Annotated in this window: 53 protein-coding genes, 3 pseudogenes and 1 riboswitch (1 of these 57 only partly in view); of the genes and pseudogenes, 24 read left to right on the top strand and 32 right to left on the bottom strand. The window is 56.6% G+C overall.

Annotated elements, in window-relative coordinates:
- Positions 1-99 carry the 5' end (the start) of a sodium/proline symporter PutP gene (putP, locus tag BJP35_RS13000; RefSeq protein WP_020884712.1) on the bottom strand. Its footprint begins 1,410 nt before the window's first position, so only the first 99 of its 1,509 coding nucleotides appear in the window; the start codon lies at positions 97-99; its stop codon lies beyond the left edge, outside the window.
- A gap of 423 nt (positions 100-522) precedes the next feature.
- Here putP and putA point away from each other — a divergent pair, with 423 nt between their 5' ends.
- Together putA and BJP35_RS12990 are read left to right on the top strand one after the other, a co-directional pair.
- Positions 523-4,485, top strand: coding sequence for a trifunctional transcriptional regulator/proline dehydrogenase/L-glutamate gamma-semialdehyde dehydrogenase (gene putA, locus BJP35_RS12995; protein WP_086463311.1), 3,963 nt, complete (start codon positions 523-525; stop codon positions 4,483-4,485).
- A gap of 101 nt (positions 4,486-4,586) precedes the next feature.
- On the top strand, positions 4,587-4,982 hold the full coding sequence (locus tag BJP35_RS12990; RefSeq protein WP_086463310.1) for a lysozyme inhibitor LprI family protein: 396 nt from the start codon (positions 4,587-4,589) through the stop codon (positions 4,980-4,982).
- Here the strand turns inward: BJP35_RS12990 and rutR are convergent.
- Positions 4,979-5,617, bottom strand: coding sequence for an HTH-type transcriptional regulator RutR (gene rutR, locus BJP35_RS12985; protein WP_020884715.1), 639 nt, complete (start codon positions 5,615-5,617; stop codon positions 4,979-4,981). The two genes, BJP35_RS12990 and rutR, sit on opposite strands and share 4 nt — an antisense overlap.
- A 243-nt stretch (positions 5,618-5,860) precedes the next feature.
- Here rutR and rutA point away from each other — a divergent pair, with 243 nt between their 5' ends.
- The 7 genes from rutA to rutG are packed head-to-tail and all read left to right on the top strand — an operon-like array spanning position 5,861 to position 11,301.
- On the top strand, positions 5,861-6,952 hold the full coding sequence (gene rutA, locus BJP35_RS12980; protein ID WP_086463309.1) for a pyrimidine utilization protein A: 1,092 nt from the start codon (positions 5,861-5,863) through the stop codon (positions 6,950-6,952).
- A complete protein-coding gene (gene rutB, locus BJP35_RS12975; protein ID WP_020884717.1) occupies positions 6,952-7,641 on the top strand; it encodes a pyrimidine utilization protein B in 690 nt (229 codons plus the stop codon). The genes rutA and rutB overlap by 1 nt, the downstream gene beginning before the upstream one ends.
- Before the next feature lie 11 nt (positions 7,642-7,652).
- Positions 7,653-8,039, top strand: coding sequence for a pyrimidine utilization protein C (rutC, locus tag BJP35_RS12970; RefSeq protein WP_020884718.1), 387 nt, complete (start codon positions 7,653-7,655; stop codon positions 8,037-8,039).
- 7 nt (positions 8,040-8,046) lie between these two features.
- Complete coding sequence (gene rutD / locus BJP35_RS12965; RefSeq protein ID WP_020884719.1) at positions 8,047-8,847, top strand: pyrimidine utilization protein D; 801 nt, start codon at positions 8,047-8,049, stop codon at positions 8,845-8,847.
- 9 nt (positions 8,848-8,856) lie between these two features.
- Positions 8,857-9,447 carry a malonic semialdehyde reductase gene (locus BJP35_RS12960; RefSeq protein ID WP_025204485.1) on the top strand — a complete coding sequence of 197 codons (591 nt, stop codon included), beginning with the start codon at positions 8,857-8,859 and terminating at the stop codon, positions 9,445-9,447.
- Between the two features lie 9 nt (positions 9,448-9,456).
- The gene (rutF, locus tag BJP35_RS12955; protein ID WP_014169496.1) at positions 9,457-9,951 is read left to right on the top strand and encodes an NADH-dependent FMN reductase RutF; all 495 of its coding nucleotides are present in this window, start codon (positions 9,457-9,459) and stop codon (positions 9,949-9,951) included.
- A 21-nt stretch (positions 9,952-9,972) separates the two neighbouring features.
- A complete protein-coding gene (rutG, locus tag BJP35_RS12950) occupies positions 9,973-11,301 on the top strand; it encodes a pyrimidine utilization transport protein G (protein ID WP_014169495.1) in 1,329 nt (442 codons plus the stop codon).
- Here the strand turns inward: rutG and BJP35_RS12945 are convergent.
- On the bottom strand, positions 11,289-12,212 hold the full coding sequence (locus tag BJP35_RS12945; RefSeq protein ID WP_032677851.1) for a DMT family transporter: 924 nt from the start codon (positions 12,210-12,212) through the stop codon (positions 11,289-11,291). The two genes, rutG and BJP35_RS12945, sit on opposite strands and share 13 nt — an antisense overlap.
- A gap of 117 nt (positions 12,213-12,329) precedes the next feature.
- The gene (locus BJP35_RS12940; protein WP_001273664.1) at positions 12,330-12,500 is read right to left on the bottom strand and encodes a general stress protein; all 171 of its coding nucleotides are present in this window, start codon (positions 12,498-12,500) and stop codon (positions 12,330-12,332) included.
- Between the two features lie 391 nt (positions 12,501-12,891).
- On the opposite strand from BJP35_RS12940, the gene wrbA reads away from it, so the two are divergent.
- Together wrbA and BJP35_RS12930 are read left to right on the top strand one after the other, a co-directional pair.
- A complete protein-coding gene (wrbA, locus tag BJP35_RS12935; RefSeq protein WP_014169491.1) occupies positions 12,892-13,488 on the top strand; it encodes an NAD(P)H:quinone oxidoreductase in 597 nt (198 codons plus the stop codon).
- Between the two features lie 18 nt (positions 13,489-13,506).
- On the top strand, positions 13,507-13,734 hold the full coding sequence (locus BJP35_RS12930) for a YccJ family protein (RefSeq protein WP_014169490.1): 228 nt from the start codon (positions 13,507-13,509) through the stop codon (positions 13,732-13,734).
- A 32-nt stretch (positions 13,735-13,766) separates the two neighbouring features.
- On the opposite strand, the gene agp is transcribed toward BJP35_RS12930, so the two are convergent.
- Both agp and BJP35_RS12920 read right to left on the bottom strand, forming a co-directional pair.
- On the bottom strand, positions 13,767-15,008 hold the full coding sequence (gene agp, locus BJP35_RS12925; protein WP_047744299.1) for a bifunctional glucose-1-phosphatase/inositol phosphatase: 1,242 nt from the start codon (positions 15,006-15,008) through the stop codon (positions 13,767-13,769).
- An 86-nt stretch (positions 15,009-15,094) separates the two neighbouring features.
- Positions 15,095-15,454, bottom strand: a complete 360-nt coding sequence (locus BJP35_RS12920; protein ID WP_020884724.1) for a helix-turn-helix domain-containing protein — start codon at positions 15,452-15,454, stop codon at positions 15,095-15,097.
- 100 nt (positions 15,455-15,554) lie between these two features.
- On the opposite strand from BJP35_RS12920, the gene BJP35_RS12915 reads away from it, so the two are divergent.
- Positions 15,555-16,304 (top strand): SDR family oxidoreductase, encoded by a 750-nt coding sequence (locus BJP35_RS12915; RefSeq protein WP_041162528.1) that lies wholly within the window; start codon positions 15,555-15,557, stop codon positions 16,302-16,304.
- Position 16,305: 1 nt separating this feature from the next.
- Here the strand turns inward: BJP35_RS12915 and BJP35_RS12910 are convergent, their stop codons facing one another.
- Positions 16,306-16,809, bottom strand: coding sequence for a DedA family protein (locus BJP35_RS12910; RefSeq protein WP_032681280.1), 504 nt, complete (start codon positions 16,807-16,809; stop codon positions 16,306-16,308).
- A 289-nt stretch (positions 16,810-17,098) separates the two neighbouring features.
- Positions 17,099-17,268, top strand: a riboswitch (M-box (ykoK) riboswitch).
- Between the two features lie 60 nt (positions 17,269-17,328).
- Here BJP35_RS12910 and BJP35_RS12905 point away from each other — a divergent pair.
- Positions 17,329-18,330 carry a magnesium transporter gene (locus BJP35_RS12905; RefSeq protein ID WP_020884727.1) on the top strand — a complete coding sequence of 334 codons (1,002 nt, stop codon included), beginning with the start codon at positions 17,329-17,331 and terminating at the stop codon, positions 18,328-18,330.
- Positions 18,331-18,371: 41 nt separating this feature from the next.
- On the opposite strand, the gene BJP35_RS12900 is transcribed toward BJP35_RS12905, so the two are convergent.
- Complete coding sequence (locus tag BJP35_RS12900; protein ID WP_020884728.1) at positions 18,372-19,448, bottom strand: LacI family DNA-binding transcriptional regulator; 1,077 nt, start codon at positions 19,446-19,448, stop codon at positions 18,372-18,374.
- Positions 19,449-19,717: 269 nt separating this feature from the next.
- Here BJP35_RS12900 and BJP35_RS12895 point away from each other — a divergent pair, with 269 nt between their 5' ends.
- On the top strand, positions 19,718-20,983 hold the full coding sequence (locus BJP35_RS12895; protein ID WP_032681282.1) for a maltoporin: 1,266 nt from the start codon (positions 19,718-19,720) through the stop codon (positions 20,981-20,983).
- A 104-nt stretch (positions 20,984-21,087) separates the two neighbouring features.
- Here the strand turns inward: BJP35_RS12895 and BJP35_RS12890 are convergent, their stop codons facing one another.
- The 6 genes from BJP35_RS12890 to BJP35_RS12865 all read right to left on the bottom strand — a co-directional run bounded on the left by BJP35_RS12890 (position 21,088) and on the right by BJP35_RS12865 (position 28,162).
- Positions 21,088-21,330 (bottom strand): glucose PTS transporter subunit EIIB, encoded by a 243-nt coding sequence (locus tag BJP35_RS12890; RefSeq protein ID WP_025204491.1) that lies wholly within the window; start codon positions 21,328-21,330, stop codon positions 21,088-21,090.
- Positions 21,331-21,429: 99 nt separating this feature from the next.
- Positions 21,430-23,487, bottom strand: coding sequence for a beta-galactosidase (locus BJP35_RS12885; protein WP_086463308.1), 2,058 nt, complete (start codon positions 23,485-23,487; stop codon positions 21,430-21,432).
- Between the two features lie 30 nt (positions 23,488-23,517).
- The gene (locus BJP35_RS12880; protein WP_086463307.1) at positions 23,518-24,720 is read right to left on the bottom strand and encodes an arabinogalactan endo-beta-1,4-galactanase; all 1,203 of its coding nucleotides are present in this window, start codon (positions 24,718-24,720) and stop codon (positions 23,518-23,520) included.
- Positions 24,721-24,722: 2 nt separating this feature from the next.
- Positions 24,723-25,574: a sugar ABC transporter permease gene (locus BJP35_RS12875; RefSeq protein ID WP_014169479.1), complete on the bottom strand. Its 852-nt coding sequence runs from the start codon at positions 25,572-25,574 to the stop codon at positions 24,723-24,725.
- 11 nt (positions 25,575-25,585) lie between these two features.
- The gene (locus BJP35_RS12870) at positions 25,586-26,890 is read right to left on the bottom strand and encodes a carbohydrate ABC transporter permease (RefSeq protein ID WP_086463306.1); all 1,305 of its coding nucleotides are present in this window, start codon (positions 26,888-26,890) and stop codon (positions 25,586-25,588) included.
- Positions 26,891-26,947: 57 nt separating this feature from the next.
- Entirely contained in the window at positions 26,948-28,162 is a 1,215-nt protein-coding gene (locus BJP35_RS12865) for an extracellular solute-binding protein (RefSeq protein ID WP_040017105.1), read from the bottom strand.
- 321 nt (positions 28,163-28,483) lie between these two features.
- On the opposite strand from BJP35_RS12865, the gene BJP35_RS12860 reads away from it, so the two are divergent.
- Positions 28,484-29,599: an ABC transporter ATP-binding protein gene (locus tag BJP35_RS12860; protein WP_020884735.1), complete on the top strand. Its 1,116-nt coding sequence runs from the start codon at positions 28,484-28,486 to the stop codon at positions 29,597-29,599.
- On the opposite strand, the gene hpxK is transcribed toward BJP35_RS12860, so the two are convergent.
- The 7 genes from hpxK to hpxU all read right to left on the bottom strand — a co-directional run bounded on the left by hpxK (position 29,596) and on the right by hpxU (position 35,948).
- Positions 29,596-30,837, bottom strand: coding sequence for an allantoate amidohydrolase (hpxK, locus tag BJP35_RS12855; RefSeq protein ID WP_086463305.1), 1,242 nt, complete (start codon positions 30,835-30,837; stop codon positions 29,596-29,598). The genes BJP35_RS12860 and hpxK overlap by 4 nt on opposite strands.
- Positions 30,834-32,075, bottom strand: a complete 1,242-nt coding sequence (locus BJP35_RS12850; protein WP_047357204.1) for an alanine--glyoxylate aminotransferase family protein — start codon at positions 32,073-32,075, stop codon at positions 30,834-30,836. The genes hpxK and BJP35_RS12850 overlap by 4 nt, the downstream gene beginning before the upstream one ends.
- 14 nt (positions 32,076-32,089) lie before the next feature.
- Entirely contained in the window at positions 32,090-32,827 is a 738-nt protein-coding gene (locus tag BJP35_RS12845) for an amino acid ABC transporter ATP-binding protein (RefSeq protein WP_020884737.1), read from the bottom strand.
- Positions 32,808-33,464: an amino acid ABC transporter permease gene (locus BJP35_RS12840; protein ID WP_025204495.1), complete on the bottom strand. Its 657-nt coding sequence runs from the start codon at positions 33,462-33,464 to the stop codon at positions 32,808-32,810. Before BJP35_RS12840 ends, BJP35_RS12845 begins: the two co-directional genes overlap by 20 nt.
- Positions 33,464-34,129, bottom strand: coding sequence for an amino acid ABC transporter permease (locus BJP35_RS12835; protein WP_086463304.1), 666 nt, complete (start codon positions 34,127-34,129; stop codon positions 33,464-33,466). Before BJP35_RS12835 ends, BJP35_RS12840 begins: the two co-directional genes overlap by 1 nt.
- 4 nt (positions 34,130-34,133) lie before the next feature.
- Positions 34,134-34,916, bottom strand: coding sequence for a transporter substrate-binding domain-containing protein (locus BJP35_RS12830; protein WP_020884739.1), 783 nt, complete (start codon positions 34,914-34,916; stop codon positions 34,134-34,136).
- A 192-nt stretch (positions 34,917-35,108) separates the two neighbouring features.
- Positions 35,109-35,948, bottom strand: a complete 840-nt coding sequence (gene hpxU / locus BJP35_RS12825) for a MurR/RpiR family transcriptional regulator HpxU (protein ID WP_020884740.1) — start codon at positions 35,946-35,948, stop codon at positions 35,109-35,111.
- A 153-nt stretch (positions 35,949-36,101) separates the two neighbouring features.
- Here hpxU and hpxW point away from each other — a divergent pair, with 153 nt between their 5' ends.
- The 4 genes from hpxW to hpxZ are packed head-to-tail and all read left to right on the top strand — an operon-like array spanning position 36,102 to position 39,661.
- Positions 36,102-37,685, top strand: coding sequence for an oxamate amidohydrolase (hpxW, locus tag BJP35_RS12820; RefSeq protein WP_086463303.1), 1,584 nt, complete (start codon positions 36,102-36,104; stop codon positions 37,683-37,685).
- A 10-nt stretch (positions 37,686-37,695) separates the two neighbouring features.
- Positions 37,696-37,884: an oxalurate catabolism protein HpxX gene (gene hpxX, locus BJP35_RS12815; protein WP_014169467.1), complete on the top strand. Its 189-nt coding sequence runs from the start codon at positions 37,696-37,698 to the stop codon at positions 37,882-37,884.
- Complete coding sequence (locus BJP35_RS12810; protein ID WP_047744282.1) at positions 37,881-39,278, top strand: AtzE family amidohydrolase; 1,398 nt, start codon at positions 37,881-37,883, stop codon at positions 39,276-39,278. Before hpxX ends, BJP35_RS12810 begins: the two co-directional genes overlap by 4 nt.
- Complete coding sequence (hpxZ, locus tag BJP35_RS12805) at positions 39,275-39,661, top strand: oxalurate catabolism protein HpxZ (RefSeq protein ID WP_032677834.1); 387 nt, start codon at positions 39,275-39,277, stop codon at positions 39,659-39,661. The genes BJP35_RS12810 and hpxZ overlap by 4 nt, the downstream gene beginning before the upstream one ends.
- A gap of 90 nt (positions 39,662-39,751) precedes the next feature.
- On the opposite strand, the pseudogene puuE reads toward hpxZ, so the two are convergent.
- The 3 genes and pseudogenes from puuE to BJP35_RS12790 form a co-directional block, all read right to left on the bottom strand.
- Positions 39,752-40,669: pseudogene (puuE, locus tag BJP35_RS12800) on the bottom strand (allantoinase PuuE); the annotation flags it as partial.
- Positions 40,569-41,442: pseudogene (hpxA, locus tag BJP35_RS12795) on the bottom strand (allantoin racemase). The pseudogenes puuE and hpxA, both read right to left, overlap by 101 nt.
- Entirely contained in the window at positions 41,442-42,158 is a 717-nt protein-coding gene (locus BJP35_RS12790) for a GntR family transcriptional regulator (protein WP_086463302.1), read from the bottom strand. The pseudogene hpxA and the gene BJP35_RS12790 overlap by 1 nt, the downstream one beginning before the upstream one ends.
- Positions 42,159-42,302: 144 nt before the next feature.
- Between BJP35_RS12790 and BJP35_RS12785 the strand changes: the two genes are divergently transcribed.
- The gene (locus BJP35_RS12785; protein WP_047357200.1) at positions 42,303-43,799 is read left to right on the top strand and encodes an NCS1 family nucleobase:cation symporter-1; all 1,497 of its coding nucleotides are present in this window, start codon (positions 42,303-42,305) and stop codon (positions 43,797-43,799) included.
- Positions 43,800-43,898: 99 nt separating this feature from the next.
- Positions 43,899-45,218, top strand: a complete 1,320-nt coding sequence (gene guaD, locus BJP35_RS12780) for a guanine deaminase (protein WP_086463301.1) — start codon at positions 43,899-43,901, stop codon at positions 45,216-45,218.
- On the opposite strand, the gene uraH is transcribed toward guaD, so the two are convergent.
- Positions 45,198-45,521, bottom strand: a complete 324-nt coding sequence (gene uraH, locus BJP35_RS12775; protein WP_032677832.1) for a hydroxyisourate hydrolase — start codon at positions 45,519-45,521, stop codon at positions 45,198-45,200. The genes guaD and uraH overlap by 21 nt on opposite strands.
- Positions 45,518-46,018 carry a 2-oxo-4-hydroxy-4-carboxy-5-ureidoimidazoline decarboxylase gene (gene uraD / locus BJP35_RS12770; RefSeq protein WP_086463300.1) on the bottom strand — a complete coding sequence of 167 codons (501 nt, stop codon included), beginning with the start codon at positions 46,016-46,018 and terminating at the stop codon, positions 45,518-45,520. Before uraD ends, uraH begins: the two co-directional genes overlap by 4 nt.
- 242 nt (positions 46,019-46,260) lie before the next feature.
- Between uraD and hpxO the strand changes: the two genes are divergently transcribed.
- From hpxO to BJP35_RS12755, 3 genes are read left to right on the top strand one after another with little or no spacing between them, the layout of a single operon-like run.
- Positions 46,261-47,415 (top strand): FAD-dependent urate hydroxylase HpxO, encoded by a 1,155-nt coding sequence (gene hpxO, locus BJP35_RS12765; RefSeq protein WP_047744271.1) that lies wholly within the window; start codon positions 46,261-46,263, stop codon positions 47,413-47,415.
- Between the two features lie 17 nt (positions 47,416-47,432).
- Entirely contained in the window at positions 47,433-48,467 is a 1,035-nt protein-coding gene (hpxD, locus tag BJP35_RS12760; RefSeq protein WP_032677828.1) for a molybdenum cofactor-independent xanthine hydroxylase subunit HpxD, read from the top strand.
- Positions 48,468-48,479: 12 nt separating this feature from the next.
- The gene (locus BJP35_RS12755; RefSeq protein ID WP_047744269.1) at positions 48,480-49,430 is read left to right on the top strand and encodes a PDR/VanB family oxidoreductase; all 951 of its coding nucleotides are present in this window, start codon (positions 48,480-48,482) and stop codon (positions 49,428-49,430) included.
- Positions 49,431-49,692: 262 nt separating this feature from the next.
- On the opposite strand, the gene BJP35_RS12750 is transcribed toward BJP35_RS12755, so the two are convergent.
- From BJP35_RS12750 to BJP35_RS12725, 6 genes and pseudogenes are all read right to left on the bottom strand, one after another.
- Positions 49,693-51,084 carry a VasL domain-containing protein gene (locus BJP35_RS12750; RefSeq protein ID WP_047357194.1) on the bottom strand — a complete coding sequence of 464 codons (1,392 nt, stop codon included), beginning with the start codon at positions 51,082-51,084 and terminating at the stop codon, positions 49,693-49,695.
- An 87-nt stretch (positions 51,085-51,171) separates the two neighbouring features.
- Positions 51,172-51,516 (bottom strand): hypothetical protein, encoded by a 345-nt coding sequence (locus BJP35_RS12745; protein ID WP_240485685.1) that lies wholly within the window; start codon positions 51,514-51,516, stop codon positions 51,172-51,174.
- 90 nt (positions 51,517-51,606) lie between these two features.
- The gene (gene tssE / locus BJP35_RS12740) at positions 51,607-52,056 is read right to left on the bottom strand and encodes a type VI secretion system baseplate subunit TssE (protein ID WP_047357193.1); all 450 of its coding nucleotides are present in this window, start codon (positions 52,054-52,056) and stop codon (positions 51,607-51,609) included.
- Positions 52,057-52,273: 217 nt separating this feature from the next.
- A pseudogene (locus BJP35_RS12735) lies at positions 52,274-53,112 on the bottom strand (type VI secretion system Vgr family protein); the annotation flags it as partial.
- Between the two features lie 704 nt (positions 53,113-53,816).
- Complete coding sequence (locus tag BJP35_RS12730) at positions 53,817-54,611, bottom strand: hypothetical protein (protein ID WP_047357190.1); 795 nt, start codon at positions 54,609-54,611, stop codon at positions 53,817-53,819.
- A gap of 11 nt (positions 54,612-54,622) precedes the next feature.
- A partial coding sequence (locus BJP35_RS12725; protein WP_256971762.1) for a type VI secretion system Vgr family protein occupies positions 54,623-56,742 on the bottom strand: 2,120 nt, incomplete at its 5' end.

Below are 56,742 nucleotides of genomic sequence, written 5' to 3'. Positions count from 1 at the left end.
GTCAAAGTTCTTTGTTGAACGCCATGCCAAAAACCCTATCAGGATCATGCCAAATATATAAACGAGAAATGTCACCAGCATCGGTGTGCTAATTGCCATTCAAATTCTCCAAAATGTCGAGCGACAACCGTCCGGGTTGCCTTGTTATGTCATCACCGGAACGTAGTGATGTGTGTATGTGTTTCTGTTGGCCGCGCGTATCCTGCCGTAAGCAGTGCTCGCACACAAACGATTTAACACTGCATTTACATCAAATTCATCCCTGGTTTTATACGTCTTTCGTATAGGTTGCACTCGCTCACGCTTTTACGGGTTGCACCTTTTAAAAGTGTTAAGTCCCGCATAAAAACAGGCCTCTCATCCAGAAGCCAGCACTTTTTTCCAGCTAACCATCTCTTAACAATCCATTCATTTTCTGGGTTGCAAACCAGGTCACATTTAACACGGTTGCACAAAGTTGCAACATGGTGGATATTTCACGCTATCGATAGCACACGACGAAAGAACAACAGGAGCTTTGGCATGGGTATGACCACCATGGGGGTTAAGCTGGATGACGCAACCCGCGAACGGATTAAGACCGCAGCAACCCGCATTGACCGCACGCCGCACTGGCTAATCAAGCAGGCGATTTTTAACTACCTCGAAAGGCTCGAAAGCGATGAGGGGCTGCCAGAGCTGCCCGCGTTGCTGGCGGGTGCGGCCAATGAAAGTGATGAGGTTTCCGCCGCTGCTGACGAAAACCATCAGCCGTTCCTTGAATTCGCCGAGCAGATCCTGCCTCAGTCCGTCAGCCGCGCCGCCATTACCGGTGCTTACCGTCGTGCCGAAACCGACGCCGTACCGATGCTGCTGGAGCAGGCCCGTCTGCCAGAAGCCATTGCCTCTCAGGCGCACAGCCTGGCGTATCAGCTTGCCGACAAACTGCGTAACCAGAAAAATGCCACCGGCCGCGCCGGAATGGTACAGGGTCTGCTGCAGGAGTTTTCCCTCTCCTCTCAGGAGGGCGTAGCGTTGATGTGTCTGGCGGAAGCGCTGTTGCGTATTCCTGACAAAGCCACCCGTGACGCACTGATCCGCGACAAAATCAGCAACGGTAACTGGCAGTCACACATTGGCCGCAGCCCGTCGCTGTTCGTCAACGCGGCGACCTGGGGCCTGCTGTTTACCGGCCGACTGGTCTCGACCCATAACGAAGCCAACCTCTCCCGCTCCCTGAACCGCATCATCGGCAAGAGCGGTGAACCGCTGATCCGCAAAGGCGTGGATATGGCGATGCGCCTGATGGGCGAGCAGTTTGTTACCGGCGAAACCATCGCGGAAGCGCTGGCCAACGCCCGTAAGCTCGAAGATAAAGGTTTCCGCTACTCTTACGACATGCTGGGTGAAGCGGCGCTGACCGCCGCCGACGCGCAGGCTTATATGGTCTCTTACCAGCAGGCGATTCACGCCATTGGTAAAGCGTCAAACGGTCGCGGTATTTATGAAGGCCCGGGGATCTCCATCAAGCTCTCGGCCCTGCATCCGCGCTACAGCCGTGCGCAGTACGACCGGGTGATGGAAGAGCTCTATCCGCGCCTGAAATCCCTGACCCTGCTGGCACGCCAGTACGACATCGGTATCAACATCGACGCCGAAGAGGCCGACCGCCTGGAGATCTCCCTCGATCTGCTGGAAAAACTGTGCTTCGAGCCGGAGCTGGCAGGCTGGAACGGAATTGGTTTCGTTATCCAGGCGTATCAGAAACGTTGTCCGTTCGTGATTGATTACCTGATTGACCTGGCAAGCCGCAGCCGCCGTCGCCTGATGATCCGCCTGGTGAAAGGCGCCTACTGGGACAGCGAGATTAAACGCGCCCAGATGGAAGGTCTGGAAGGCTATCCGGTCTATACCCGCAAGGTTTACACCGATGTCTCATACCTTGCCTGCGCGAAAAAACTGCTCGGCGTGCCGAACCTGATTTACCCGCAGTTTGCCACCCATAACGCCCACACCCTGGCGGCCATCTACAGCCTGGCCGGACAGAACTACTATCCGGGTCAGTATGAGTTCCAGTGCCTGCACGGCATGGGTGAACCGCTGTACGAGCAGGTCACCGGTAAAGTGGCGGATGGCAAACTGAACCGTCCGTGCCGTATTTATGCCCCGGTGGGCACCCATGAAACCCTGCTGGCGTACCTGGTGCGTCGCCTGCTGGAGAACGGGGCGAACACCTCCTTCGTTAACCGTATCGCCGATACCACCCTGCCGCTTGACGAACTGGTTGCCGATCCGGTGCAGGCGGTTGAGAAGATGGCGGCCCAGGAAGGTCAGATTGGCCTGCCGCATCCGAAGATCCCGCTGCCGCGTGAACTGTACGGCAAAGGTCGCGTGAACTCCGCGGGCCTGGACCTGGCGAACGAACACCGTCTGGCCTCCCTCTCCTCCGCCCTGCTCAACAGCGCGCTGCAGAAATGGCAGGCCAAACCGATTCTGGAGCAGCCCGTCGCTGATGGCGAAATGCAGCCCGTGATTAACCCGGCGGAGCCAAAAGATATCGTCGGCTACGTGCGGGAAGCAACCGAAGCAGAAGTGGATCAGGCGCTGGACAGTGCGGTGAATAACGCGCCAATCTGGTTCGCGACGCCGCCGCAAGAGCGTGGCGCCATTCTGGAACGTGCTGCGGTGCTGATGGAAGACCAGATGCAGTCGCTCATCGGGATCCTGGTGCGCGAAGCAGGTAAAACCTTCAGCAACGCCATTGCCGAAGTTCGTGAAGCGGTCGACTTCCTGCACTACTACGCAGGCCAGGTTCGTGATGATTTCGATAACGAAACCCACCGTCCTCTCGGTCCGGTGGTGTGTATCAGTCCGTGGAACTTCCCGCTGGCGATCTTCACCGGCCAGATTGCCGCCGCACTTGCCGCAGGCAACAGCGTGCTGGCAAAACCGGCGGAGCAGACCCCGCTGATTGCCGCTCAGGGTATTAACATTCTGCTGGAAGCGGGCGTGCCTGCGGGTGTCATACAGCTGTTGCCGGGCCGCGGTGAAACGGTCGGGGCGAAACTGACCGCCGATAACCGTGTGCGCGGCGTGATGTTTACCGGCTCAACTGAAGTGGCCTCCCTGCTGCAGCGCAACATCGCCACCCGTCTTGATGCACAGGGGCGTCCAACGCCGCTCATCGCTGAAACCGGCGGCATGAACGCCATGATCGTCGACTCCTCCGCGCTCACCGAGCAGGTGGTGGTCGATGTTCTCGCCTCCGCCTTCGACAGCGCGGGCCAGCGCTGTTCCGCCCTGCGCGTGCTGTGTCTGCAGGATGACGTGGCAGACCACACGCTGAAGATGCTGCGCGGCGCGATGGGGGAATGTCGTATGGGTAACCCGGGCCGTCTCACGACCGATATCGGGCCGGTTATCGACGCGGAAGCCAAAGCTAATATCGAAAACCACATTCAGACCATGCGCGCCAAAGGCCGTCCGGTCTTCCAGGCCGTGCGTGAAAACAGCGAGGATGCCCGCGAGTGGCAGACCGGCACCTTTGTGCCGCCAACGCTGATTGAACTGGCCAGCTTCGACGAGCTGAAAAAAGAGGTCTTTGGCCCGGTATTGCACGTGGTGCGCTACAACCGTAACAACCTCAACGAGCTGATTGAACAGATTAACGCCTCCGGCTATGGCCTGACCCTAGGCGTGCATACCCGCATCGATGAGACCATCGCTCAGGTGACCGGCAGCGCTAAAGTAGGCAACCTGTACGTCAACCGTAACATGGTCGGCGCGGTGGTGGGCGTACAGCCGTTCGGCGGTGAAGGTCTGTCAGGTACCGGTCCAAAAGCCGGTGGTCCACTCTACCTGTACCGTCTGCTGGCAAACCGTCCGGACAATGCGCTCGGCGTGACGCTGGCACGTCAGGATGCCGAACGTCCGGTGGACGCGCAGCTGAAGGCCGTGCTGACACAGCCGCTGGAGGCGCTCATCACGTGGGCAGAAAAACGCCCGGAACTGCGCGCTGTCGCACAGCAGTATGGCGAACTGGCGCAGGCGGGTACGCAGCGCCTGCTGCCGGGGCCAACCGGTGAGCGCAACACCTGGACGCTGATGCCGCGCGAGCGTGTGCTGTGCGTGGCGGACAACGAGCAGGATGCACTGGTCCAACTGGCCGCCGCTGCTGCAACCGGTTGTGAAGTGCTGTGGCCGGAAGATGCACTGCATCGTGACCTCGCGAAACAGCTGCCGAAAGCGGTCTCTGCCCGCATTCATTTTGCGAAGCCCGATGCCCTGCTGACTCAGCCGTTTGATGCCGTTATCTATCACGGTGATTCCGACCAGCTGCGCGAACTGTGCGAGCAGGTGGCGGCCCGCAGCGGTGCGATTGTTTCGGTACAGGGCTTTGCCCGCGGCGAAACCAATCTGCTGCTGGAACGTCTGTACGTTGAGCGCTCGCTTAGCGTGAACACCGCGGCGGCGGGCGGTAACGCGAGCCTGATGACAATCGGTTAATCGTGTAAAATATCCCCGGTGGCACTACGCTTACCGGGGTGACAAAATAACCCAGGGCCGGATAAGCACAGCGCATCCGGCTTTTTTACATGGAGGGGATGATGAAAAGATATCTGATCGCGGGGGCTGCATTGCTGCTGAGCGCGAACGCGCTGGCAGAAGAGTGCGCAAATGCGACCACCCAGCTTGAAATGAACACCTGTACGTCGCAGCAGTACCAGGCAGCCGATAAAAAACTGAATCAGACGTATCAGGCTGCCATCAAACGCGCAGAAGCCCCACAGCGTGAGCTTCTGAAAAAGGCACAGCAGGCGTGGATTGCCCTGCGCGATGCCGACTGCAACTTTATCGGGTCGGGTACTGAGGGAGGCAGCGTCCAGCCGATGATCATCAGCCAGTGCCTGAACGAAAAAACCGTTGAGCGTGAAGCGTTTCTTGCCTCACTGATGCAGTGTGAAGAGGGCGATTTAAGCTGCCCTCTTCCGCCGGGAAACTAACGCACGCGGATCCCTTCAATGATCATCTGCTGAACGTTTTCCAGCGTGCTGTGGAAAAACGCCTCATCCTGGAGCGTTTTACCGGTCACCGCTTCAACCTGGGCCGCAAAGTCAGCGTAATGCTGAGTGGAGGCCCAAATCATAAAGATCAGATGATGCGGGTCAACTGGAGCCAGCTTCCCGCCCGCCACCCATCCGGCAATAATGGCCGATTTCTCGTCAACCAGCTGTTTTAAATCCCCGGTCAGTTCCGCCTGCAACAGCGGTGCGCCCTGCAGCATCTCCAGGCAGAACAGCCGTGACGCCTGCGGATAATCACGCGACACCTCCAGCTTCAGGCGAATGTACTCCCTGATCGCCACCAGCGGGGCAAGCTCTTCGCGAAACGCCTTGAGCGGCGCCAGCCAGATATCGAGGATCTGCTGCATCACCGCAATATAAAGCGCCTCTTTCGACGGGTAGTAGTAGAGCAGATTCGTTTTCGACACCCCGGCCTGTTCCGCCACCTGCTCAAGGCGCGTGCCATGAATACCAAACTGCGAAAAGGTCTCCAGCGCCGCACCGAGGATGGCCTGCTTCTTCGCACTGACCGCCTGCGAACGTTTACCGGGTGTTTTCACTGCACCTTGTGTCATTCCCGCTCTCCATATTTTGCGTTGCCATCAGCATAGCAAAACCCCTCACCGACCACGACACTCTGCACTCCGATCGCGCATGAATGCCTGTTTTCTGTGCAATGTTTTTGACCATTTAGTCCACATTTGTATACCTCAATTAACCAACCATTAATTAACACATTAATAACAAAGCCATTTTCAAAACTGGCATTGCCTTTGCAAAACCCTCTTTACCTGCAACGTCGTAAAGAGAGGTTCGTGATGAAAATTGGCGTATTTGTACCTATCGGCAACAACGGCTGGCTAATCTCGACCACCGCCCCGCAATACATGCCTACTTTTGAGCTGAATAAAGCTATCGTGCAGAAGGCGGAGCACTACCATTTCGATTTTGCGCTTTCGATGATCAAGCTGCGTGGTTTCGGCGGCAAAACCGAATTCTGGGATCACAACCTGGAGTCCTTCACCCTGATGGCCGGGCTGGCAGCCGTCACCTCGCGCATTCAGATCTACGCGACGGCCGCCACCCTCACCCTGCCGCCGGCGATCGTTGCCAGAATGGCCTCCACCATCGACTCCATCTCCGGTGGTCGCTTTGGCGTTAACCTGGTTACGGGCTGGCAAAAACCTGAATATGAGCAGATGGGGATCTGGCCGGGCGACGAGTATTTCTCCCGCCGCTACGACTACCTGACCGAGTATGTGCAGGTGCTGCGCGATCTCTGGGGCACCGGCAAAAGCGACTTCAAAGGTGACTACTTCACCATGAACGACTGCCGCGTCAGCCCGCAGCCTTCCGCCCCGATGAAAGTGATCTGCGCCGGGCAGAGCGACGCAGGAATGGAATTCTCCGCTAAATACGCCGACTTCAACTTCTGCTTTGGCAAAGGCGTGAATACCCCAGCCGCCTTCGCCCCGACCGCGGCACGCATGAAAGAGGCCGCGAACAAAACCGGTCGCGATGTGGGTTCCTATGTCCTGTTTATGGTCATTGCCGACGAAACCGACGACGCCGCCCGCGCGAAATGGGAACGGTATAAGGCGGGCGCGGACGATGAAGCGCTGAGCTGGCTCACCGAACAGAGCCAGAAAGATACCCGTTCCGGCTCGGACACCAACGTCCGTCAGATGGCCGACCCGACCTCAGCGGTCAACATCAACATGGGCACGCTGGTCGGTTCCTATGACAGCGTCGCCAGAATGCTCGATGAAGTGGCCGCCGTGCCCGGTGCGGAAGGCGTGCTGCTGACCTTCGATGAGTTCCTGACCGGTGTGGAAACATTCGGCGAGCGCATTCAGCCGCTGATGCAGTGCCGCGCCCACATTCCTGCCATCACAAAGGAGGTCGCGTAATGACCACGCTTGCAGCACGTCCGGAAGCCATCACCTTTGCGCCGCACCAAAGCGCCCTGATTGTGGTGGATATGCAAAACGCCTATGCCAGCCAGGGCGGCTATCTGGATCTGGCAGGATTTGACGTCTCCGCCACCCGACCGGTGATTGAGAACATTAAAACCGCAGTCAACGCAGCCCGCGCGGCAGGCATGCTGATCGTCTGGTTCCAGAACGGCTGGGACGATCAATATGTGGAGGCCGGTGGCCCGGGATCTCCCAATTTCCATAAATCGAACGCCCTGAAAACCATGCGCAAACGGCCCGAACTGCAGGGCACACTGCTGGCGAAAGGCAGCTGGGATTACCAGCTGGTGGATGAGCTGGTGCCAGAGGCAGGCGATATCGTGCTGCCCAAACCGCGCTACAGCGGCTTTTTTAACACCCCGCTCGACAGCCTGCTGCGCAGCCGGGGGATCCGTCATCTGGTCTTTACCGGCATCGCTACCAACGTCTGCGTGGAATCCACCCTGCGCGACGGCTTCTTCCTGGAATATTTTGGCGTGGTGCTGGAAGACGCCACCCATCAGGCCGGGCCGGCGTTTGCGCAGCAAGCGGCCCTGTTCAACATCGAAACCTTTTTTGGCTGGGTCAGCAACGTCGCGGATTTTTGCGACGCCCTGAATCCACCGTTAGCCCGTATTGCCTGAGGAACAAGACCATGCCGAAATCCGTGATTATTCCGCCAGGAACCAGTACCCCGATTGCCCCGTTCGTGCCCGGCACGCTGGCCGATGGTGTGGTGTATGTATCCGGCACGCTGCCGTTTGATCAGCACAATAACGTGGTCTACCCCAACGACCCAAAGGCGCAAACCCGCCACGTGCTGGAGACGATCAAAAAAGTGATCGAAACAGCGGGTGGCACAATGGAGGATGTGACGTTCAACAGTATCTTTATCACCGACTGGAAAAACTACGCCGCGATTAACGACATTTACGCCGAGTTCTTTCCCGGTGATAAACCGGCCCGGTTCTGCATTCAGTGTGGGCTGGTGAAGCCAGATGCGCTGGTTGAAATCGCGACCGTTGCACACATCGCAAAGTGAGGCGGCCATGAAGCTCTCTGTCTCACCTCCCCCTTACGACGGCGCGCCCACGGTTGTCCTGATTGCCGGGCTTGGCGGGGGCGGCAGCTACTGGCTACCGCAGCTTGCCGTCCTGGAGCAAGAGTACCAGGTGGTGTGCTACGACCAGCGCGGGACGGGCAATAATCCCGACGTGCTGCCGGAAGCCTACAGCCTGGCGATGATGGCCGACGAGCTGGCCCGGGCGCTGAATGCCGCCGGGATCGTTCGTTACTGCGTCGTGGGTCATGCGCTGGGAGCGCTGATCGGCCTGCAGCTGGCGCTCGACCACCCCGATGCCCTCAGCGCGCTGGTGTGCGTGAACGGCTGGCTCACTCTGAATGCTCATACCCGACGCTGTTTCCAGATCCGTGAACGCCTGCTTCATGCAGGCGGCGCACAGGCGTGGGTAGAGGCGCAGCCGCTGTTTCTTTACCCGGCCGACTGGATGGCCGCCCGCGCGCCACGCCTGGAGGCCGAAGAGGCCCTGGCACTGGCCCACTTCCAGGGCAAAAACAACCTGCTGCACAGGCTGAATGCCCTGAAGAAAGCGGACTTCAGTCGCCATGCGTCACGCATTCACTGCCCGGTACACCTCATCTGCTCCGCCGACGATCTGCTCATCCCTGCGGTCTGTTCCACTGAGCTGCAGGCGGCCATCCCCGGCAGCCACAAGGTGGTGATGCGCCAGGGCGGGCACGCCTGCAACGTCACCGAGCCAGAAACTTTTAATACGCTGCTGCTGAACGGGCTTGCCAGCCTGCTGCACAGCCCTGAACCCGCTTTATAAGGAGCCCTGATGAGCGAAGCGATTACCCCTGGCGCGCTGGCATCACTGTTTACCGGCGCACGCACCCATAACGGCTGGCAGGCGATCCCCGTCAGCGACGAGACGCTGCGCGAGATCTACGACCTGATGAAATGGGGTCCCACGTCCGCCAACTGCTCGCCAGCGCGGATTGTGTTTGTACGAAGCGCAGAGGGAAAAGAAAAACTGCGCCCGGCGCTTTCCAGCGGCAACCTGGAGAAAACCCTCACCGCCCCGGTCACGGCGATTGTCGCCTGGGATAGTGAATTTTATGAACGCCTGCCCGCCCTGTTCCCCCACGGGGATGCGCGGAGCTGGTTTACCTCAAGCCCGGCGCTTGCCGAAGAGACCGCCTTTCGCAACAGCGCGATGCAGGCGGCTTACCTGATTTTCGCCTGTCGGGCGCTGGGGCTCGATACGGGCCCAATGTCAGGCTTTGATCGCCAAAAAGTCGACGACGCGTTTTTCACCGGCACGTCGCTGAAAAGTAATCTGCTTATCAATATTGGCTATGGCGATACCAGCAAACTCTACGGCCGTTTGCCGCGCCTGGCCTTTGAAGACGCATGCGCACTGGCATAAGGAGCCATCATGATGACACCCGATAAACAAACCTTCCGTGATGCCATGGCCTGCGTCGGTGCGGCGGTCAATATCATCACCACCGACGGTCCTGCCGGGATGGCGGGCTTCACCGCCAGCGCGGTGTGCAGCGTAACGGATTCACCGCCCACGCTGCTGGTATGCCTGAACCGAGGCGCATCCGTCTGGCCCACTTTCAGTGAAAACCGCACCCTGTGCGTCAATACCCTGAGCGCCGGACAAGAGCCGCTATCAAACCTGTTTGGGGGGAAAACCCCGATGGACGAGCGCTTCGCCGCCGCGCGCTGGGAGACCGGCGAAACGGGGTGCCCGCGTCTGGAGGAGGCGCTGGCCTCGTTTGACTGCCGTATCAGCCAGGTGGTGAGCGTGGGCACGCACGACATCCTGTTTTGCGACATCGTTTCGATTATTCGCCACCCCGCGCCGCAAGGGCTGGTGTGGTTTGACCGCGGCTATCACGCGCTTATGCGACCCGCCTGTTAACCCTCCTTAAGGAGTCAGCTCATGGCAATGTTCGGTTTTCCCCACTGGCAGTTGAAATCGACCTCTACGGAACCTGGCGTGGTCGCGCCGGATGAAAGGCTCCCGCTCGGGCCTACCTTAGTGATGGGGGTTCAGCACGCGGTCGCGATGTTCGGCGCAACGGTGCTGATGCCCATGCTGATGGGGCTTGATCCCAATCTGTCTATTCTGATGTCGGGTATCGGTACCCTGCTGTTCTTTTTCATCACCGGCGGGCGCGTGCCCAGCTATCTTGGTTCCAGCGCTGCGTTTGTCGGCGTGGTCATCGCCACCACCGGCTTTAACGGTCAGGGCATCAACCCGAATCTGAGCGTCGCGCTCGGCGGCATTATCGCCTGCGGGCTGGTCTACACGCTGATTGGCCTGGTGGTCATGAAGGTCGGGACGCGCTGGATAGAGCGGATGATGCCTCCCGTCGTCACCGGGGCAGTGGTGATGGCAATTGGTCTGAACCTTGCGCCAATAGCCGTCAGAAGCGTCTCCGGTTCGCCCTTTGAAAGCTGGATGGCGGTGATCACGGTACTCTGCATTGGCCTGGTGGCGGTGTTTACGCGGGGGATGATCCAGCGACTGTTGATCCTGGTGGGGTTAATCGTTGCCTGTCTGGTGTACGCTCTGCTGGCAAACGTCTTCGGTCTGGGCAAGCCGGTTGATTTTACGCTGCTGCATAACGCCGCCTGGTTCGGCCTGCCGCAGGTGACGTCTCCGGTCTTTAACACGCAGGCGATGATGTTAATCGCGCCGGTTGCGGTGATCCTGGTGGCAGAAAACTTAGGCCATCTGAAAGCCGTTGCGGGTATGACCGGGCGCAGCATGGACCCTTACATGGGCCGCGCCTTTGTCGGCGACGGTCTGGCTACCATGCTCTCCGGCTCGGTCGGCGGCAGCGGTGTAACGACCTACGCTGAAAATATTGGTGTGATGGCAGTGACCAAAGTTTACTCCACCCTGGTCTTCGTGGCGGCAGCGGTGATGGCGATGCTCCTCGGCTTCTCACCGAAATTCGGCGCGCTGATCCACACCATTCCCGCGCCGGTGATTGGTGGGGCATCGATTGTGGTATTTGGTCTGATTGCCGTTGCCGGGGCACGCATCTGGGTGCAGCACCGTGTCGATCTGAGCCAGAACAGCAACCTGATTATGGTGGCGGTCACGCTGGTGCTGGGGGCGGGAGATTTTGCCCTGACGCTGGGCGGCTTCACCCTTGGTGGGATTGGCACCGCAACCTTTGGCGCAATCCTGCTTAACGCCCTGCTGAGCCGCCGGGAAGCGGCCGCACCGCAGGGCGACGTGGTACATCAGGACTCTTGATTTATCGCAGCGCTGTCACGCTCTGGCAGCGCTTTTTTCTTCCGTTTCAGCTTCAGCTCACTCACCAGCACGCCGGCGACAATAAACACCGCACCCACCAGCGCCAGCAGCGGTAAACGCTCTCCGGCGATACGCCCGAAAATGCCCGCCCATACCGGTTCGCCGGTATAGATAACCGTCGCACGCGTCGGGGAAACGCTGCGCTGCGCCCAGTTCATGGTGACCTGGATAATGGCGCTAAAGATACCCAGCCCCAGCGCTACCACAACCAGCCCGGTGGACATCGGCGGAACAGACTCCCCTGCCGGCACCATGGTGGCAAAAGCCACCAGCGACGCGGTCGCCAGCTGAACCACGGTGACGCGTTTGACGTCCACTTTGCCAGCCCAGGCGCTGATCAGAATAATTTCCGCGGCAATCGCGATAGCGCCCACCAGCGTAATGATTTCGCCCGGCCCCAGCGCCAGCAGGTTGTTTTCCGGGCCGGCAAGCAAGATAAGGCCAATAAACGCCAGCACGATCCCCGTGCAAGACATCAGACCCGGTATTCTCCCCAGACAGAGCCATTGCAGTAACGGCACCAGCGGCACATACATGGCGGTGATAAACGCCGATTTGCTGCTGGTAATGGTCTGCAATCCCCACGTCTGCAGACTGTAGCCCATGGCAATCGCAACCCCAATGGCCACCCCGGCCTTCAGTTCTTTAAGCGTCAGCCCGCGCAAGGTTTTAAGCGAGAGTAATCCCACGGCAATCGCCGCCGTCGCAAAGCGCAGGCCGACAAAAAAGAACGGACCGCTCAGCGTGACCGCGTACTGGACGGCAAGAAAGGTTCCGCCCCAGAACATGGTGATCAGAATGAGAAGGGCTTCCTGAGGTTTGACGGAGAATGTGAAACGGGAGAGAGACATGCGGCACCAGCAAATAAGCATCAATCCTCTAGTGTGCGATGCCTTTGGTTACAGTTCAATGTTGCAGAAATAAAAAACCGCCGGGAGATCCCGGCGGCAGGGTATCAGCCCGGCGTATTACTTATTGCTGCCATGACTGTTTTTGCCCCCTTTTTTGCCAGCTTCTGATGCGCGCTGAGGGTCATTTTTGAAATTCCCCCCGCTAGACTGGCCACCTTTACGACCTGCTTCTGATGCTCTTTCACGGTCTTCAGCGAAATTACCTGAACCACCACGATGGTTTGCCATCTCTAACCTCCAGAGTGTGAAACATTAGACATCATATTGCATTCAGTAAAAGAGGATTCTTTCACCGCGCGGCTGAAGGACAGTGCCTTTATCTGTGCCGCGTGAAATTAAGCTTAGTGGAATGCGGCTATCCGGCAAGTCAGAGGTAATATTCTGCAACATGATCTCAGCCATTCGGGTGAGATTACGCGACGGCCATTTATAAGCCTTTCTTATCATTTTAAAAATCCGCAGCGGGAAAGTTGTTTCATTTTGCTACAAAGCGCTTTTGTATCCATATTGTTATAAATCAAAGAAATGCCGTTCATTTTTGCAGTCTGGCTGTGATGACATATCTTTAAATGAACGCAGCGATCCGCTGTCAGAAAACACAAACGAGGAGTGATGCAAAATGGCAAAAGTTCTGGTGCTCTATTATTCCATGTATGGACACATTGAAACCATGGCTCACGCGGTAGCAGAAGGTGCAAACAGAGTGGACGGCGTAGAAGTTGTGGTGAAACGCGTACCGGAAACGATGCAGGCTGAGGCGTTCGCCAAAGCCGGGGGGAAAACACAAAATGCCCCGGTTGCCACCCCGCAGGAACTGGCTGATTACGATGCCATTATTTTCGGCACCCCTACCCGATTTGGCAATATGTCAGGCCAGATGCGGACCTTCCTCGATCAAACCGGAGGACTTTGGGCATCCGGAGCGTTATACGGCAAACTCGCCAGCGTCTTCAGCTCCACCGGGACCGGCGGCGGTCAGGAGCAGACGATTACGTCAACCTGGACTACCCTTGCTCATCATGGGATGGTGATTGTGCCGATTGGCTACGGCGCGCAGGAACTGTTTGATATTTCCCAGGTTCGTGGCGGGACACCGTACGGCGCCACCACCATTGCCGGTGGCGATGGCTCCCGACAGCCGAGCAACGAAGAGCTCACTATCGCCCGCTATCAGGGTGAGTATGTCGCAGGCCTCGCCAAAAAACTGAACGGCTAACTCAACAGGAGGACAAGTATGCCAACTCAAGAATCCAAAGCCCACCGCGTGGGTGAATGGGCAAGTTTACGCAACACCTCTCCGGAGATCGCCGAAGCCATTTTTGAAGTCGCGAACTATGACGAGAAGCTGGCAGAGCAGATTTGGGAAGAAGGCAGCGATGAAGTGCTGGAACGTGCCTTCGGGAAAACGGACAAAGACGCGCTCTTCTGGGGTGAGCAAACCATCGAACGTAAAAACGTCTGAACGTTTCCCCCCGCCTGAGCGGGGGGTTTTACCTATTTCGCCGCGTTATTCATCACCGCATTGAATTTATCGATTGGGCAAAAACCGTTCGCATCAACCGGACACCCCTTCAGTTCCAGCGTCACACGCTGTGCCGGCGCATCCAGTGACAGTACGCTGGCGTTACGCAACTGGTCGGCGCTCTGATAGACATACTCAATCTTCATGAGCTCCTGGTTGGCGCTTTTATCATGCCAGCGCTGGAAAACAATTTTCCCGCCAATTGGCGTCCGCTCATGCTGGTCATGCAGCTGGTACGGTTTGAAATCCAGCGCCGTAAGCAGCGACGCGATATTGGAATCATGCCCTACCAGCAGGGTGATTTTCGGCGCTTTCGCCTGCCCGGTGACGAGGGCCTGGTCGATATACTTCACCAGCGGTTTGGCCACGTTTTGCGCCACCTCGGTGGAGGTAAACAGCGAGTCCTGATAGCCATTTTTCAGCTGCGACAACACGCGCCACTGTTGATCGGTTTTAATTTCACCCCAGGCAACCTGGTCTGCCGGGAAGCCTTCGTAATACTGCAGCGTGAAGGCATCCACCAGCGAGTTACCGACTTTTAACGGCCCCGATACGCCAGGTTCTTTTTCATAGTCGGCACTGAAGGTATCTTTCGCCTCCGCCAGCGAGCACACGTTCTTCTCTTTACAGGACGGTGAATCGGCGTAATTCGTCATCTGCTCCAGCAGCTTGTAGCTCTCGCCAAGCTGCATTTTCTGCCGCTCAGTCTCCATCGCCTTCAGCGCTTTTTCACGGAATGCAGGTGAGTTATCCGTAATCACCGGGTTAAAGGTCGGATCCATGGTGCCCATTTTTTCCTGATGATGCACAGGCACATCGCACCCCGGGAAGGCGCCGGTGATAAAGAACTGCGCGGTGGCGACAGTGCGCTGCAGGCTGTTGGCATAGGCATATACGCTATCCGCGGCCGGGCACTCGCCGGTTTTCACCATCCCCTGCTGTGCCAGCCACTCACGCATATAGTGGCCCATATAGACTTCAAGCACGCCACCTTTGGTGGTGAGCTGACCGCCTGGCACCTCCCATTCTGGCCACTGCTTCGGTGTGGATTGCTCGAGCACGCTGCCATTATTGGCGAGCGGCGCGCGCAAATTATGGCGACTCATGATTAAAACTTGTTCCAGCTGATACCCTTCCGGCGTCTCTTGCGCCTGCACGCCAGATGTCACTGCAATGGAACCGGCGATTGCCAGCGCAAGTAGTGCTTTTCTCATCCCTAATTCCTCACTCGTTTTAAAATGTCGCAGTGAGTGTGACAGATTCGTGACAATTTTCCGGGAAGCGTTTCGCAAACTGAGGATTACTTTTCAAGGCGATCGCCGTATTCGCTCATCCAGTCGGCCAGCGGGGAGAGCGCGCTCTGGAGGGTTAACCCCAGCGCGGTTATCTGATACTCCACCCGCGGTGGGATCTCCGGGTAGATAGTGCGCGACACCAGCCCGCGCTGCTCAAACAGGCGCAACTGCTTCGTGAGCTCTTTTTGCGTGATGGGGGCAGCGGCGCGCAGCAGATCGCCAAACCGGACCGGTGCATTGAGCATAATCAGGCGATAGAGCACCGGGATGGCCCACTTACCGGAAATCAGGTTTACAAACTGCGTCATCGGGCAGAGATAAACCTCAGATTTTTTTTCACAGGGTATAGTGAGTGATTCCGCCATAGCACACCTCTTGCCTCATTAGTATCCAAATGGTACCTGGTTTCCTTTCGATACTAACGTTTCTATAGTGCTTTCTCCAGAGTCATTTCAGGAGAAGCACATGGGTCGTTTAGCAGGTAAATATACGCTGATTACCGGCGGCACTTCCGGTATTGGTCTCGCTACCGCGCAGGAATTTATTGCCGAAGGGGCGCACGTTGCTGTCACCGGACGTAACCCGGATACTCTTGCCGAAGCACAACGCATTCTGGGCGATAATGCCTGGGTTATTCCGACCGATGCGGGTGACATCGCCGCGCAAAAAGCGCTGGCGGACACGCTCGCCTCTTGCTGGTCGCGTCTTGATGCCGTGTTTATTAACGCCGGCGATGTGACGCACGGGCTGCTTGAAGAGTGGCAGGAAGACGCCTGGGATCGCCTGATGGGCATCAACCTTAAAGGACCGTTCTTTTTGATTCAGGCCCTGCTGCCGCTGCTCAATAATCCCTCCTCTGTGATCCTGTGCGGATCCGTGAGCGCCCGCATCGGGCTGCCTGCCAGCAGCGTTTATGCCGCCAGCAAGGCGGGATTACTGTCGCTGGCACGCACGCTGTCAGGGGAGTTGTTGCCGCGCGGTATTCGCGTCAACGGCCTGAGCCCGGGTCCGGTAGAAACACCGGCATTTAATAAAACGGGGTTAAGCGAGGAAGCGCTCAAGGCGATGCTGGGGGATATCACCAAACTTGTGCCGCTGGGCAGAATGGGCACGCCGACGGAGCTGGCGAAAGCCGCGCTCTATCTTGCCTCTGACGAATCGCGCTATATGGTGGGAACGGAACTGCTGGTCGACGGCGGAATGGGAAACCTGTAGGTCAAAAGGCGCTGATGCCGGTGACGATGCCGACATACAGCGCCGCCCATACGACGGCTGAAATCAGGCTTACCGCGTACACCTTCGCCGCGTTCAGTCTGAGCATGCCCGCTGCCAGCGGGACGATATAACGCAGCACCGCCAGGAAACGCGCGGTAAAGAGCACCAGCACGCCGTTTTTCTGCAGCTGATGTTGTACCCGCAAAAATTTCTCGGCGTGCCGGGAGGTGAAGCGCGTGACCAGCCGCGTGTGGCCCATCAACTGGCCGATATGATAATTCAATACCGACCCTGTTGTGGCCCCCGCCGCGACAGCCAGCCACGTCAGTGCCGGATGTAGGCTGGTCTGGCTGACGGTGATCCCTGCCAGCAGCATCACCGAGGCCGGCGGAAGCACGGAGGAAACCAGTACCGTAGACTTGCTCAGCGCGATGACGAAAAGCAGCGCGAACAGATGCGTCGGATAGAGCGCAAAATGATTCAGCAGATTGTCAAACCACGTCATATTCCACCCCGCAGCGTTCGTGATGCTGACCATTAGAAACGAACAACCTTAAATGGGGTATCAACCGCTCAGACCTCCAGCAGGAAGGCATTAACGACACGCGAAAATGTCAGCGCCATTAGAAACACAGAGGCGTGGAATTATACTCTCTTGAGCAATAACCACCGTCATTGATGATTAATCGATGTCATTAATACGCGGGATTAAATTATTGTTCTAAACGTTTCTTAAACGTCTTTTAAATTCCACAGCGCGATTTTTAAAGTGGCGTATTATCCCTCTCGTTTTACAACGATCTCGTTATGGCGAGGCTCCTGTACAAATACACGTTATCGCTCTGGTGGGTTCGAGAGAACCGGCACAGGGTAAAACAGGCACTGTCGAATCAAGGCTTTGTCAGTATAACTTCCCTTACGGGATACGGTGTACAGTGCTGAACCCAGGACGTGGGGATCTCCTCTTCGACATGCCCTGTCTTGCTCGCCCCTGAGAGATTTTATTATTCAAAGGGAATTCACTATGTCTTACGCTATTCACAATCAAAACCTGGCATTCAATGACAGCGCAATCGCGCAATATATGAATACCGATTTTATCGTCCTCGATATTTCATTATGCGTGGCGCTGGCACGCGAGCAATTTTTCGAAAAATTAAAAGACGATGATATTCCATCGCATATTTTCCTCGAAGATAACGGTCGGCTGGCAGGCATGGTTGCGGTGCGCAAACTGCTGCAGACCGCCGATACGGTACAGCCGGTGAAAACGCTGATGATTTCTCAGTTTCTGCAGGTCAAACCGGAAGACGAGCGTGCCGATGTCGCCGGGCTGCTGGCCCACGGCGAGGCGGATGTCGTGCCGGTGGTCACGCACGGTAAAGTGGTCGGCTGCCTGACCGAACGCGAAATCGCCCATCTGCTGGAAGATGATGTCACCGAAGATGCCCAGCTCCAGGGAGCAACGCTGCCGCTGGAAAAGCCGTATCTGGAAACCAGCCCCTTCAGCCTGTGGAAAAAACGCTCCGTCTGGCTGCTGCTGTTGTTTGTCGCTGAAGCCTATACCAGCTCGGTTATTCAGCACTTCGAAGAGGCGCTGGAATCCGCCATTGCCCTGGCCTTTTTTATTCCGCTGCTGATAGGAACCGGTGGGAACAGCGGGACGCAGATCACCTCCACGCTGGTGCGTGCAATGGCACTGGGTGAAGTGCGTCTGCGCGACGTTGGCCGCGTGTTACGAAAGGAGATGACCACCTCGCTGATGATTGCCGCCACGCTTGGTCTTGCCGGGTGTGTTCGCGCCTGGATGATGGGTATCGGGCTGGAAATTACCCTTATCGTCAGCCTGACGCTGGTCTGTATTACGCTGTGGAGTGCGATTGTCTCGTCAGTTATTCCGATGGTACTGAAGCGCTGCGGCATTGACCCGGCCGTCGTTTCCGCGCCCTTTATCGCGACGCTTATCGACGGAACCGGTCTGATTATCTACTTCAAGATTGCGCAGTACACGCTGGGGCTGGAATAAGAGTGCAGCACCTCACCCACCGGGTTGAGGTGCTCACCGTTTTACATATCGCCAAGCTGATGTGCGATATCACGAAGCTGTTGCGCCAGTACCTGCAGGTTTTTGCCCTTCTCACCTTTCGGCCCGGTCGACTGCCGCACCACCAGCCGGGCAGGCAAAATGGATGACATGCGCACGGCATTGTCTTCGCCACTGTCGAGAATGCGGCGCACCGCCTCTTTCCCCTGCAGATCCAGGTCCAGCGATACCGTGGTCAATGCCGGATAGAAGAATGAGCTTTCGTAGGTGTCATCGTAGCCAATCACCGATTTTTCACCCGGAATGGAAATCTGATGCTGATGGAAAGCACTTAGTACCCCCAGCGCCATCTGGTCGTTGGCCACCAGCACGGCAGAGAATTGCGGCGTCTCGCGCAGCATCTGCAGCGCACCCGCGTAACCGCTCTGCGCGTCCCAGTTCCCGCGGATCACCGAGGCCGGCTCCAGACCGTAACCTTTCAGGGTTTCAATCCAGCTTTTCAGCCTGAGCTGCGCCGAGACAGAAGACGCAGGCCCCGCCAGCAACGCGATTTCCCGGTGCCCCAGTTCGTAGAGATATTTGACGCTGGCACGGGTGCCATCTGCCGGGTTAAACGAAACGTTAAACACGGAACTGTAAGGGTCAACGTCGAGGAACAGACAGACGATATCGTCGTTGTCCGTCGCGATTTTCTGCGCCTGCTCTGCTTCCAGCGGGACATTGATGATCACCTTACTGACGAGCTGAGATTTCAGTTCATTGATCGAATCCTGGATGCTGTGGTTGACGTTCTCATCAATCATGGAGATCAACACCTGATACCCTTCCACATTTGCATAGCGTTTTACCGCCGCGGCGACCTGTGACGGCGCATGCAAAGCCAGCGAAATCGTCACCAGTCCGACGGTCTGGGTCTGCTTTCCGACCAGCTGCTGCGCCAGGCGGTTCGGGACATACCGCAATAACTCTATGGATTTCTCCACCTTGTGACGCGTGGCTTCGGATACATTGGCAGATTTATTCAGTACCCTGGACACGGTCTGATAGGAGACGCCCGCATGGCGTGCGACGTCCTCTAACGTTGCGCTTTTCGACTTCATGGTCCGGTTCCTTATGTTGTTATGCGCTGATTGTATCAGGGGCGATATAAAAAAACGCCCACTGGCCACTTCTGGCTACCATAACACCATCAAAAAGTATTACGTTCACAATACTACATTTCTGGTCACACCTCATCAATCGTAACAAAATTGGCTATTTTATTTGCACTTAATCACAGATTAACGATCACGCAATTGCCAGAAAAAAGGTTTAGGCATTTTATGACAGCGGATTTGTGAACGTATTACAAAACAATAAGAGGGTAACAATGAACACGACGATCCGCTCTGTATCTGTTGCGTTGGCTGCCGCGTTAGCGTCTCCTTCGCTGTTTGCAGCGTCTTCAGTACCAATTGATTTTCATGGGTATCTTCGCTCTGGTGTGGGTGTCTCACGGGATGGTGGGATGGAGGAGTGGCAAAAAAATAAAATTGGCCGTCTGGGTAACGAGGCCGATACCTACGGCGAGCTGGAGCTGGGCTCAGAGGTGTACAAAAAGAACGATGTCAGCTTCTACCTCGACAGCATGGTGAGCATGGTCTCTGACGGCTCTAACGACAATGAAACCACCTTCGGCGACGATGCGCAGTTCGGGTTGCGTCAGCTGAATCTGCAGATCAAGGGGCTGATCCCTGGCGATCCGAACGCGGTAATCTGGGGCGGTAAGCGCTACTACCAGCGCCATGACCTGCACATCATTGACACCAAATACTGGAACATCTCAGGCGCGGGTGCTGGTATCGAAAACTACACCCTCGGACCGGGTGCGGTGTCCGTGGCCTGGATCCGTGGCGATGCCAACGACGTGGACTACCGCGTGGACGGCGATAGCGACGTCAATATCAACTACATCGACCTTCGCTATGCGGGCTGGAAGCCGTGGGCGGGTGCATGGACTGAAGTGGGCATTGATTACGCCATGCCAAACCCCACCAATAAGCAGAAAGAGTACGGTGGGCTGTATGAGGCCGACAACGGCGTCATGGTCACCGGTGAGATCAGCCAGGACATGTTAGGCGGCTACAACAAGCTGGTGCTGCAGTATGCGAACAAAGGCCTGGCGCAAAACATGGTGTCCCAGGGCGGCGGCTGGTATGACATGTGGAACTACGTGAACGACGCCAGCGGCTACCGTGTGATTAACACCGGCTTAATTCCGATTACGGACAAGCTCTCCTTCAACCACGTGCTGACCTGGGGCTCGGCGGATGACACCACGCAATTCACCGATAAATCGCGCCTTGTCTCTCTGGTGGGTCGCGCGCAGTACCAGTTCACCGAATACGTGCGTCTGATTGGTGAAGTGGGCGGTTTCTACCAGAAAGATACCTACACCGACGGCTCCAGCTACAAGCAGAGCGGAGAGAAGTACACCCTCGCACTCGGACTGGCGGATGGGCCTGATTTTATGTCGCGTCCTGAACTGCGCGTCTTCGCCTCTTACCTGAATGACTCCGAGAAAGGACAATCCTTCGAAGACGGCACCGCAAATAATACCTGGAATTTTGGCGTGCAGGTGGAAGCCTGGTGGTAATGTTTATTTCCTGATATGCGTTAATCGTTATTGTATCTCCAACAACTGGCAGTCTATTCTCCTCGTTTGGGATAGCCATTATTTTGGCTATCCCTTTTTTAATGTTAATGATTAAAATGCGCATCTAATAATTGCCGCAAGGTATCAGACTGCCGGCCAAATATCGCATGCACCTGCTGGCCAATAATAATTACGCCCAGCGCCCCCTCCTGTTGTAACGCCTGCGTATCCACCTTATTTAAATCTTTTACCGTGACGCGCAGACGGGTAATGCAGGCTTCAACATGTTCGATATTATCGTCGCCGCCAAATGCAGGAATTAAACGCTGAGTTATTTCACTGTCCATAATACGCCTCTCTGTTATGCAGATAAAAAAATGCCTGCTCATAGAGCAGGCGCCTTCAGATTGATTAGCCAGGGTTGTACGACGCGACGCCCTCAGCGACTACGCTTTACGCCTGAGTACCCGACAATCCCACGGCAGCAGAGCAGTATCACCCGCGGCGGCGGCATCGGTCATGCAGTCGGTATACCCCTGCGGCAGCGTAATGAGCTGCTGCTGGGCGGTGTAGTTCTGCACAAACACCCACGTGGTTTCGCCGTCCGTGCGGGCCGTTGCCACTACACCCGGTGGGAAATCGCATTCCATGGCCCGCGGCAGCGCCAGTTCGTCTATAATCCCGGCGAAGAAATCACGCTGGAACGGCAGATCGTTGCGCGACGCCACATGCCACGCTTTCCCCTTACCGAAACGGTTCACCGTCACGGCAGGCCGACCGGCGTAGAAATCATCCCGGTAGGTCGCCAGCGGCTGAGCGTTTTCGACATGGATCAGCTCGCACAGATGACGAACCTGATACGGCCCCTGCAGGCCAGCCGCATTACCCGCCAGCCCCTGTACCAGATTACGTTCTCCCTCACCGAGACAGTCGATCTCTTCTGCCCAGATGCCGAGCAGTTTACGCAGCGGCCCCGGGAACCCGCCGAGATGACAAAGATCGCTTTCATCCACGATGCCGCTCCAGTAGGTGGTCACCAGATGGCCGCCCCCGGCGACAAACGCTTCTGCGCGTTCGGCGAAGCCTTCCCGCACCATATAAAGCATCGGCGCAATCACCAGCGCGTACTGGCTGAGATCGCCGTCGGCATCAATCACATCCACCGCGATGCCTTTTTCCCAGAACGGACGGTAGTGTTCGTTAACGGTTTTTTCGTACTCCATCCCCATGTTGCGCGGCCCTTCGGCATCGTCCAGCGCCCAGCGATTTTGCTGGTCGAAGATAATCGCCACCCGTGCCTGCGTGCGACACCCGACCACCCCCGGCAGACGCTGAAGCATTTCGCCCAGACGCGTCACTTCGCGCCCGACACGCGTATCAAGATGCCCCACGTGGTCGATAACCGCCCCGTGGAATTTCTCCACCGAACCGCGGCTTTTACGCCACTGGAAGTACTGCACCGCATCGGCCCCGTGTGCCACCGCCTGCATTGACGAGAGAATATGCATCCCCGGCTTTTTCAGCTTGCTGGTCGGCTGCCAGTTGGTGGTACTCGGTGTGGACTCCATCAGCACAAAAGGTTTGCCGCCTTTCAGGCTGCGCATCATGTCGTGGTACATGGCGGTGTAGCAGGCGAGCTGGGTTTCGTCTTTCTCCTTGTGCCACATCGGGTAGCTGTCCCAGGAGATAAAGTCGATCGCTTTCGCAAGCTGCCAGTAGTCGTAATCGTAGAAGTACTCCATGAAGTTGGTCGTCACCGGCAACGCTGCGTTGACGGCTTTTAGCGGCGCAACCTCATGGCGGCAGAAATCTGTTACCTGCGCCGTATTAAAGCGGCGCCAGTCGAGGTTCAGACCGTGAATGGACACCTCGCCCTGCGGCGCAGGGGACTCAATCTGCGACCAGTCGCTATAGGTGTGGCTCCAGAAGGTGCTCCACCATGCGTGGTTCAGCGCATCCAGGGTTTTGTAGCGCGCTTTCAGCCAGTCGCGAAAGCGCTCCTGGCACAGATCGCAGTGGCACTCACCGCCGTACTCATTGGAGATATGCCAGCCCAGCACCGCCGGGTGCTGTGAATAACGTTCAGCCAGTAAGGTATTCATTTTCAATGTCTTCTCACGGTACACCGGGGAAGACATACAATGGTTATGACGCCCACCGTGCAGCGCAGGCACGCGGTTACGCCCTACGCGCAGCACCTGCGGGTATTTTTGCGACATCCATGCCGGGCGCGCACCGCTCGGCGTGGCGAGGAAAATATGGATCCCCGCTGAATATAATTTATCAATGACGTTATCCAGCCAGACAAAATCATATTCCCCTTCACGCGGTTCGAGCTTCGCCCAGCTAAATATGCCCACCGACATGACATTACATTTCGCCTGCTGCATCATGGCAATATCTTTTTCAATAATACCAGGGTAATTCTCCCATTGCTCCGGGTTATAGTCGGCGCCATGCAATAACGCAGCGACCTTCGAACTTAAAGGCGCAAATTTATTCATATTAAAAACGTCCTGAAGTGAAACAGAATACTATTTAAATACCGTTATCGACGGCAGCACTTTGCCATGACAATCAAATAACGCCTGGTTTTCGCGGGCATTTCCCTCTTTCCAGTCATCATGGATATATTTCATGCCGGTTTTGGTGGCCCATGTGGTGCCCGGTACGGCAATCCAGGTCGGCTCCCAGTAAAACAGGCCTTTACCGCGACGATCGGGAACGTCAATCACGGCCTGCATTAAATCGTGGATATAATCGTACTGACCCTGCACGGTGCCGGGGTAGCCACCGTCCTTCTCTTCTTTGGCCTGGAAACTGTTTTCTGCGTTATCGCAGTTCTCCAGCGTATAGCCATAGGCCGCTTCCACCACAATGACGTCTTTGTTATAGCGTTTGCTGATGTCATCCATATTGGCTTTCAGCGCGCCGATCGGACCATTCCAGTAGGTGTACATCGACAGGCCGATAATATCGAACGGCACATCGCGCTTCGTGATCTCATCAAACCACCAGCGGAAGGTGTCATTTTTAGTGCCTTCGGCCAGGTGCAGCATAATTTTCACCTGCTCGCCGTCGGTCAGGTTCTCTTTCAGCCCGCTGATTGCGGCGTTGAGTAACCCGGCTACGCGGTCAAACTCACCGCCACCCTGCCCCCAGCTTTTGCCTTCCGGCCAGAGTATTCCGCCATTGATTTCATTACCAATCTGGACCATATCCGGCAGCACGCCCTCTTTTTTAAAGCGGGCAATGGTGTCGCGCGTATAGTCATGGATTGCCGTTTTAAGCTGCGGGTAATCCATCTTCTCCCAGGCTTTAGGTTTGAACTGTTTGCCCGGGTCGGTCCAGAAATCGCTGTAGTGGAAATCGAGCAGGAGTTTTATGCCCTGGGCCTTCACGCGCTTCGCCAGCGCCAGCGTGTTTTCCAGATTGTTACTGCCGCCCCCGTAGGTATTTCCGTTGGCATCCTGCGGATCCACCCACAAACGCAGGCGCACATAGTTCACGCCGTTGGCTTTCAGAATGGCAATCGCGTCCTGCTGCTGGCCGTTCTGGTTATAAAATGTTGCGCCATGCTGTTCCGCCTCGAGCAGCGTCGAGATGTCCGCCCCCTTAATAAAGTCTGCCGGCATGGCGTTAAAAGGACGCGTTTTTACCCCGTCCGCGGCGAACGCACTCGCGGCAAGACCGCAAGAAAGACAAACAGCAAGCAAAGCGGGTTTGAGTCTATTCATGGTTATCCCTTAGTACTCCCGGAGGTCAGACCGGAGACGAAGTATTTTTGTAAGGCCAGATAGAGGATCGCGACCGGCACCGCAATCAGCACCGCGCCTGCCGCGTAGGTGGTGTAACTGGCACCCATTTTTTGCGCCACCAGGTTATAAAGCCCGATGGGTAAGGTGTATTTGTCCGGGGTGCGCAAAATGGTGCTGGAGAGAATGAAATCCCCCAGCGGCCCGGTGAAGGAGAACAGCGCCACCACCGCCACAATGGGTTTGGAAAGCGGCATGATGATCTCGATGAAGATGCGGAAGTTACTGGCTCCGTCCATGCGCGCGGACTCATCCAGATCCTTAGGAATGGCGTCCAGGTAGCCCTTCATCAGATAGGTGTTCATTGGGATCATGCCGCCAACGTAAATCAGCACCAGCGCCAGATGGCTGTTGATTAAGCCCAACAGCTGCGAGAGCACGAAGATGGCAATCAGCGCCGAGAACTGCGGGATCATCTGCAGCAGCAGGAAGAGCATCAGTCCGTTCTGCCGCCCCTTAAAGCGAAAACGCGAGAAGGCATAGGCGGTAAAGCTAACGCTGATTAAGGTCAACACCATGGTCAGGAAGCTGATTTTCATCGAGTTCCAGTACCACGTCATGTAATTCACCTGACCATTAAACAGGTCGGCGTAATGCTGGAACGACAGGTTCTGCGGAATAACAGAGGAGCTTAACAGGCTGTTGCCCGCGTTGAGTGAGGCGCCCACCGTCCACACCAGCGGGTAAATGATGATGACCGACACCAGCACAATAACCAGCCAGGAGAGTGAAAGGCGGACCCACTTCTCACGTTTAATACTTTGTGATTTAGCCATTGTTACGTCCCTTACGCCATGTCGTCATTTTTGAAAGATTTGGTGGCGCGGAACTGCCATAGCGCCAGGCCGACGACAAAAACAGACAGCAGGATGGTGATGGTCGCCGCAATGGCATATTGCGAAGATGACATCGTCAGTTTGTAGATCCACGACACCAGAATGTCGGTGCCGCCCGCATTCGACCCCACTACCGCCGGCCCGCCGTTATTGAACAGATAGATGATGTTGAAATTATTGAAGTTGAAGGTGTATTGCGTAATCAGGATCGGCGCAATGGCGTAGAGCACCAGCGGCAGCGTAATGGTCCGCAACCGGGTCCAGCTGCTGGCGCCGTCCATGGTGGCCGCTTCATACAGGTCATCAGGAATGGCCTGCAGCACGCCGGTGGTCATGGCGAAAACAAACGGGAAACCAAGCCAGGTTTGCATCATGATCAGCGCCGTTTTGGTCCAGAACGGATCGGTCATCCAGGCTTTAGGCGCAATCCCAAAGAAGGCCAGAATGGCGCTGTTAATCACCCCGAACGAGTCATTAAACATCCCGGCGAAAACCAGGATAGTGACAAAGCCCGGCACCGCCCACGGCAAAATAAAGATGGTGCGGATCAGCGGCTTAAAGCGTAAATCTTTCTGGTTCACCAGAATCGCCAGCAGTACGCCCACCGTACACTGCAGCGTAGTGGCGAGCAGCGTCCAGACCACCGTCCACTGCAGCACGTCGAAGAAGGTGGAACGCCAGATAGAGAGCGTAAAGATATTGATGAAGTTCTTAAACCCGACCCAGTCAACCAGCTTAGCCGGCGGCGTGTGGTAGAGGTTGTAGTTGGTAAAGGCGATGGCAAACCCGAACAAAATGGGAAACACCACCACAAACACCAGCAGGATAAAGCCCGGGGTGATCATCAGATACGGGAAGCCGTCGCTCAATAGCATCTGATACTGTTTACGCACGCTGTTAAGCTGCAATCCTTCGTCACGTTTCAGGCCATTGACCCACGCGTCACGCATCGACAGGTAATACACCATCACGCCGAACGCCGCGATTAACACGCTGATGATCCCCTCCGCCAGCAGGAAGATGGAGTTGTCGCGCGGCACCTCCTCACCCAGCGTCACCAGTCCCCACAGCCCTTCGCGCAGAAAATCAGCAAATACGCCGATAAAACTGGCAAGCAGCACCAGGAAGATGACCCCTTTCAGCCACTGACGGTGGTAAAACTGACCGAAGCCGGGAATGACCGCCAGCAGCAGGCTGGTCCAGGCGTGACGCCCGGCCACGCGCGGTTTGGCAAAATGTTCCGGGATGATACTCACAAACAACTCCTTTCAAAAAACGGGAGAGACGCCCTCCCGTTCTGCGACGTCAGAAAACTACTGGTTGCTGGCCTGCATGGCTTCGATTTGCATCTGAACCTGTTTTTCTGCGCTGTCGAGCGCGGCTTTCGGATCCTGTTTACCGGTCAGGCTCAGCTCGAGGGCCGCGTTCGCCGGAGCCCAGACTTCACCCATTTCCGGAATGCCCGGCATCGCTGTCGCCCGTGCGGCCTGCACGGCAACCGCGCTGGCTTTCTCGTCGTTCTTAATGAGCGGATCGTCAATCATCGCGGTCAGCGGCGGAATTTCACGCGTCGCGATATAGCGCGTTTTGACGTACTGCGGCTGGTTGATAAATTCGATAAATTTCTGCGCCATGGCTTTGTCTTTGCTCCAGGTAGAGACGACATAGCCCTTCACGCCCAGGAATGAACTCATTGGCTTACCGTCCGGCAGCGTCGGCAGCGGCGCAACGCCGTAGTTAATGCCCGCCGCTTCATACGGCTGGAACGCCCACGGACCGTTGATGACGGCTGCCGCTTTTTTCTCGGTAAACAGAGAATCGATCGCGTTCAGACCGTTATCGCCGATGATCCCCGCCGGGAACACGTCATCGGCATAGAATTTTTTCAGGTAGGTGACCGCGTCTACCGCGCCCGGCTTGTTCAGGCCCACGTCGCTGGCGTTATAACCGCCTTTATCGTTTTTACCGAAGATGTACCCGCCCATCGGGGAGATAGCCCCCCAGCTGTAGTAAATCTGGTCGAACTTGGCGAGCAGGCCGTACTGGTTTTTGGCGCGCTGCTGTTTAGAAAAGTCATACCAGTCCTGAAGTGAGTTGAGCGGCTTCGCGATCAGGTCTTTGTTGTAAATCAGCACCAGCGTCTCAACCGCTTTCGGCACACCGTAAAGGGTGTTATCCATTTTGAAGGCATTGATGGACGCCGGCGTGTACTGTTCGGTCTGCTTCGCCTCCAGATTCAGGGGGGTCAGCAGCCCTTGCACAACCGCCCCGCCCAGTTGATCATTGGGAATGACCAGCACGTCCGGGCCAATTCCTGCCGGGCCGTCGAGGCGCAGTTTTTCCAGCTGCTGCGCGTAAGGCATCTCCTGCAGGTTAACCTTAACGTCGTACTGCTTTTCGAAATCGGCGACCGCGTCTTTAATGCCGGACGACTTTTTGATGTCTTCCCAGACGTTAAGCTGCGTGGTGGCGTGAGCCTGCACCGCGAGCGTAGAGAGGATCAGAGCAGCGAGTATGTTCTTTTTCATTATCAACCTCATGTGAAGGTATAACAATTTTATGGTTGTTATTGCATTCCACCGCCATACACCTTCGCCAGAAAACCGACTAACACTGGCGTACAACGTATAACATCAAATGCCATTGGTTTGGTATACGCTACCCTTCACATCATGATAACTCTACAAAAAACTGTAAGTTGTGTGATCGTCATAACATTAATGGAATATCGGTATAGGGTGCGTGAATACTGGAAGTTATAGTCAGAGCAGACAAATTGCACCGTCCAGCCATGTAGCAAATAATTGTTATACGTAATACATACGCGGCGGTTTACTCGGGGAATACAGATGTCGAACATACAATTGAGGAATGTCACCAAACGCTTTGGCGACACCGTAACCTTGCACAACGTGAATCTTGAGATTGAAGACGGTGAGTTTGCCGTCTTTGTCGGTCCTTCCGGCTGCGGTAAATCGACAATGCTGCGCATGATTGCCGGACTGGAGGACATTAGCGAAGGGGAAGTGTTAATTGGTGACGAGGTGATGAACGACGTTGCCCCCTCCCACCGCGGCGTGGCGATGGTGTTTCAGTCCTATGCGCTCTACCCACATATGACGGTGGCCGAAAACATGGGCTACGGCCTGAAGGTCAATAAGGTGCCGAAAGATCAGATCCGCCATCAGGTCGAGATGGTGGCCAAAACGCTGCAGCTTTCCCACCTTCTGGATCGCAAACCTAAGCAGCTTTCCGGCGGCCAGCGCCAGCGTGTGGCTATTGGCCGCGCCATCGTGCGTAATCCGCGGGTCTTTATGTTCGACGAACCGCTCTCCAACCTGGATGCCGAGCTGCGCGTGGAGATGCGTCTGCATCTTGCCCGTCTGCACCAGGAACTGAAAACCACCATGGTGTATGTCACCCACGACCAGATAGAAGCGATGACCCTGGCTGATAAAATTGTGGTGATGAACTACGGAAAGGTTGAGCAGATGGGCGCGCCGATGGAACTCTACTACAAACCGGCGAACAAGTTCGTGGCCGGGTTTATCGGCTCGCCGAAGATGAATTTCCTGCCGGCAACGGTAGAGGCCTGGCAACCGGGTGAGCTGACGGTGAGATTATCCCAGCAGAAGACACTCACACTGGCCCTGACCACCACACCGTTGAACGCAGGCAGCCCGGTGACGCTGGGCATCCGTCCGGAACATTTAACCACCGATCTCCGCCACGGCACGCGGCTGACGTTTAACTGTGAAGTGGTTGAGCGTCTGGGCAATAACACCTACCTCTTTGGTCAGTGCTACGGCCACGACAATGTGAAGATTTTGCTGCCGGGCGATGTGAAATTCGCACCGTGGCAGCAAATTGATGTGGCTTTTGACGATCGCCACTGCATGGTGTTTGACGAGCAGGATGTGCGGGTGAGTGCCGACATCGATGAAGCGGTACGCTCAGTCGCTTAACCCGCCAGACGCGTTACCGCACGCGTAAAGGCATCAATCGCCAGCGCGACATCCTCAGCCATCACCGATTCCGCCGGATGGTGGCTGACGCCTCCCTTACACCGCACAAACAACATCCCTACCGGCCAGCGCTCCGCCAGGGCGATGGTGTCATGACCGGCACCGCTCGGCAGCGATAATGTCTTCCCCTGCACCGATTCTACAGCCTCCGCCAGCAGCGCCTGCAGACGTGTATCGCATGGCGTGGCGGCGATTCGGTAAAATTCGTCGGCTGCAAAATGTATTCCGCGACGGGCCGCTATCGCCTGCGCCTGCGTCAGCAGTGCAGTAAGCAGAAGGTCAAGCGGCGCATCCTGCGGGCCGCGAATATCTAACGAGAGCGCGACCTCGCCGGGGATGACGTTTACCGCACCAGGCAGACAGCGCAACTCACCCACCGTGGCCACCAGGTTGCCGCCGTGCTGACGGGTGGTGTTTTCAATCAGCACCATCCATTCGGCGGCGGCGGCCAGCGCGTCCTTACGATGCGCCATCGGCACGGTCCCGGCGTGGCCGGCCTCACCGGTGAAGCGGCAGTTCAGACGACGCGCGCCGTTAATGGCTTCAACCACGCCCAGCGCCAGACCGGCCTGTTCCAGACACGGTCCTTGTTCAATATGCAGCTCCAGAGAGGCGCTGAAATCATCCGGGCGTCTTGCGGCCATCGCGACACGGCTGGGATCTAACCCTGCCTGTACCATCGCCTGCGCCACGCTGATACCTCTGGCATCGCACGTGTCGAGCCAGCCCGCAGGCCAGGTGCCCGTCAGCGCGCGGCTGCCCAACAGCGTGATACCAAAGCGGGTACCCTCTTCATCGCAAAAGCCGACAATCTCAACGGCCTGCGCCAGCCGTTTTCCCTGCTGATGCAGGCTGTCAACGACTTCAATGGCCGTCAGCACTCCCAGCATCCCGTCGTAGCGCCCGGCATTGCGCACGGTATCCAGATGCGAGCCAAGCAATACCGCCGGTGCGCCCTCCTGCTCGCCTTCATAACGTCCGCAGATATTCCCCACGCTGTCCTGCCAGACGGTCATGCCCGCCTGGTTCATCCACTGCCCGACCAGCTGGTTAGCCTGCAGATGCTGGGCAGAGAGGTACACGCGGGTAAGGGAATCCTGGGTTTCGCTGATGGCGGCCAGCGCATCGGCGCGGGCCATCACACGTTCTGCCGCCTGCTGGCGTGTCGCGTGATTCATAGCGCCGTCTCAGTGCGGTAATGATCCCACGCGGCCTGCATCGCGGCACCCTGCGTAGTGGAAAACGTCAGGTAGTTCAGTACCGACTCCAGCGCACTCAGGGTGGTCATCACGCAGTCTTTACGCGCGTTATAGCCCATGGTGCCAATACGCCACACTTTGCCGTGCAGCGGACCAAACGAAGTACCGATTTCAATGCCGAAATCCTCCAGCATCAGTTTACGCACCTGGTCACCGTTTACGCCCTGAGGGATAAGCACGCCCAGCACGTTGTTCATCTTGTGCCTGAGGTCGCCGAAGGTCTCGAGTCCCATCGCCTGAATACCTTTCAGCAGCGCATCCCCGTGCAGCTTGTGGCGGGCGATACCGTTATCCAGCCCTTCCTGCAGAATGAGGCGGGCACATTCGCGGGCGCCAAACAGCGCGGTGGTCGCTTCGGTGTGGTGGTTCAGACGCTCGGGTCCCCAGTAATCCATCACCATGCCGAGGTCGAAATAGTTGGAGTAAATCATCTCCTCGTCGCCGTCGCGATGGGCATCGGTACGGATCCCCTCTTCGATGCATTTGCGGCGACGGATTGCCTCTTCCATCCGTGGGCTCAGGGTAACAGGCGAGGTGCCGGACGGACCGCCAAGACATTTCTGCATCCCCGCCGAGACCGCATCCAGCCCCCAGGCATCGGTCTCCAGGGCGTTGCCGCCGAGCGACGCGGTAGCATCGGTATAAAACAGGACATCGTAACGACGGCAGATTGCCCCGAGTTCTGCAAGCGGCTGCAGCATGGTGGTGGACGTATCCCCCTGCACGGTTAACAGCAGGCGCGGACGCACGCGTTTAATGGCATCTTCCACCCGATCCGGTGTGAACACCTCGCCCCACGGTACCTCGATGGTGTGGACCTCTGCGCGGCAGCGGCGGGCAATTTCGCACAGCAGATGGCCGAAGCGACCAAAAACGGGCACCAGCACTTTGTCCCCCGGACGAATGGCCGATACCAGAATCGCTTCAATCCCCGCGCGGGAGGTGCCGTCCACCAGCATCGTCCAGCGGTTTTCCGTGCGGAACACGCCGCGGTAGAGTGCCATGACGTCGTTCATGTAGTGGGTCATCGCCGGATCGTACTGGCCGATAAGCTGGCTCGACATGGCACGCAGCACGCGCGGATCGGCGTTGATCGGCCCCGGCCCCATCAGAAGACGTTGTGGCGGATTGATTTGCGGAAATTGAGCGATATCCATTTTTTAGTCCTTAGTTAATTGAGGCCGCGCACGGAGGAGATAAACTGTTTAAGCTCAGTGGTCTGTGGGTTAGCGAACAGCGTTTTACTGTCGCCCTGCTCCCAGACGCGCCCCTGATGCATAAACACCACGCGGTCGCCCACTTCGCGGGCAAAATTCATTTCATGGGTCACCAGGATCAGCGTCATCCCCTCAGCGGCCAGTTGTTCCAGCACCTTGAGCACTTCGCCTACCAGTTCCGGATCGAGCGCGGAAGTTATCTCGTCACAGAGTAAAACTTTAGGCGACATCGCCAGAGCACGGGCAATCGCCACGCGCTGCTGCTGGCCGCCGGAGAGGCTTGACGGGTAGTAATCCAGACGGTCACCCAGCCCGACTTTCTCCAGCATGCGCTGCGCCAGCACCTGACATTCTGCTGCGCTTTTCTTCAGCACCCGACGTGGCGCGAGCATCACGTTTTCCATCGCCGTCATGTGCGGGAAAAGGTTGAAGTTCTGAAATACCATGCCGACCGAGCGGCTGATTTCACGCGCCTGGGAATCCCGGTCGGTAATGGTCATGCCGCCGAGCTTGATGCTGCCGTCCTGATACCCTTCGAGGCCGTTAATGCAGCGCAACAGCGTGCTTTTACCCGAACCGCTGCGCCCGATAATTGAAATGACCTGGCCCATGTCGATGTCCAGATCCACGCCCTTGAGCACGTGGTTATCGCCGTAGTACTTCTGCACCTGATTAATGGTGATGAGAGGCATTGAATTTAGTCTCCAGATAACGGCTGTAGCGCGACAGCGGATAACACAGAATGAAGTAGCCGAGCGCCACCAGCGCAAAGACTTTAAACGGCTGATAGGTCACGTTGGTCAGCATCGTCCCGGCCTTGGTCAGCTCGATAAAACCGATAATGGATGCCAGCGCGGTCCCCTTAATCACCTGCACGGCGAACCCCACCGTTGGGGCGATGGCGATGCGTAACGCCTGGGGAGCCACCACGCGAAACAGCGTCTGGCCGAAGGTCAGCCCCAGACAGCGCGACGCCTCCCACTGCCCTTTCGGCAGCGCACGAATACTGCCAAACCAGATATCAAGCAAAAAGGCGCTGGTGTAGAACGTCAGGGCCAGCGACGCGGCGGTCCACGGCGAAACATCGATACCCAATAGCGCCACGCCGAAGAAGGCCAGGAACAGTTGCATCAGCAGCGGCGTGCCCTGAAACAGTTCGATATAGCCGCGGATAAGACGTTTTACCGTACGCCCACCCGTGAGGCGCAACAGCAACAGCGGCAGCGTTACCGCCGCCCCGCCGACAAACGCCACCAGCGACAGCAGCACCGTCCAGCGTCCGGCGAGCAGCAGATTGCGAATAATGTCCCAGTCGGTAAAGGTGGTCATCATGCCTGTACCCCCAGCCACTTCCGTCCTGCCACCATCATTAGCTGGCGCAGGGTAATTGACAGCACCAGGTAAATTCCGGTGGTCACCAGATAGACCTCAAAGCTCAGGAACGTTCTTGACTGAATCAGGTTGGCGGAAAAAGTCAGCTCTTCATAGGAGACCTGCGACACCACCGACGAACCGAGCATAACGATAATGCACTGGCTGACCAGCGCCGGATAAATACGCTGCAGTGCCGGTGGCAGCACCACGCGTATAAACGTTTGCAGGCGGGTAAGCCCCAGCACGCGGCCGGCCTCCCACTGTCCTTTGGGCGTAACCTGAATACCGGCACGGACAATCTCCGTGCTGTACGCGCCCAGGTTGACGACCATTGCCAGCAGCGCCGCTTCGCCCGCCGTCATCTTCAGCCCCAGATTCGGCAGACCGAACACAATGAAAAACAGCTGCACAACAAAGGGCGTGTTGCGGATAATCTCCACGTAGCCGCCCCAGATCCGGCTGAACCACGTCGTCCGGCCGCTGCGAATCGCCGCCCCGAAAATACCGATCGCCAGCCCGCCGAGGGTTGCCATCACCGTCAGTTGAATGGTGACCCACAGCCCTGCCAGCAGCGCCGGCCAGTACGGCCAGAGCGCAGAGAAATGGAGTTGCTCTGTCATCGCCTTACACGCCCAGGCTTGCCGGCAACGGCGCTTTCAGCCACTGCTCAGAGAGGCTATTCAGGGTGCCGTCTTTAATTCCCTGCTCGATCACCGCATCAACTTTCGCTTTCAGCGCCGGTTCGTTTTTCTTCAGCCCGATAAAGCACGGCGAGTCCTTCAGCATAAAGCTCGGAACCGGGGCTTTGGCGGCGTTCTGGCGGGAAATCGCCGCCACGACCAGATTACCTGTCGCCACGTACTGGACCTGACCGGACAGGTAAGCCGACAGGGTGGTGTTATTGTCTTCGTAGCGTTTGACGTCTGCATCTTTCGGCGCAAGGCTGGTCAGCACCATGTCCTCCACCGCACCGCGCGTCACGCCAATGGTTTTTCCACTCAGCTGAGCAGCATCTTTCAGTTCAGCCCCTTTCGGGCCGAACACGCCGAGGAAGAACGGCGCATAGGCACGGCTAAAATCGATCACCTTTTCACGCTCGGCGTTTTTACCGAGGCTTGAGATCACCAGATCCACCTTATCGGTTTGCAGATACGGCACGCGGTTGGCACTGGTCACCGGCACCAGCTGCAGCTTGAGCTTCATCTGTTTTGCCAGATAGCGCGCCATGTCAATGTCGTAGCCCTGCGGCTGGAGATCGGTCCCGACCGAACCAAACGGAGGAAAATCCTGCGGGACGGCGATACGAAGAGTGCCGCGTTTCTCAATATCCTGAAGCTGGTCAGCTTTTGCTGGCAGGTTTGCAAACAGACAGACGGCCCCGGTCAGTGCAATCAATAACTTTTTCATGGTGCTTCCCCGTAACGTTAACATGAAACAAAAGATTCTTTGAATTGGATTTTGCAACTAATGTGCCAGATGAAGCGAAACGGGAAATTTTCTCTGAAGGCCTGATAAAACGAGAGCGGGGCGGAAAAGGCCTCCCTTTTCCGCCCCGCTTTTCTGCACTATTTTAATGCAAAGCACCAGCCTGATGCCCCATTATCGCTGTTCCAGTTCGTCCAGCTGCTGATACAGGGAGGCGATATCGTGGATCCGGGGACGGCCTTTATCGAGGATTTCATGCAGGAAGGCGTTAGCCAGCAGGTTGATCAGACTGTTGACCGACGAGTAGCTGTCGTACGCCGAGACGCTGTCCAGCGGGGCGCAGAGCTGCCAGCTGGTCAGCGGAAACAGGCTGTGCGCCTGCGGCTCACACATCAGCAGAACCGGAATACCGCTGTGCTGAAGCTGCTGCAACAGCGGCCGAACGATCCGCGGGCGACGGCGAAATGCCATCATAATCACCAGATCGTCGGGCGTTAAATCGACCAGTTCCTCGCTCAGGCTCTGCCCCGGCTGCGGCAGCAGCAGCACCTGTCCGCGCGCCTGCAACAGCTGCTGGCGCAGGTGCAGCGCCGCCGGATAGGCGTTGCGCATCCCGATAATCACAATCCGCCGCGCCTTCACCATTGAGGCCATGGCCTCGGCAAACTGCTGAGCATCCAGAGCGTTGACCCACTGGGTGAGGTTTGCCATCTCCTGCTTATAATGCCGCGCCAGCAGAGTGTTGCCCTGCACCGCATCGCGGTTATCGGTCAGCGGCATGCCGCTCTGGCGCAGCGTGCGCAGTTCGTCGCGCATCTCTTTATACTTCTCATAGCCCAGACGCTTAAACAGACGGCTCACCGTGGCTTTCGACACCCCGCTCAGCTGCGCCAGCTCGGCGCTGTTATAACTAATGAGGTCGTCGAAATGATCAAAAATAAAATCAGCCACCCGTTGCTCCTGCGGTGACAACGACGCGTATTGCGCTTTCAGACGTTCATCAAGCTGTTCCATAAAGCCTCTGTAACTTTTGTTTCACCTCACTATACCTTTCATTAAGCATGCCAGCTTCTTAAAACGTTATGTTACGACTGACGTGAAACTTTTCATTCATAACTGGAACAGCTTTTGCAGCACCTTGTGACTTTTGGGTTATGAGGACTCTCCATGCAAAGTAATGTCTCCGTACACGGAATGGCCGTGGCGCCCCACCATCTTGCCAGCCAGAGCGCCCTGGCCATTCTGCGCGAAGGCGGTAGCGCGATTGAGGCAATGGTCGCCGCCGCCGCAACCATTGCCGTGGTTTACCCGCACATGAACGGTCTCGGTGGGGACGGTTTCTGGCTTATCGTGCCGCCTGACGGCGAACCGGTTGCCATTGACGCCAGCGGCGCAGCAGGCTCACTGGCGACGCTTGCCGCCTATGACGATGTCTCTCAGATCCCCCATCGCGGGCCTCGCGCGGCGCTGACCGTGGCGGGAACGGTGAGCGGCTGGGACGAAGCGCTGAAGGTTTCGCGCACGCTGACGGGCACCGCTCTTCCCCTGAATCGTCTGCTGGCAGACGCCATTGACTATGCCCGAAACGGTACGCCGGTGACCGCGTCTCAGGCCGCCGCCACGGCCAGTAAGCTGGATGAACTGAAGGACCTGCCCGGCTTCGCGGAGACCTGGCTGACGGACGGCAAACCGCCGCAGGTCGGCAGCCGGTTTTATCAACCGGCGCTGGCCTCCACGCTCTCCCACCTCGCAGATGACGGTCTGGACAGTTTTTATCGCGGCCCGCTGGCGGAGCATCTGGCCCGGGGCATGGCAACGCTGGGGCTGCCCATCACCCTGGCTGACCTAAACGCGCATGTCGCCCGGCGCACCACGCCGCTGAAATTACAGCATCAGCAGGGCGAAGTGTGGAACCTTGCGCCGCCAACGCAGGGGCTGGTGTCGCTGGCGATCCTCGGGATAACCGACCGCCTGTCCATGGCCGATGCTGACGAAGCGACCACCGTTCACCGCATTGTAGAGGCCACCAAACTGGCGTTTGGTCTGCGCGATGCCCATATCACCGACCCGCGTGAGCTGAAAACCGATATCCAGAGTCTGCTGGATCCTGCCGCACTGGCCGCCCTCGCCGACCAGGTCGATGATAACCAGGCCGCACCGTGGGGCTGCGGCAAAGGCCCTGGTGATACGGTCTGGATGGGGGTGATGGATAACAGCGGACTTGCCGTGTCGTTTATTCAGAGCATTTATCACGAGTTCGGCAGCGGCGTGGTCCTGCCTGATACCGGCATCGTCTGGCAAAACCGGGGAGCCTCATTCAGCCTCAATCCCCGTCACCTGCTGGCGCTTGCGCCAGGAAAACAACCGTTCCACACCCTGAACCCGGCAGCCGCGCGTCTGCATGACGGACGCGTCATGGTCTACGGCTCGATGGGCGGTGACGGCCAGCCGCAAACCCAGGCCACCCTGTTTACCCGCTATGTGGTGCAGGGGGTACCGCTGCAGGAGAGCATCGCCCGCCCGCGTTGGTTACTGGGGCGCACCTGGGGACAGACGTCCGACACTCTGAAGGTGGAAGGCCGCTTTACGCCGCAGACCGTCGCGCGCCTGCAGGCGCTGGGCCACGACGTGGAGTGCCTCCCGGAATTCAGCGAAGCCATGGGCCACGCGGGTGCGATTGTTCGCCATCCCAACGGGCTGTTTGAAGGGGCATTTGACCCGCGCAGCAACGGCGCCGCCGCCGGATTTTAAGGAGAGACTGATGAATACCACACAACCTGACTGGCATGCCTATCTGGCGCAAATGGAGTCCGTGCTGGGCGTTGAGCTGGATGACGCCCGCCGGGCAGAACTCTATGTGCAGTTCTGCCGTATCGCGGCGATGGCCGCCCCGCTGATGGCGCTGCCGCTTGATGACCGTCTGGAGATCGCAGGAGTATACAAAGCATGACGCTACACGAGATGAGTATCAGTGAGATCCAGCAGGCGCTGAGTGCAGGCGACCTGAGCGCCCATGAAATCGCCCGCCAGACCCTGGAAGCCATTACGCGCATCAATCCCCATATCAACGCCTGGACCACCGTCACGGAAGAACGCATGCTGGCCGAAGCCGAAAATATCGACACCCTGCGTCGGGAGAAACGCCCTCTGCCGCCGCTGGCGGGCATTCCCTACGCGGTGAAAAACCTGTTCGACGTCGCCGGGCACACGACCCTTGCCGGTGCAGAGCTGTTCAGCCAGCGCCCCCCCGCCACCGCTGACAGCTTTGCGGTACGCCAGCTGCGCAGTGCCGGAGGCTTATTGTCGGGGATGGTCAACATGGATGCCTACGCCTACGGCTTTACGACGGAAAACAGTTACTACGGCGCAACGCGTAACCCGCACGATGTGACGCGCATTGCCGGAGGATCGTCCGGCGGTTCTGCCGCCGCGGTCGCTGCCGGACTGGTCCATTTTTCGCTCGGTACCGACACCAACGGGTCGATTCGCGTACCGGCCTCCCTGTGCGGAATATACGGTCTTAAGCCCACTTTTGGTCGTCTGTCACGCGCCGGCAGCCATCCGTTTGTCGCCAGTCTGGATCACATCGGGCCGTTTGCCCGTCGCGTGAGCGATCTGGCGTCGGTGTACGATGCACTGCAGGGTCGGGATACCAGCGACGGATTTCAGGCGGAGAGCTCCCGGGAGCAGACCCGGCCCCTGCTCGACCGCGGTCTGGATGGTTTGCGCTGCGCGGTGCTCGGCGGCTATTTCAGTACCTGGTGCGACAGCGACATGCGAGACACCGTGTCGCGGGTGGCAAAAGCCCTCGACGTGCAGGAAACGCTGCAATTCCCCGATGCCGAGCTGGCCCGCTCCGCGGCGTTTATCATCAGCGCCTCGGAAGGCGGAAATCAGTACCTGCCCGCGCTTCGCCGCGAGCCCGGGCGTTTTGAACCGCACTCCCGCGAGCGACTGCTGGCCGGCGCGATGATCCCTTCAGCCTGGTATATTCAGGCCCAGCGTTTTCGCACGCAGGCCCGACAGGCGTTTAAAGCGCTGTTTGCGCAGGCCGACGTGCTGATCGCCCCGGCCACGCCGCGCAGTGCAACGCAAATTGGCGAAGAGATTATGGAGATCAACGGCCAGCCGTTACCGGTTCGCGCCAGCATGGGCATGCTGACGCAGCCGATTTCGTTTTTAGGTTTACCCGTTACCACCGTCCCGCTGCGCACCGCTCAGGGCAGACCTGTTGGCCTGCAGTTGATCGCCGCGCCGTTTAACGAGCAAGCCTGCCTGCGCGTGGCGCGGGTGCTGGAAGCAAGCGGAATAACCGATGCCCGGCCGGCGGAGATGGCACCATGATAAATCACGATGACATTAATCTTCCGTGGGTCGTTGCAGAAGTGACCGCAGCCTTTTACCGCTATGAAGATGCGCTGGTAAGCAACAACATTCCGGTACTGGATGAGCTGTTCTGGCACGACAAAAACACGGTGCGTCTCGGTGCGGGCGAAAACCTGTACGGCATTGAGGAAATCCGCGCCTTTCGGGCGGCGCGCCCGTCCGCGGGTCTGCAAAGGACGTTGCGCCATACGGTAATCACCACCTTCGGAGAGGATTACGCCGTGTGTAGCACCGAATTCACGCGCGAAGGAACGGAGCGGATTGGCCGCCAGCAGCAGACATGGGTACGCTTCCCGTACGGCTGGCGAATTGTGGCGGCGCAGGTGAGCGTGATGGCGTAATGCTAATAACCCTGCCCGATGGCGCTTTTCCCATCAGATAAGCAGCAGGCCGGGACAGGCGTCACCGCCGCCCGGCGCACTGCTGGACCGTTATTGTTGGAACGGGTGCACCTCACGCCAGTGATCGGCTATCTGCTGGCGGGTACAGACCCATACCCGATCGTGCTGCGCAAGGTAATCGAGGAACCGCTGGAGTGCACGAAAACGCCCCGGACGCCCCAGCAGACGGCAATGCATGCCGATGGACATCATCTTCGGCGCACATTCCCCTTCTTCGTACAGCACGTCAAAGCTGTCTTTCAGGTAGGTATAAAACTGTTCGGCGGTGTTGAACCCCTGCGCGGTCGCAAAGCGCATGTCGTTGGCATCCAGGGTATACGGCACAATCAGGTGGGGTTTGCGCGTGCCGTCGCTGCACGCCACTTGCGTCCAGAACGGTAAATCATCGCCATAGTAGTCGCTGTCATAGTCAAAGCCCCCATGCTCCACTACCAGCTGGCGGGTGTTTGGGCTGTCACGCCCGGTGTACCAGCCGGCAGGCGGTTTGCCAAACAGGTCAGTCAGGACATGCACCGCCTTGTGCAGGTGCTCGCGCTCCTGGTTGATATCCATACTTTGATAGTGGATCCAGCGCCAGCCGTGGCTGACCACGTCATAATCAGCCGCTTTAATGGCGTCAACGATATCGGGATGTCGCGCCAGCGCCATTGCCACGCCAAAGACCGTCAGCGGCAGGCCACGCTTGCAGAATTCGTTATGGATCCGCCAGAACCCGGCACGGCTGCCGTATTCATAGAGGGAGTCCATCGACATGTGTCTGTCCGGATAACTGGCCGCACCAATGATGTCCGAGAGGAATTGTTCTGAGCCGGCATCACCGTGCAGCACGTGGTTTTCCGCCCCTTCTTCATAATTGAGTACAAACTGCACGGCGATGCGCGCCTGGTTCGGCCACTGCGCGTGCGGCGGCTTGCCTGCATAGCCGCGTAAGTCCCTCGGATAATCTTCGTTAAAAAGCGCCATTATCACCCCCTCAATTAAAATGGATTCAGTGCCTGAAAGTGTCCGCTCAACGCTTTTTTCTCCGGGAAAGCCAGGTCCCCGTGCTTGCTGGTTGACAGCCCCAGCGCCACCAGCGACTCGACCATTTTCACCGCCGCACTGACGCCGTCGATCACCGGCACGTGCAGCTCGCGCGTCAGCTCCTGCGCCAGCGTCGCCATTCCACCGCAGCCGAGCACAATCGCGCCGCAGCCATCTTCTTTCAGCGCCTGGATGCAGCGCGCGCGCACCTTCTCCTGAGCCAGGCCGCTACCGTCTTCCAGTGCCAGCACCGGCAGATCGATGGCATGCAGGGCTGCACAGTGGTCCTGGAAACCATACTGGTGCAACAGATGACGGGCGATAATCCGCGTGCGCGGCAGCGTGGTCACAACGGAAAAGCGCGTTGCCACCAGCGTGGCCATATGCATCGCAGCTTCTGCGATACCGATGACCGGCCCCTGCGCCAGCTCGCGCGCCGCCAGCAGGCCGGGGTCACCAAAGCAGGCAATCACGTGTCCATCCACGCCCTGTTGCCGTCCGCGTTTTATCTGTTCGAGAACGCCCACGGCGGCGATGGCCTCATCAAAATGACCTTCTATCGAGGGCACACCTGCGCTCGGGCAGACGGCGAGGATCTCCGTTCCCGGAGCTGCCACCGCGCGGGCTGCGGCGCCGATGGTTTCCGTCATCGCGAGGCTGGTGTTGGGGTTAATCACTTGTATACAAACAGACGACATTACGACTCCTTGTGGCTGGCGAACAGCCGGGCAAAATCAGGCAGGCACTCACCGGCCCGTTCGAAACAAAGGCTGGCGACAATATGTTCAAAATGGTGCATTAAGGCCTCACTCAGGGGCTGGAGCGCCTTCTGGCGCAAGAGTTCGACCAGTTGCTCGTGGTCATTGCAGCGGCAGCCCTGACGCCACGGCGCGCCCCAGGCTGCGATCACCAGCGACGACCGCTGGCTCAGTCCGGTCACCATCTCTGTCAGCACCTGATTGCCTGAAATGGCCTGAAGCTGAATATGGAAATTGGCGGAGTGGCGGATTGCGGCGGGGCCGTCATACGCCTCGTGCGCCTGCTGCTCCTGGCGAATAATCCCTTCCAGTGCAGCCAGATGCGGCGGCTGACAGTGGGCCAGCACGTCCGGCAGGCTAGCCACCTCAAGCAGAGCGCGCGTGCGGAAGATCTGCTGCGCCTCTTCTACCGTCGGGCTGGCCACGTGTGCACCACGTTTGGGCGTTAAGGTGACCATTTGCACAGCGGCGAGTCGTTGCAGCACCTTGCGAATACCGGTGCGGCTCACGCCGAAGACCTCAGCCAGCGCCTCTTCAGGCAATTTACTTCCCGGGAGCAACTGATGTTCGACTATCGCGGTCATCAGCGCCTGAAAGATGGATTCATCTTTGTCATGCAGGTCTGGCGCGGTCTGCAGGCTGTTTATGTTGTTCATTAACCACTCCGATTTTTACTTTTCGCTATCAAATCGTATACATAAAAATAAAATATTGCATACAAGATTTATTATTTTGGCCTGGATCCTGCAACACCGTCTGCACTCCCACTTAACGGGTTTTCATTCACAGGAGCAGGTTTCATGCCAAACAGACAAAACGCGCAGCACGGTACGGCCGCTGATTCCGGTGCGGTTTACAGCCCACGGCTTTGCAATGAGGATCTGGCACCGACGCGTGACCAGAACTGGAGCTGGTACAACATCTTTTCTTTCTGGATGTCGGACGTCCACAGCATGGGGGGTTATGTTGTTGCCGCGAGCTTCTTTACGCTCGGGCTGGCAAGCTGGCAGGTCTTGCTCTGCCTGCTGATAGGGATTTGCATTGTGCAGTTGTGCGCCAACCTGGTGGCGAAACCGAGTCAGATGGCAGGCGTACCCTACGCGGTGATTTGCCGTCAGGCATTTGGCGTTTTCGGGGCCAATATTCCGGCGGTGATCCGCGGGCTGATTGCTTTCGCATGGTACGGCATTCAGACCTACCTGGCCGCCAACGCGCTGATGCTGGTAGCGCTTAAGTTCTGGCCTTCACTCGCGACGCTCACCACCGGTTCGTTCCTGGGCCTGTCGCATCTTGGCTGGATCTGTTTCGCTATCATGTGGGTGCTGCAGGCGATGGTCTTCTGGCACGGCATGAGCGCCATTAAGCGCTTTATTGATATCGCAGGTCCGGCGGTCTACGTGGTGATGCTGGCGCTGGCGGGATGGATTGTATACAAGACCGGTTTTGACGGCATCTCCTTTACCCTTGCCAGCAAATCCCTGAGCGCCGGTGAGCAGACCTGGCAGATGATCACCGCCACGGCGCTGGTGGTCTCTTACTTCTCCGGCCCGCTGCTCAATTTTGGTGACTTCTCCCGCTACGGTAAAAGCATGGGGGAGATCCGCCGCGGTAACCGCTGGGGCCTGCCGTTTAACTTCCTGCTGTTCTCCATCGTTACCGTGGTGATTGTGTCGGGTACGCAATCGCTGTTTGGCCGCATGATCACTGACCCGATTGAAACCGTCAGCCGTGTGGGCAACGATCTGGCCGTGGCCATTGGCTTGCTGACCATGATCACCGCCACCATCGGGATCAACATCGTGGCGAACTTCGTCTCCCCGGCGTTTGATTTCTCTAACTGTTCACCGCAAAAAATCAGCTTCCGCACCGGGGGGATGATCGCCGCCGTCGGATCTATCCTGTTAACCCCGTGGAACCTGTTTAACTCGCCGGAGCTTATCCACTACACTCTGGACGTGCTCGGGGCGTTTATTGGCCCGCTGTTCGGGATTCTGATTGCCGATTTTTACCTGATTAAGCGCGGCAAAGTCTCCGTAGACGATCTGTTTGATGACACGCCAAAAGGCAAATACTGGTATCGCAACGGTTTCAACCCGAAAGCCATCGGCGCGCTGGTGCCATCCGTTGCCGTTGGACTGGTGATAAGCTTTATTCCCTCCCTGCATGAAGTGGCAAACTTTAGCTGGTTTATCGGCGTCTTCCTGGGCGGGGTCACCTACCGCTGGCTGGCGCGGGAAGAGCGTGAAGCGGCAGGCGCCTCGTCGTTCAGCCCCCGTGTGGCGACGCAAAAAGAGTAACCCTTCCTCCGGGCCGCAGTTCCTCTGCGGCCTTTTTCATTCTGGCACCGTTTTTGCTCAGTCTCATCACCCCGCTACGCAAACACTAAGGCAGGAATCATGATGGACTACCAGACTGCGATCCGCGGTGCATTTTTTGATATTGCCCAGGTCTGCGACAGTGCAGACGTTATCGCCCAACAGGCGCGCTACCTTGAAGACGGGCTGCTGTTCATCCATAACGGCAAAATTCTGGCGCAGATGGCCTGGCAGGAGGGCGAGCAGTATCTTGATCCCTATAAAGGGTACACCGACCTGCGCGGCAAACTGCTGCTCCCGGGTTTTGTCGATACCCACGTCCATTACCCGCAGACGGAGATGATTGGCGCTTTTGGTGAGCAGCTGCTGGAGTGGCTGACCACCTACACGTTCCCGGTAGAAAGCCAGTTTGCCGATGAGGCCTATGCGAAAGAGATTGCGGCGTTTTTCATCAACCAACTGGTCAGCCACGGCACCACCACCGCGCTGGTGTTTTGTACGCTGCATCCTGAATCGGTCGAGGCGCTGTTCACCGAGGCCCTGCGCCTTAACATGCGCCTTATCGCCGGCAAGGTGATGATGGACCGCCACACGCCTGACTACCTGAGTGAAACCGCGAAAGAGAGCTACCGGCAGACGCGCGAGCTGATCCAGCGCTGGCACCACCGTGGACGGTTGGGCTACGCCATTACGCCACGCTTTGCCCCGACCTCCTCACCGGAACTGCTGGCCGCGGTCAGCCTGCTCAGAGAGGAGTTTCCCGACACCTGGATGCAGACCCATCTGAGCGAAAACCCAAATGAAGTGGCCTGGGTAAGCGATCTGTGGCCGGAACATGAACGTTATCTGGATGTGTATCATCATTACGGGCTGACCGGAGAACGCAGCGTGTTTGCCCATGGGATCCACCTCCATGAGAGTGAATGGCGCTGTCTGCACGATACCGGCTCGGCGGTGGCGTTTTGCCCCACCTCGAACCTGTTTCTCGGCAGCGGACTGTTCCGCTTACCCGCCTGCTGGCAATACCAGGTGCGTATGGGCATTGGCACCGATGTGGGTGCCGGAACCACCTTCAGCATGCTGCGCACCCTCGGGGAGGCGTACAAGGTGGGTCAGCTGCAGAGCTACCGCCTGCGCGCCAGCGAAGCGTTTTATCACGCCACGCTGGGCGGCGCTCACGCCCTGAGGCTGGACGATAAAATTGGCAATTTCGCCCCCGGCAAAGAGGCCGATTTTATCGTCATCGACCCGGCCGTTACGCCGCTACAGCGCCTGCGTAACCGGCGCTGTCAGGACATTTATGAGAAGCTGTTTGTGCTGATGACCCTGGGCGACGAGCGCAATATTAGCGAGACCTGGGTCAACGGTGTGCAGGTGTGGTCAACTACCGCGGTAGGTTGACCACCCGCCCGGCGCAATCACAAACGGCAGGTGGAAGTGCTCGTCTGCCGTTTCTCCCGTCACAAAATCGATCTGCGCGCAGGGGTAAAGCGTGTCGCGGCCGGTTTCGGTGAACCAAGCCCCTATCTCGGCCACCAGCCGGTAACGTCCTGCAGGCAGGAAAGGGATAAACGCGGTGATGCGCCCCTGGGCGTTAGTGAAAGCAGTGGCCAATACGACGCCGTCCTGCTCAAGATAAACCCTTACGCCCTGCGCCGGTTTTCCCGTCGAAATATCAAGAACATGCGTGCTTAACGTACTCATTCGTCAATGACTCCTTCCAGCCGAAGCAGCGTAATTTCCCGCAGCTGTTCCAGTGCGGCCTGTACCTCCTGCGCATCGCTGTTTTCCAGCCGGGCGTTGAGGGCGCGTAAAATCTCCTCACCGCTACGGCCTTTCGCGCGGATCAAAAACACGCGTCCAAAACGGGCCTCGTAGCGAGCGTTCCCTTCCTGCAGTGCCTGTGCCAGCTGCCTGTCGCGGTTGTCGATGGCACCCTGCTCCTGGCGCGAAAGCATCGCCTCCGCCCGGGCTCCCGTCGGTTTCTCACCAATACGCGGGTGCGCATTCAGGGCCTGCGTAAGCGCCGTTTCATCCCAGGTTTGGGCCAGCACCCGGGCGGCGTCGAACAGTGCTTTGCGGTGTAAATAGGGCCGCCCCTGCACCAGCGCATCGGCCCAGTCGGGCAACGCCACGCAGGGCTGCAACCGCGCGAGCGCCTCTTCGTGGCTCAGTTGATTAAAAGTTTGCAGTGCAATCATACTCACTCCCGTCATATCGTCGTTTTCTCGCTTTGCACAAACTACGCCACTCTTGCCATCCCCCATGAAACAGTCGATTCCGGATCGCACAACAGGAAATTATTGATTCATAAAAAGGCATTCTCACCGCGTTTGCGCACCTTAGCAGTGCAAAACCACCCCATACAACGCGCTTTTCGCCACTCTGCAGCCTGGTACGCAAATTGCCCTTCCCTTTTTACACCCTGCAAAAGGAGAGAAGCATGAGAGCAATCGTTATTGGCGCGGGCATTGGCGGCCTGAGCGCCGCTGTAGCGCTGAAGAAGGCGGGAATCGACTGTACCGTGTTTGAGGCCGTGAAAGAGATGAAGCCCGTCGGTGCGGCAATCTCCATCTGGCCCAATGGGGTGAAATGCATGCAGCACCTCGGAATGGGCGACATCATCGAGACCTACGGCGGCCCTATGCGCTTTATGGCCTATAAGGATCACCGGCGCGGCGATACCCTCACCCGCTTTAGCCTTGCCCCGCTGGTCGAGCGCACGGGCGGTCGCCCTTGCCCCGTGTCGCGTACGGAACTGCAGCGCGAAATGCTGAACTTCTGGGGGCGCGATAACGTTCAGTTCGGCAAACGCGTTGAAAGCGTCCGTGAGGACGCGGCTGGCGTCACCGTCACCTTCACCGACGGCACTACCGCGACGGGGGATTTCCTGATTGCCGCCGATGGCAGTCACTCCGCGGTTCGCCCGTACGTGCTGGGCTATACGCCCGAGCGCCGCTACGCCGATTACGTCAACTGGAACGGGCTGGTGAAGATTGATGAAGAGATTGCCCCTGCGCACCAGTGGACCACCTTCGTCGGCGAGGGCAAGCGCGTTTCGCTGATGCCCGTCGCCGGCGGACGCTTCTATTTCTTTTTTGATGTTCCGCTCCCCCTCGGGCTGGCGGAAGATCGCACTACCCTTCGCGCCGATCTCACGGGCTATTTCCGCGGCTGGGCGCCACCGGTACAGAAGCTCATCGCCGCGCTGGATCCCGAGACCACCAACCGTATCGAAATCCACGACATTGAACCGTTCGACACCCTGGTGCGCTGCAACGTGGCGCTTCTTGGCGATGCCGCGCACAGCACCACGCCGGATATCGGCCAGGGCGGATGCGCGGCGATGGAGGACGCCGTGGTGCTGGGTGAATGCCTGCGCGAGAACCACAACATCGCACTGGCGTTGCGGCAGTACGAAGCGCTGCGCTGTGACCGGGTCCGTGACCTGGTGCTTAAGGCCCGTAAACGCTGTGATATCACGCATGGCAAAGACATGGCATTGACCCGGGCCTGGTACCAGGAGCTCAAAGAGGAGACCGGAGAGCGCATCATTAACGGTCTGTGCGACACCATTCAGGCCGGGCCTTTAGGCTGAACGCGAGAGGGACAACCATGAAAATACAACCGACTCCACCCGCCCATTGTACGTTTGAGCCAGAGGACTGGCTGCGTCTGGCAAAATGCTGGCATCCGGTTGCTCGCGCCTGCGACATCGGCGCGGCACCGGTCAAAGCCACCCTGCTCGACGAACAACTGGTTATCTACCGCGTCAAAGACCAGGTTGTGGTCGCCCGGGACGTTTGCCCGCACCGCGGCGTACCGCTGACGCTGGGCTTTCACGATGAACACGGGATTATCTGCCCTTATCATGGCTTACGCTTTGGTGAAGATGGACGCTGCAACCGCATTCCGTCCAGCCCTGACCAGCCGGTTCCCGCGAAGCTTAACCTGATTAACTATGCCGTGGAGGAGCGCTTTGGGTTGATCTGGACCTGCCTGGCGTTTGATCCGGATAACCCAATGCCGCTGCCCACCATGCCGCACTGGGATAACGACGGATTTCAGCAGATCAACTGCCCGGCGTTTGAAGTGAATGGCTTCGCCGGCCGTCAGGTGGAAGGGTTTCTGGACGTGGCGCATTTTGCCTGGATCCACACTGACACCTTTGCTGACCCCAATAATCCGCTGGTTCCCCATTATCAGCCCCAGGAGACGCCGTTTGGCTTTGTTGCCGATTACTGGAGCTCGGTGAGCAACTACCCCGCCAGCTCCGATGTCCAGGCCCCGGAAGGCTTCCAGTGGCTGCGTCATTTTGAAATGCATCTGCCGTTTACCGCCACGCTGACGATCCATTTTCCGGGGGAAGCCAGGCTGGTGATCATGAACGCCGCCTCGCCCGTCTCTTCACGGGTAACCCGCATGTTCGCCCCTATCGCGCGCAACTTTGACCTGCATATTCCGGTAGAGGAAGTGCACGCCTTCAATTTGCGTATTTTTGAAGAAGACCGCCTGATGGTTGAGACGCAGCGCCCGGAAAGCCTGCCGCTGGATCTGACTCTGGAAGCCCATATCCCTGCGGATAAAAGCTCGATTGCCTACCGCCGGGGGCTGAAAAAGATGGGCTTCGGCGAGTTTTTCCTGGTGTGACGGAGGAACGTGATGAGCGAAATGTTAAGCGTTATTGTCGACGGTCTCTGGCGTGAGGGGGATAAGAGTCTCGCCGTCAGGCTGGTGTCAGAATGCGGTGAAGCCCTGCCGGGCTGGCAGCCCGGGGCGCACATTGACGTGCATCTGCCCTGCGGGCTGGTTCGCCAGTATTCGCTGACCGGAGCAAGCGACAGCGAGAGCTACCTTATTTGCGTAGGACGTGAAGCCGCCTCGCGCGGCGGGTCACGCTATGTTCACGAGACGCTACGTCCGGGGCAGAAACTGCTTATCTCCTCACCGCGCAATCTGTTTGCGCTGCACGAGGCTGAACGCTTCTTGCTGCTGGCGGCAGGGATAGGCATAACGCCCTTGTATGCAATGGCCCGGCAGCTGGAGGCTTCCGGTACCCCGTTTACGCTGCACTATTACGTTAAAGAGTATGGCAACGCGGCGTTTGCACGTGAACTCAGGCAATTTAAACACGGCGAGTGTGTCATCCATACCATCAGCCCGCGCACTGCGCTGGCAGAGCACATGCCCACGCCAGCGCCCGGTTTCCACACCTGGGTCTGCGGGCCGGCAGGCTTTATGGAGAAAGTGTATCAGGTCGCCCTCACGAGAGGCTGGGCGGAGAGCAATCTTCACAGCGAAGCATTCCAGCCCGTTATGCCCACCGACTGTAATGAAACGGGCGAGATTTTTACAGTCAAGCTGGCATCAACCGGCGAGCGCTGGCCGGTGCCGACGGACAAAACTATCGCGCAGGTGCTGCTGGACAACGGCGTGGCGGTACCGCTCTCCTGTGAAATGGGGATTTGCGGCGCCTGTCTGACGCCGGTTATCGACGGCGTAGTGGATCACCGGGATAGCGTGCAGTCGGAGTCAGAGAAAAGCGCGGCAGACCAGCAGGTGGCGCTGTGCTGCTCGCGAAGCCATTCAGGGGAACTGGTGATTGGGTTGTAGAACGAAAAAACCCTGCGATATTGCTATCGCAGGGTTTTCGGATTTGGCGGGATCCACGGATAGTCAAAACAAACGGCATACCGGGTTTCGGAGAAAAAGCATGTCCATAATCACCGATATCACTTCAAAAACAGCAGACCGGACGATAAAACGATCCCTCATGGCAGCATAACTGGCCTGACGCTTCATCATCTTAAAACGGGGAAATATCCGTGAAGCTTCCCGTCATAATGACGAGTTTTAAAGTATCTTAACGATGGATTTACTCTGATGCATTCCGTTTTATTTCAGCATATCGGGCTGCCAGTTGTTTCAGATGCATCTCCAGCTGAGACCGCGCAGCTGCAGGTAAAGGTACACCAGGAGGATTTTCTGACAAGATACGCAGTTGCTCTTCAGCCGGTATGGACTGGTTAAAAGACTGCCGGACGGAAAATACAACGGACTTCAGTTCACTGACCGTCATGTATTTGCCTTTCTGCTCATCAAGCCCGTTCAGCCGGTCACTCAATTTTTGTAGCGTTGACATTCCCTTATACCAGCCATTGAGCTGTTCTACCGGTAATGCGGCAGCATTAAGGTGTTGTTGCCACTGTTGTGTCAGGGGTTTTGCTTGCTCCGGCCACAGCACCTGAGCCTGTTCTGTAAGTTTTCGGCTGTAAGTAATACTCCAGTCAGGAGGCAATTTATCCAGTCGGGCAAGCTGCTGCTGTGTTTGTTCTATCATTGTTTGTGATGACGGAGATTGCTGACGCAACATATCCAGTTTTTCAGGCGCAAGAGGTGCAGGTAACGGAGCCAGTGAGGCAGCAAGCTGAGTCTGTAGCGGGTCTGGCCGGTGAAGAAATTGCCAACTCCACACAGCGCCCGTACTTATTATCAGCATGGTACACATTCCGGCAGCGAAGGATTTCCACTTTTTTACCTGAGTGGGCATTGCCGTCAGTACTTCCACATTTGCGTGGTGGTCTGGCTGTGCAACGAATACCCACTTCACTGGGCTGTCTGGCGCTGGGGTCTCTTCAGAGAGACTACCGGTATGAGAGCCTGTTGATATGACTGCACCATTCTTTACGGTGGCAGGCAGGACAATACCAGACTGAATATTCGACCCGCTACCGGTTGTATCGTTGCTGTTTTCCAGCCGGACAGCACTGTTGTGCATCAGGGAACGCAACGTATCGAGCTGGCTCAGATGCTTAAGCTCCAGACGTTGAAGCACCTCCCCCAGACTGCCAAGTAGTTGCTCAGCCCGATACAGTTGTCTGAGGTCGCTGTAATTGAGCGGGAGCGAGCGCATCCGCTGCTGAAGACGCTGGTTCAGACTGCTGAGTATTTCCATGCGGGCATGTACCGGCTGCGGCCACAGTGTCCCCCATTGATGGCTTATCAGCGCATCCAGTATCGCCAGGCCTTCATTGAGGCCGAATAAGCCGGCCAGCTGCGTCCGTGCCAGCGTGTACCAGGCCGCCGTCTGTAACTCCACACCGTTTTGCTCAAACAGTGAAAGGCAGAGTTTTTCGACATAATGCCAGTTCACATCCGGACGGGCCGGATGTGTCAGCTTACTCAGTTCATCACGCAGGGTGGCATAATCCGCTAACGTGCGCGGATCGCCACCGGTTTTGATTTTTCGTGGATTGATGTCATTCATGGCTGAATATCCAAATGAAGGTTGCGGTGCTGTACTTCCTGTTTATGCAGCTTCACCACAAGTCTGCTGGTACTGCCAGGTTAATAGCTATGAAAGAAGCGCTAAAACCAGACAAAAAGAAGTACTTTGATCAAAAGGTTGTACTGTGCGCAGCAACATCCCCGGGGGATTAAAGGTCCAGTCACTGAAATGACCTGCCCTTATGAACAGGCGCCCCAAAGAGATCACGCAACCTTCTGCATGAAGGGTCACTTCCACGCATCCGGTCACGCCCTGGCCGTACAAAAATACTGGTGTCAATTTCACAGACTGGTCATCTACACACAGAAAGATATCGGTAATCTCAAGAGCCCCGTACTCCACCAGCAGATCCGTAACGGATGTAATCAGCGTCCCCTCGTTCAATCCGATACCCTCCAGCCACGCGTCCATTTGCTCCTGAAGCTGCGCATTCGCTGGCAAAACTCTGCAATATCGGCCTGACTCTTACTGGGTGTTGGAACTGGTGAAAGCTGTCTGGCCTTACATACGGATTGCGGTATCGAGATACTGCTGTTGCTTCAGGTGCCTCAGCATCACTCGCCCTTCGGGCATAAACTCGGTGCCGTAACGTACGAGGCCAATGCCCTTAAGCTCAGCATCAATGGCATAACGCAACTCTCCTGGCACGTGCTGTTCGAGTAAAGTTACATTGAGGGACTGCAAACGGGGTTCATACTTGAGCAGGACACCGGCCAGCGTATCGATCAGCTCGTGGGCTGTACCCGGCATGCCTTGCAGAATTTTAGTCATATCCGGCAAACCATAATCTGGTAAATGGGATATAGTCCCGGCTCGGGCGTTCAAAATACGCTGGATGTTATCCAGTACAGATAAAATGACCTGGTCTTCTTCGTTTACAACTTCAAGGGGAAGATCCCCTGTAAAGTTGCCGGCAAGAATTTCATATAAAGAGGGCGTTTTTTGATTCATAATATAGCAAATTATTTTAAATGATAGAGGTTTAGATTCTAAGGGATGTGAATTACCTTATGTTTCTTTTAAGGATTTTTTGCAAAAATAATTATTGAACAACCGGATAATGAGGAACAAAACATCAATATTACTCGAAGTGGATTTGTTCCATACCAAGCATAAAGATAATAACCAGGCTAAAGATTACTGAAGAGTGCTTTGGTTTTATAGATGTTGCTAGAAATGTAATGGATTCGGTCTCCGGCTCCGGGCTGGTGTCATCACCTGCGTCACGATAAGGCGCTGAGTAGCGGTAATGCCCCCCGGTGGTGACCGCATCGTTACGCACGCTGACCGTCGCATCCATCGGTGTGGAGGCTGTTCGGTAGTTGTAATCCCGCGTGGCGACCGTGCCGGTGGCAAGGGTGTACCAGGTTCGTACATCCCAGACCGACTCTGCCGCACCGTCAAACAGACCCGACGGCTCGCTGCAGGGCAGGCGCACATCAAACTGGTAGTTGAGCTGGCTGTCGGCCAGTATGTACGTATCCAGACCGCGCACGTCGTCCATCACCGTACGCCAGTAAATCCCCACTTCAGACAGAATGCGCCGGATAAACTCAAGGTCCGTTTCAAGCCACTGAGTGATAATTTCACGCGGCGGGTACGTGCGCTCCAGTCTGAACTCAAAATCGGGTCCCTCCAGCCCGTGTTTGCGCAGCACCTGCTCAACCACCTCAGGAACGGACTGGTTCTGATATAACGCGCACTGTCGGGTGTATACAGGCGGGAACTGAGCGTAAGACGGTAGTGGGACTGATCCTTTGAGGTGGAAAGCCATTCCAGGCGGGTAATAATACCGTGGACATTTTTACCGCTCCGCATCCGGAAAGAGGCATATTTCATCAGGACCTGTTCAGGGGAAATGTTCCTCTGCGAAGTGGTGAACTCGATATCCCACTTAAACGGCTCGCTCAGCGCTTCCCTGCCGCGAAAGCGCAGAACATCCGGCTTCACCGAACTGTCATTGATATCCAGAAAGTAACGGGTCTGTCCGTCAAAAAGCGCTAACATTTTGTTGACTTCTTGCCTTGCAGATATCGACTATTTGGAAAAGCGTTGGAGCCATTCCCTATATATTGAGACACTCATAAATGTTAACTGTACTCTGGGATCTTGCTCATTTGTAAGCTCAAGAAGAAGATTACCTGTAAAATTGCCGGTGAGAATTTATATATTGCTTATGCCTTTATTGTAAATTTCCATTCAACCAAGACATAGAAAAGACCAGAAATATAACGCAGGCAATGAATAATGAAACATTCCTGAACATTTCCACTTCAAAGAAGAGGTATGCTGGATAAACAATTAACAGAATATATTTAAGTCGCCTTGCTGTTTTGGATGTGTGCGACTCAGAAGGTACTTTTCTCAATTTACCATTTAATGAGAAAACAAATAGATAAGACAAAGAAGAAGAGAGAATAAACAATAAGGCCCTATATGGAAAATCAGCTTCAAAGATTTCAATCCCCAATAGCAGAGTTGAACTTATTGCTACGATGATACCTATTGCTTGCTTGGGAACAACTGCTGATATAAATATGCAAAACACAAGAATTAAATATACATAAAAACCATATAGGTTTGTTGATATGTGGATTTTATGTGGAATAAAAAACTGGGCGTAAAGTAAAGAAATCGAAATGGTGATGATTCTATAGATCATACATGCTAACAAGCCGATCAGTAGTTTACTATTAAATGAATTAATGTTTTTATTTATTCCATGCCGCATAGTTATCATACTCTTCTGAGGTTATAGAGTTACCTAATGCATCAGTTGACGCTCCATTATCTTGCTCGACAACATTCACAGCAGGGTAAGTGCTACCACCAGATTTAATGCTATATGTAAATCTTTGGCTTGCATATAACGCCCCTCGGAGCACAAAGAAATTATCATACGTATTAGTTCTATCGGCAACATCAGTACGTTTACCAGTTCCCCATATCATACCGGTTTCAACTGTTGATGGTATATTTTTTTCCATTCTATATGTGTCTATGGCGAAAGGTATTTGCCCAACGGCATCAGTCCAGTATGGAATTTTATTTATCATTACGAGGAGATAGCTGGCACCACCCACACTATTATTTTTCCAGTCGCCCTCACCTTTTGGACGAAAAGCCAAAGGCGTTCTATCGATAACTGAAAATTCTGCAATATCATCCCAAGTGAATATTTTGTAAGCTTCTTTTGCGTAATCAGCTTCGTTAACATACAACAATTCCCGATAGTTATCTGCCAATGGTTCAAACCATTGATACTGGAATTTATCATACAACTCTTGAGCTGTCATGATTTTAAAAGAATCCTTTTCACCCCCTCTCAAAACGAACAAAACATCAGCGTTTTTTCTTGTGATTATCAAAATGTTTGGCACTTCAATTTTATGGGCTTCTTCATCTTTTTCAGGCGTGGTATTACCTTTTATTCCTAATTCCGTTTTTTCATTTTTTGTAACGATAAAATAGGGGGCGCCATCGACTTCAATATTTATTTTTTTCATTGAATTATTACTCAGCTTAAAAATACCCAATACTCAGACTCACTGTCTTTCTTGTCGATATATCCATCTGCGCCAGAGCCTGAAAGTATTTCCTCTCCCTCCATTGTTTCAACACGATAATTGACATTTGAAGAGAAATTTAACTTTCTGTCGTAATACTGAGTGATCATTACCATCTGCTTCAATGACTCAATTGGTAGATTGGTTGCACCAGCAAACATCGTCCGCTTCACCTTCCGCAAATAAGACGCCGTCGTACCATACTCGACCTTCCCGGCCTCAAGTCGCAGATAGCTTCCGCCGCCGATCAGCGTGATACGTTTTTTTCCGGCCAGGGAGATGTCATTCGCCGAGCTCAGCGTCAGCTTCTTCTCAGCGAACAACCGCAGGCTGGCGTTTTGCGCCTGGATATCTATTGGCCCTTCTCCGGATTTGACGCTCAGTTGGCCGGTGCGGGCAAAGAGCCCCAGTTTTTCTCCGGCCAGCGTGGTTAGATTGCCCATAGTTCCGACGCTGATATCGCCCCCGGCGTTGACGACCACGTTTCGTGCTGCGGCCAGTTGCATATCTTCACCACTGGTCAGGGCCATGCCTTCCGGGGCTGTGAAATGCACAGCTTCATTGAGCGGTTTCAGCCGCTGCTCAAACATCTGTATCTGGCTGTCGACATCCGCTTTCAGGGCCTGCGCTTTTTCGGCGGCTATTTCCAGTTGTTGCAGTTGCTGATTAAGCCTGTCGATTTCCTTCAGCGCGGCATCCATGTCCAGGGCTTCGCCCTGCGCTTTTGGCTGTCCGTCCGCGCTGGCAAACAGCCCTTTCGCGGCACGGATGCTTCCGTATTCATCAGTGCGCAGTTCGCTACCGGTGCCGCGGGATTTGCCCTGATTGTCCACCAGGTGCCCGCTGTTGAGCTGCGTCTTGCCGTATTCCGTGGCGAGCTTGATATGCTCCTCGCCGCGTTTGTCCTCCATCCGCAGCTTATTGTTCGCCGGCGTGAGCAGCACGTTGCGGGTGTGATTGTCCCGGTTCACGAGGTCCGGATGTTCGGAGTCGTGCAGTGCATACGCGATGTACGGCAGGTCAATATCGCCATTGCTATACGCAATGGCCACTTCAGTGCCGTCAATGAGCGGCGTATGCCAGCCCAGCGTGTCACCGGCAGTCGGCTTCGCCATACGCAGCCACAGATACCCAAAGCCCTGCTCTGTTCCTTCGCGGTCGAAGTCCGGCTTTACCCGGTAGCGACCCTGCTCATCCAGGTGCGCGTAGATATCATTTTTCTCCCGGCTCTCGACGCGGGCCGGAAGTGTGCCGTGGATTTCAGGGCGCGGGATTTCAGTTGGGCGGAAACAGTAGCGTTCGGTATAAGGCATCCCCCAGACCGACACATGCAGACGGGAATCCCTGGCGCCCCGGAAGGTCACGAGCGTGAGGAGCACGCCTTCCTTCAGGGCAGCAATGACATCGCCCTGCGGCTCCAGCATCTGTCCTGGAGTGAGGTGTGCCGCATTGCTGAACAGGTGAATACAGGCAGTCCTGTTCAGCTCACGCTCATGGTGGAGTCGGGCGTAGAATGCCCCGCTTTCGGTGACCGGCTCCGGGTCGGTGTCGTCACCCGCTTCACGGTACGGCGCGGCATAACGGTAATGCTCCCCGGTCGTCACCGCGTCATTGCGAACACTGACGGTGGTATCCATCGGTGTGGAGGCTGTCCGGTAGTTATAATCCCACGTGGCGACAGTGCCGGTGGCAAGGGTGTGCCAGGTTCGTACATCCCAGACCGACTCTGCCGCACCGTCAAACAGACCCGACGGCTCGCTGTAGGGCAGGCGCACATCAAACTGGTAGTTGAGCTGGCTGTCGGCCAGTATGTACGTATCCAGACCGCGCACGTCGTCCATCACCGTACGCCAGTAAATCCCCACCTCAGACAGAATGCGCCGGATAAACTCAAGGTCCGTTTCCCGCCACTGGGTGATAATTTCACGCGGCGGGTACGTGCGCTCCAGTCTGAACTCAAAATCAGGTCCCTCCAGCCCGTGTTTGCGCAGCACCTGCTCCACCACCTCAGGAACGGACTGGTTCTGATATACCGCACACTGACGGTGGTATCCCAGGAGCGCCAGGCGGG

Source organism: Enterobacter sp. J49 (assembly GCF_002148625.1).
Classification (GTDB): Bacteria; Pseudomonadota; Gammaproteobacteria; order Enterobacterales; family Enterobacteriaceae; genus Enterobacter; species Enterobacter ludwigii.
This window is presented reverse-complemented; position numbering and strand designations above follow the sequence as displayed.

Excerpts from the sequence above, each read along its gene's own strand:
- putA (WP_086463311.1), top strand. The coding sequence starts at position 523 with ATGGGTATGACCACCATGGGGGTTAAGCTGGATGACGCAACCCGCGAA.
- BJP35_RS12990 (WP_086463310.1), top strand. The coding sequence starts at position 4,587 with ATGAAAAGATATCTGATCGCGGGGGCTGCATTGCTGCTGAGCGCGAAC.
- rutR (WP_020884715.1), bottom strand. The coding sequence starts at position 5,617 with ATGACACAAGGTGCAGTGAAAACACCCGGTAAACGTTCGCAGGCGGTC.
- rutA (WP_086463309.1), top strand. The coding sequence starts at position 5,861 with ATGAAAATTGGCGTATTTGTACCTATCGGCAACAACGGCTGGCTAATC.
- rutB (WP_020884717.1), top strand. The coding sequence starts at position 6,952 with ATGACCACGCTTGCAGCACGTCCGGAAGCCATCACCTTTGCGCCGCAC.
- rutC (WP_020884718.1), top strand. The coding sequence starts at position 7,653 with ATGCCGAAATCCGTGATTATTCCGCCAGGAACCAGTACCCCGATTGCC.
- rutD (WP_020884719.1), top strand. The coding sequence starts at position 8,047 with ATGAAGCTCTCTGTCTCACCTCCCCCTTACGACGGCGCGCCCACGGTT.
- BJP35_RS12960 (WP_025204485.1), top strand. The coding sequence starts at position 8,857 with ATGAGCGAAGCGATTACCCCTGGCGCGCTGGCATCACTGTTTACCGGC.
- rutF (WP_014169496.1), top strand. The coding sequence starts at position 9,457 with ATGATGACACCCGATAAACAAACCTTCCGTGATGCCATGGCCTGCGTC.
- rutG (WP_014169495.1), top strand. The coding sequence starts at position 9,973 with ATGGCAATGTTCGGTTTTCCCCACTGGCAGTTGAAATCGACCTCTACG.
- BJP35_RS12945 (WP_032677851.1), bottom strand. The coding sequence starts at position 12,212 with ATGTCTCTCTCCCGTTTCACATTCTCCGTCAAACCTCAGGAAGCCCTT.
- BJP35_RS12940 (WP_001273664.1), bottom strand. The coding sequence starts at position 12,500 with ATGGCAAACCATCGTGGTGGTTCAGGTAATTTCGCTGAAGACCGTGAA.
- wrbA (WP_014169491.1), top strand. The coding sequence starts at position 12,892 with ATGGCAAAAGTTCTGGTGCTCTATTATTCCATGTATGGACACATTGAA.
- BJP35_RS12930 (WP_014169490.1), top strand. The coding sequence starts at position 13,507 with ATGCCAACTCAAGAATCCAAAGCCCACCGCGTGGGTGAATGGGCAAGT.
- agp (WP_047744299.1), bottom strand. The coding sequence starts at position 15,008 with ATGAGAAAAGCACTACTTGCGCTGGCAATCGCCGGTTCCATTGCAGTG.
- BJP35_RS12920 (WP_020884724.1), bottom strand. The coding sequence starts at position 15,454 with ATGGCGGAATCACTCACTATACCCTGTGAAAAAAAATCTGAGGTTTAT.
- BJP35_RS12915 (WP_041162528.1), top strand. The coding sequence starts at position 15,555 with ATGGGTCGTTTAGCAGGTAAATATACGCTGATTACCGGCGGCACTTCC.
- BJP35_RS12910 (WP_032681280.1), bottom strand. The coding sequence starts at position 16,809 with ATGACGTGGTTTGACAATCTGCTGAATCATTTTGCGCTCTATCCGACG.
- BJP35_RS12905 (WP_020884727.1), top strand. The coding sequence starts at position 17,329 with ATGTCTTACGCTATTCACAATCAAAACCTGGCATTCAATGACAGCGCA.
- BJP35_RS12900 (WP_020884728.1), bottom strand. The coding sequence starts at position 19,448 with ATGAAGTCGAAAAGCGCAACGTTAGAGGACGTCGCACGCCATGCGGGC.
- BJP35_RS12895 (WP_032681282.1), top strand. The coding sequence starts at position 19,718 with ATGAACACGACGATCCGCTCTGTATCTGTTGCGTTGGCTGCCGCGTTA.
- BJP35_RS12890 (WP_025204491.1), bottom strand. The coding sequence starts at position 21,330 with ATGGACAGTGAAATAACTCAGCGTTTAATTCCTGCATTTGGCGGCGAC.
- BJP35_RS12885 (WP_086463308.1), bottom strand. The coding sequence starts at position 23,487 with ATGAATAAATTTGCGCCTTTAAGTTCGAAGGTCGCTGCGTTATTGCAT.
- BJP35_RS12880 (WP_086463307.1), bottom strand. The coding sequence starts at position 24,720 with ATGAATAGACTCAAACCCGCTTTGCTTGCTGTTTGTCTTTCTTGCGGT.
- BJP35_RS12875 (WP_014169479.1), bottom strand. The coding sequence starts at position 25,574 with ATGGCTAAATCACAAAGTATTAAACGTGAGAAGTGGGTCCGCCTTTCA.
- BJP35_RS12865 (WP_040017105.1), bottom strand. The coding sequence starts at position 28,162 with ATGAAAAAGAACATACTCGCTGCTCTGATCCTCTCTACGCTCGCGGTG.
- BJP35_RS12860 (WP_020884735.1), top strand. The coding sequence starts at position 28,484 with ATGTCGAACATACAATTGAGGAATGTCACCAAACGCTTTGGCGACACC.
- hpxK (WP_086463305.1), bottom strand. The coding sequence starts at position 30,837 with ATGAATCACGCGACACGCCAGCAGGCGGCAGAACGTGTGATGGCCCGC.
- BJP35_RS12850 (WP_047357204.1), bottom strand. The coding sequence starts at position 32,075 with ATGGATATCGCTCAATTTCCGCAAATCAATCCGCCACAACGTCTTCTG.
- BJP35_RS12845 (WP_020884737.1), bottom strand. The coding sequence starts at position 32,827 with ATGCCTCTCATCACCATTAATCAGGTGCAGAAGTACTACGGCGATAAC.
- BJP35_RS12840 (WP_025204495.1), bottom strand. The coding sequence starts at position 33,464 with ATGACCACCTTTACCGACTGGGACATTATTCGCAATCTGCTGCTCGCC.
- BJP35_RS12835 (WP_086463304.1), bottom strand. The coding sequence starts at position 34,129 with ATGACAGAGCAACTCCATTTCTCTGCGCTCTGGCCGTACTGGCCGGCG.
- BJP35_RS12830 (WP_020884739.1), bottom strand. The coding sequence starts at position 34,916 with ATGAAAAAGTTATTGATTGCACTGACCGGGGCCGTCTGTCTGTTTGCA.
- hpxU (WP_020884740.1), bottom strand. The coding sequence starts at position 35,948 with ATGGAACAGCTTGATGAACGTCTGAAAGCGCAATACGCGTCGTTGTCA.
- hpxW (WP_086463303.1), top strand. The coding sequence starts at position 36,102 with ATGCAAAGTAATGTCTCCGTACACGGAATGGCCGTGGCGCCCCACCAT.
- hpxX (WP_014169467.1), top strand. The coding sequence starts at position 37,696 with ATGAATACCACACAACCTGACTGGCATGCCTATCTGGCGCAAATGGAG.
- BJP35_RS12810 (WP_047744282.1), top strand. The coding sequence starts at position 37,881 with ATGACGCTACACGAGATGAGTATCAGTGAGATCCAGCAGGCGCTGAGT.
- hpxZ (WP_032677834.1), top strand. The coding sequence starts at position 39,275 with ATGATAAATCACGATGACATTAATCTTCCGTGGGTCGTTGCAGAAGTG.
- BJP35_RS12790 (WP_086463302.1), bottom strand. The coding sequence starts at position 42,158 with ATGAACAACATAAACAGCCTGCAGACCGCGCCAGACCTGCATGACAAA.
- BJP35_RS12785 (WP_047357200.1), top strand. The coding sequence starts at position 42,303 with ATGCCAAACAGACAAAACGCGCAGCACGGTACGGCCGCTGATTCCGGT.
- guaD (WP_086463301.1), top strand. The coding sequence starts at position 43,899 with ATGATGGACTACCAGACTGCGATCCGCGGTGCATTTTTTGATATTGCC.
- uraH (WP_032677832.1), bottom strand. The coding sequence starts at position 45,521 with ATGAGTACGTTAAGCACGCATGTTCTTGATATTTCGACGGGAAAACCG.
- uraD (WP_086463300.1), bottom strand. The coding sequence starts at position 46,018 with ATGATTGCACTGCAAACTTTTAATCAACTGAGCCACGAAGAGGCGCTC.
- hpxO (WP_047744271.1), top strand. The coding sequence starts at position 46,261 with ATGAGAGCAATCGTTATTGGCGCGGGCATTGGCGGCCTGAGCGCCGCT.
- hpxD (WP_032677828.1), top strand. The coding sequence starts at position 47,433 with ATGAAAATACAACCGACTCCACCCGCCCATTGTACGTTTGAGCCAGAG.
- BJP35_RS12755 (WP_047744269.1), top strand. The coding sequence starts at position 48,480 with ATGAGCGAAATGTTAAGCGTTATTGTCGACGGTCTCTGGCGTGAGGGG.
- BJP35_RS12750 (WP_047357194.1), bottom strand. The coding sequence starts at position 51,084 with ATGAATGACATCAATCCACGAAAAATCAAAACCGGTGGCGATCCGCGC.
- BJP35_RS12745 (WP_240485685.1), bottom strand. The coding sequence starts at position 51,516 with ATGGACGCGTGGCTGGAGGGTATCGGATTGAACGAGGGGACGCTGATT.
- tssE (WP_047357193.1), bottom strand. The coding sequence starts at position 52,056 with ATGAATCAAAAAACGCCCTCTTTATATGAAATTCTTGCCGGCAACTTT.
- BJP35_RS12730 (WP_047357190.1), bottom strand. The coding sequence starts at position 54,611 with ATGAAAAAAATAAATATTGAAGTCGATGGCGCCCCCTATTTTATCGTT.